This window comes from Paenibacillus sp. FSL H7-0918, from assembly GCF_038007025.1.
Taxonomy (GTDB): domain Bacteria; phylum Bacillota; class Bacilli; order Paenibacillales; family Paenibacillaceae; genus Paenibacillus_AQ; species Paenibacillus_AQ odorifer.
On the sequence record NZ_JBBOWJ010000007.1, the window covers coordinates 57,672 to 115,342 of the forward strand.

Here is a 57,671-nt window from a genome sequence, read left to right on the forward strand (position 1 = left end):
CGACGTAAGGGTCTCAAATCTATTTTGAAGGATGAATGGATTATTCTTGACCGTCATGATCAGGAAATCGGAAAAATCAAGGAAGACAGCACCGCGATGGCTCTACTGCGCCGCTTCATCGCTATTATTCCGCAGAAATATAATATCGAGATGGATGATACTACGATCCCTGCATTCAAGCAAAATTTCAATCCATTTGTCACCAAAATTATGGCTGACTTCTCGGAGGATCGAAAAGGCAAGCTTGATCGCCGCTTAGGTTTGGCAGCTGGTATTCTTCTCTGCGCAGTCGAAGGTAAACAAGATTAGGTTGAGGTTGGGGTTGGGTTGAGATTGGGTCGAGCTTGAACTTAAGCTAGCCCTATAGTCACAGCCACAAGAAAGAGGGTGTTTCCAGAGCCACCGGCTTCGGGAACACCCTCTTTTGATTTTCATTGTTGAAATTTATTCGCCGTACAGTTGAGACAAACTCTCGGTGATAATTTTATTTACATCCTCGATTACAACGCTCAGACGGCGTTCCGCATCGAACAGACGACGAATGCCAAGATTCAAGTTAAGCACCTCGAACAGCTTCTCCATCTTTTCCATTTCTTCCTGTGGAGGCATTTCTCCGCTCATCATCCGTTGTTGCAGCTCCATCTGACCTTGGCGGAAATTGTCCAGCATCGCTTTCGCTTCAGGATCTGTTTCTACGACCTTCATGGCATTTCTGATATCCGATACCTCGCTGCTCTCTTTAATGGCTTTCGCCAGTTCATGTGCTTTGTCGTGAATGCTCATTATGATTCCTCCTAAAAGTTTTGTTAGCGTACACTCCTCAGATCGTCTTCGTACAAAACTCACTTCGAAAGCATACGCTTAAGTTTTGTTAGCGTACACTTCCTATCGTCTTCTTACAAAACTCACTTCGAAAGCTTACGCTTAGGTTTTGTTAACAGCCGCTTCCTGAATCTACTCTGCTCTAAAAACTCACTCCGAAAACATACGCTTAAGTTTTGTTAGCAGCCGCTTCCTGAATTCACGCTGCTTTAGTTTCCAATATTCGCTCATTCCATACTTGTTTCGCTTCTTGGGCCGAGCTTATGAAATGACTGGGCAAGGTTTTTAGCGATTAGGTCAATCACCAAGGGTCATCTGTCTCCATATGATGAATGATATGTAACCCTTAGCTACCAAATTGCCGGCATCATGCTGCCTACCGGAAGGAGATCCACGATGTCCCAATTCAAGATCCCGGTCCATACGGTCAACTCGGGCATCCTGCAGGAAAACGCTATAATGCTTGGCGAAAAATCCATGAAAAGACTCAAAATCCCGTCTCACGGAACACTCCAGCTGGCATTCGGCTCTTTCCGGCAGGAGGTTACCATTATCTCGGCTCCCAAATCCGACATCCTGCGTGTAAGCGAAGGACTGGCGCAGCGGACCGGATGGAAACACCGACAAACCCTCAACGTTTCTTACAGCTCTGTAAGCCGCACCTTGCGGCTTGGACCGTTGATCGGCGTGCTCGTCAGTCGTGACCATCCAGATAATCTCGACAGGTTGTTTGGACCCATTACCATGTTCTGCCGGGAATTGACAAATGCCTGCCACACACAAGGCGCCTATGTATATTTCTTTACCCCGGAAGCGCTGGAAACACGCAGTTCTTCCATTCAGGGCTGGGTATACAACGAGGGTTGGAGAAAAATGAGTCTGCCCATTGCCGATGTAATCAACAATCGGTTAACGACGCGAAAGGTGGAGAATAAACCTAGCGTACAGCATTTTTTGGCGGATGTAAAATCACGATATGGAACGCATTTCTTCAACGAAAAATTTCTTGACAAGACAGAGGTATTTGAAGCTTTAGCGCAAGACCCTTCCCTGCAGCGGTATTTACCTGAGTCGCATGCGTTGAACGGCTTTGCCGTAATGAAGAAGATGTGCAGCCATTACCCAAGTGTATTTTTGAAACCTGTACGAGGCAGTCTCGGCAAAGGCATACTTCGTATCTCTAAAGAAGAAGGCGGAGGTTACCGTCTGTTGTCTACTACCTCCATAGGTACACGCAAGCAAAGCTACACCACTCTCGCTAAATTGTACCAGTCCATCGCTCCCAAAATGAAGACTACTCGATACCAGATTCAGCAGGGATTGCCTTTGATGGAGCTAGGAAGGCGGCCTGTAGATTTCCGGGCACTTGTTCAGAAGAATGGCAGCGGAAAATGGGGGGTTACCTCCATTGTCGCCCGCACCGCCGGAAGCAATCACTTCGTGTCTAATTTAGCTAGAGGTGGCAGTCTCAGCACTGTAAAAGAAGCGGTTAGCAAGAGCAGTCTTCCTCCGGGCGCAAAAGAAAACGTTCAGCTTCAGCTGCCCAGAGCAGCACTTGCCATTGCAAGAGGGGTCGAAACCTTTATCCCCGCTCATTTCGGAGAGCTCGGAATCGATCTGGCACTGGATCAATCAGGACGAATATGGCTCTTAGAGGTTAACTCCAAGCCCTCCAAGAACGATAATACACCGTTAAACGATCAAAAAATAAGACCGTCCGTCAAGCAAATGATTTTATATTGCCGTTACTTGGCCGGTTTATAAGGAGGACACGATGACTGAAACAGAAGTGGGGTTCCTCGGCATTATGACAGGCCGCCGCAACGGGAATCCACCGATCGCCGAGCCAGAGTTTTGCAGTCATTTATGCCGGGCAGCTCCTCTATACAGCCTAAAAGTCCTCGTATTTCATCCAGACGGAGTAGCGGCAGACGGGTCCTCCATTACCGGCTATACCTGGAAAGATGGAAGCTGGCAGAATACCACTTCTTCACCGCCAGATATTGTCTATAATCGCTGCTTTTACGAAGGTCCTAAAGAAAGAAAAGAAGCTTCCGCTGCTCTCTCTACTCTTCATCGTTCCTTGCCTTGGTCTCGAGGTTTGCCAGATAAATGGGGTGTACATGAGATATTGAAGCGCGACCGGAGAGCAGCGGCAATACTGCCGGAAACTGTACTCTATACCGGTACCCGCAGGTTAAGTACAATGCTTGCTGAAAGAGAATATGGAGTCTTTCTAAAACCCAAGGCCGGCACCCATGGCAAACGTACATTACATGCCATACTGCAAAACAGAGGTATGAGAGTTCGAGGGCGTGACGGTACAAATACACCCTTTCAATATGTTTTCGACTCACAGGCTGAAGGACTGAACTGGATTCATGAATTTATCGGCTCACGCCGCTATATTATACAGCCTTTCCTGCACCTAACGAATAGTAAGGGGCAACCGTTCGATGTGCGTGTATTGATGCAAAAGAATGGCCTTGGTCGCTGGACTCTTACCGGCATGGCCGTACGGCTGGGTAACCAAGGTTCGCTGACTTCGAACCTGCATGGCGGCGGAACAGCTGTTTCACCCCTGCCTTTTTTGCTTGCTGAATATGGTCAGGGTGGAAAAGACATCATGCGTGAGCTTGCTGCAGAAGCTGCATACTTGCCTCCCCTACTGGAGGCTGCATGCGGCAGGCTTGGAGAACTCGGCCTTGATTTCGGTATTGATTCGAGCGGTCGGATTCATTTACTAGAAGCAAATTCCAAGCCAGGGCGCACGGTATTCCGGCTGACGGGCGACCGCCGGGCTGCTAAGCTCGCCGCCGAGAATCCACTGTCTTATGCGCGCCATCTACTGCTCACACAACGACGGATACCATCCCTATCTACGGACAGCTCCGTTACAAACGGGAGAATGATAACAATGGTTCCTAAGGAGGATTCATAAATGAGTCTCACTTTTTGCAATGTGCATTTCACTAAGCAGCCCCAAAGAGTTGTATATGTATCAGGTGCACTGATGAAAAGCTTGAAGTTAACGGGGAAAAAAAATATACGCTTAAGGCTCGGTAAAGATGCCACCCCGACCATGATCAAGCCCATCAAGCGCGCCGGAAATCACCTATATCTCGCCTCAGGCGTAAAAAGCGCTATCAAGGTTCCGAAATCGGGCGGTGTCTATTTACGCAATCTACAGAATGACGAGGTGCAGCTAGGACCTTTAGTTGGCATATTGTCCGATGGTCCTGCTTCTTCGTCTCAGCCCTTCGGTTCTCGCACAGGGTTCATCAAGCAATTGCTGCGGGAAGGCAGCAACAAATGTTATATATTTGCCTTTATGCCGCGTGACATCAACTGGCAACAGGAACAGGTCTATGGATATTTTTTGACCTCAAGCGGTAAGTTTGAACGAAAAATGGTCCCTCTGCCTGATGTTGTCTATAATCGATTGCCCAGTCGGAGAGCTGAGACCTCACCCTATATCAACCAACTTCGCGAACGATTTATGCGGAAAAGAATTCCATACTTTAACTGGAGCTTTTTCAATAAATCCGATATCTATAAGCTTTTAGAAAATGATGGGGCGGCAAATCGATATGTACCTGAAACCCACAGCAATCCGTCCACGGAAAAAATGAGAGAAATGCTGGATCACCATCATTTTGTATACTATAAACCTTCTGCGGGAAGTCTGGGTCACGGCATTTATCGGCTTACCTATCTCCCGAAAAAGGGGTATTTTGCCCGCTACCGCCGCGGTGGAAAAAACGTTCTTTTACGCTTTACCACCTTTGAAGCCCTTATGCGTATGCTTCGTTCGCGTCACGGTCAAAATCTGCAAAATTATATAGTTCAGCAGGGAATACGTCTCATTGAAATAGATGGCTGCCCGATTGATTTCCGGTTCCATATGCATAAAAACGGCAGTAATCAGTGGATTGTAGTCGGCATAGGCGCTAAAAAAGCCGGCCGTGGCAGTGTCACCACTCACCTTAAAAATGGAGGAGCATTGCTTACACCTCAGCAAGCACTCGGACGTGTATTCGGCGCAAGAGCTGATGAAGTACTGCAGCGTGCAAAGACTACAGCCATCAAGCTGGCAGAATCACTAGAAGTCCAGCATCGTCATTTGCTCGGTGAAATTGGCTTTGATCTCGGAATTGATCAGGATGAAGACATCTGGATGTTCGAGGCCAACGCCAAACCAGGTCGTTCCATCTTCCGTCACCCTTCCCTGCGCGCTGAGGGCAAAGCTTCCATCGAGCACATTCTGGAGCATTGTCTATACCTCAGCAAATTCCGCAGGAGGGATGAGATGTGAGCACCCATAATCCGGAAGATACAAAACCTGTTATTGCCATACTGACAACCAGCGATAAAGTACGGCAATTTAATGGCAACCGCAGCAACTTCCGGGACATTATTCGCACAGGCAAAGAAATGGGATTTCTTGTCTACGTCATCACTGTCCGTGACCTCAAGCTTGAGGAACGGATGGTGAACGGATATGTCCCATCGTCCAGCGGTAAAATCTGGTACAGCATTCCTGTACCTCTTCCACAAATCATTTATAACCGAATTCCCACCCGTGAGGATGAGGAAAAACCTGCTGTGGTACGTAAAATAGCTCAATGCCTGGAACATCCAGGCATTAAGCTATATAATCCATATTTTTTCAATAAATGGAGTCTGTTCGAATGGTTAAGAGGTTCGCACTCCACCTCAAAGCATGTTCCAAAAACGAGACGATTACGCAGTGCAAACACCCTTACTGCCATGCTGAACCAGCATACCAGCCTCTACCTTAAACCAGAGAATGGCAAAGCAGGAAAAGGAATTATGCGCTTAAAATATCGTGCAGATACCGCTTTGCCTTACCGGCTCCAAATTCAAAGCGGCAAAAAAAATGTGACGTACAAAGCAGCTTCCATGGACCGGCTCTGGGCAAGAATCGGAAAAGAAAAAGGAATCTCTCGTTATATTGTGCAGCAGGCTATTGAACTGGCGACTCATCGGGGAAGACCGTTTGATCTGAGGGTGCTTCTGCAAAAAAACAGCAGAGGCGGCTGGGGAGTCACTGGCATAGGTGCACGCCTCGCCGGTGCCCGAAGTATAACGACACATGTACCACGCGGCGGTAGTATTGAAGAGCCTGCCAGCATGCTGGAAAGTACATTTGGAACCGAAAGAGCAGCCATGATCCTGAAGAGCGTGCCTACAACCGCCCTTCTTATCGCTAGACAAATTGAAAGAGCTTCTGATTCTATGCTCGGAGAGATGTCGATGGATCTGGGTGTAGATGAGAATGGGGGACTCTGGTTCTTTGAGGCCAACTCCCGGCCGATGAAATTTGATGAACCCGCGATCCGCAAGCTGTCCCTAGAGCGAATCTTTCACTACGGCCAGCATTTAGCGCGCCAGTTTAAATAGAAATCATTAAAAGGATGTGACACAGCATGCAGATATCCTCCATCTATGACACAAATGCCAAGCAGTGGAAATCACGGCTGGCTGGACTGCTTGAGTTTATAAGAGCGCATGGGGAGAAGCGAATCACAAACCAAGCTTGCAAAGTACTGGCCCGATTAACACCGGATCAGTTGTCAGAGCCGGGTATCTCGCTGCTTGTCGCTACCGTACGCGGTCAGAATGGGCGCCAGCTTGCAGGAGTCAGCTTCGTATCCGGTTTCGGTGCAGAAGCCTGTCTTGTCGCTGTGCACCCCTTCTACCGGAATAGACATACCGGCACTGCCTTAATGGCTGCCCAGCTGAAACGCCTCGGGCATCTGCAATGCAGTGTTGCCTGCGACAATACTGCTAGCCTAAAGATGTGCTTCAATATCGGCCTTGCTGCCGACACACTTACCACTGGTCCTACCGGCAAGCCAACATTACTGCTCCGGTCACCCCATCATACCGGCAGCACTACTATTTCTCCACAAGAAGGTGAACTCCTGTGCCAGAGCCCGTCTTAGGCATTCTTACTTTATATATTAACGAAGCCAAGCAGCTTGAAGAAAAGGCCGTGTACCGGAGAATGATCGTCGAGGGCAAACGAATTGGCTTGGATGTCTTTGTGTTTACCCCCATGGATGTTCATCCCAGCAAAGAGCAGATCCATGCCCTTGTCTTTGATCCCAAGAGCGGAAAATGGTCACGCAAATGGCGTTCTTTTCCGAACATGATTTATGACCGTTGCCGTATTCAGCGCAGCTCACGCTTTCAGCAACTGCTTCGTTTCCGAGAACGCTACAATCATCTGTTATTTCTGAATCGTCCACTGCGCAACAAATGGACCATTCACCAAACATTCTCACAAAAAAGCCGTTTCCGGCAGCATATGCCAGAAACTTTACTCTATCAGTCCTCTGCCGACCTGCGCCGGATGCTGAAAACCAATTCAGTAGTCTATATCAAGCCGGCAAACGGCACAGGCGGACGTGGCATTCTCAGAATTGAGAAAATGAAGGATGGGCGTGGGGTATATGATATTCAAGGCCGTCGCCAGGATCGCCGAATCATTCCCACCCGTAAAGTCTCTTCTACTCGGCTGGATTCCATCGTACGGCAATGGTGTATCGGCGGACGTTTCCTTATCCAACAGGGGATCCCATTACGTCTGCCGGGCGGACGTTTCCATGATTACCGGATGCTCGTTCAAAAGAATGGGCAAGGTGTCTGGGAACTGACAGGTATGGCAGCACGGGTCGGTGCAGCGCGGAGTGTAACCTCCAATCTTCATGGCGGTGGTCATGCCGTTCGAGCGGAAACGCTGCTGAAGGAATGGCTGGGCAGTCAGGATAAAACCGATAAGGTCATGAAGACTGCCGAGAGGTTGGGCCTTGATGCCGCAGCCTTCTTGGAAGAAAGTTACGGAGCCTTATGTGAGCTTGCATTGGACCTCGCCATTGATCGCGAAGGTAAAATTTACGTGCTGGAGGTTAATCCCAAGCCCGCCCGTGAAGTGTTCGCAAGATCAGGTGACGGAACCACATACCGCAAAGCCCTGATTCGCCCTCTAGAATACGCGCTGTGGCTCTACAATAACAAAGGAACCCCGAGCACAGCTAAAACGACTGAGGAATAAAAATTATCATAGTAGTCATCAAAAAAAGACGCCACTAGCTCGTATTAATACGGAGCCTAAGAGGCGTCTTTTTCGATTTATTTGGCCAATGATCCCTGCAGGGAACCTGCATCGAAGTCCGGCTGTGCTTCGATATCGGTGTCACCTGCGGCTTTGGCTTTTTCAAGTGCCGCATTATAGCGAGTATTCAAGTCCTGAAGCTCTTTATCTAAATCTCCACCACCAAAAATGTATCTATTGAAGACATCAACCTTCTTTAGTCCTTCCAGACGTCCCTCACTGATAACCATCGGAGTCGCTGGATAAATCCCGTCTAACTTCGTAGGCAGAAAATCTTCAATTCCTGCAATGTCTGGTGCCTTGGCAACAGTAGCAACCGATGGGATAACCGAAACCCCATACCCTGCTTCCTGGTAAGCAATCTGCACATCATCACTGTACATCCATTCAATAAACTTCCAAGCTTCTTCCTTATGCTTCGAATCCTTGCTCATAGCCAAATAACTTCCTGCAATAACTTGGCTGACACCCTTCTGCTCCCCGTCAATGGTTGGAGGAATCGCAGCTGCCCAGCGAATTTCAGTTGGGAATTGGGTTTTGTAGACCGTCGGCTCAACGGAATGGTTGAAATACATACCGATCTTGCCTTGAGCAAATTGCGCACGCAGCGGGTCGATATCAAGCGATTCCGATCCTGGCATCATGCTTCCATCCACCTTAATCTGCCGCAGCGCCTCAGCAACCTCTTTATAGACGCTAAAATCAAATTGCCCGGTCTGGAAGTCGAAGCCCTCTGTGCCCTTAGTCTTGCTAAGTGTTGTTATTGGATAAGCGATACGCTCAAATCCACTGGTACTTTTGAAATTACCCGCGAAGCCGTAAGCGCCTATATCTTTTCCCGCTGCCGTAATTTTCTTGGCATCCTCGACCATCTCTGCGAGTGTGGTAGGCGGCTCTGTAATGCCAGCCTTCTCGAACAAATCTACGTTATAGATGAGGCGCCAGAACTGACCGATATTGGGAAGGCTATATATTTTGCCGTCAACGGTATTTTTCTCGTTGATAAGTACGTTCTCGAACCGGCTCTTCATCTCTGGTGAAATGTAGCTATCAAAAGATTCCAGATACCCTCTTTTGACCCATGTTGGCACGTTATAAGTATCCACCCGGAGAATATCAGGCGCCTGCATGCTGGAGAAGGCAATATCCACCGACTGCGTATAGTTCTCTGCCATAACCTTCATTTCAATCTCGATATTGGGATTAAGACCTTCATACTCGCTGATCTTTTGCTCAATAAAATCAGAATCATGACGATCAATGGTCCAGTAGACCAATTTTGTTTTGTCGGAGTTTGTATTGCTGCTGCTTACCTCCGTATTAGATTCGGATGATGAACAGGCGGCCAACGAGCCAGCCAGCATCAGCGAAACCCCAGCTAATATCCATTTATTTCTTTTCATCTAAAATGCCTCCCTTTTCTTTTGAAATCGCATTCATTTCTTAAGAAAATTATAATTCCACTGCCCTTTTATCAGTGAAGGAGAAAACAACTGTCAATGGGAGACGAAATCACTGTTTCCCTCCACTTTGGGCAAGGTATATTTTGCACGAAAGTCAGTCGGCGTCATTCCGGTGTATTTTTTGAACTGCTCTGTAAAATAGGGTCGATCCTCATAGCCCAAAGAGATGGCAATATCCTGAACCTGTATGCCTTCCAGCACCAGCTCCTTGGCTTTGTCCATTCGTCTCCCGATAATATATTGGGCGAGTGTCATTCCCGTCTCCTTTTTAAAAAGATTGGAGAAGTAGCTAGGACTAAGATGCACCTCCCGTGCACAGTCCGCGACGGATAGATTTCGCTGCAGATTTCCATTGATATGAGTGATGGCCCGATCCACAAGCATACGCGCGTCACTGCATTGGCGTTGTTGCAAATACGTACAGCCCAAACGGCAAAATTCCCGAATCTGGCGGCTAAGATCTTCAAAAGAGACTGCACTGCTCATGTCTGCAAGCTTATTTTCCAGAGTTTTAACTTCCGAATCCGTTGCTTTTTCCGAGAAAATCCGATGGATAGAATGAGCCAGTTCAAGACATAACGTCTTAACGATGGACGGATTAGGCGTTGCCGGTGCAGTAATCCAATCATGCCAAATATGATCCAGCTGCTCCTCTGCTTTGGGTAAATTCGCCGAACGCAGACAATAAAGCAATTCTTTCTCCTTGTCATATGAGTATCTGGGTAGCGCGGCATTCACGACTGCATCTTCAACATAGGTGTACACGCTGTTCCCACCGTTCAGAAAGGTGTTCGCAAGTGCAGACAGCGCCTGCGCATAGGAAGCAGAAAGCTGCCCTACCTCCTCCACCTCTCCACCCAGTCCAATGGATACCGTCTGGTACGTATACCGATGTACATTTTCCCGGCATTTCTCTGCAAGTTGCTCCATATTCGGCTCCGCCAGAGGGTTCATCACAATAACGAACTGATTCACATTTTCCCGGAAAACAATGCCCCGAGTGTATTCGGATATTGTATTTTCCAAAATATTCTGTACGGCAAAGCGGATTAATTCCACCTCGGAAACCGTAAGTTCTGATGTACGTTCCACAAAAAAATCCACTTCCGCTACCATCACGCAAAAATTATAGTTATTCATCTCGATATTGTAAAAATCCCACTGCTGGCTCAAGTGCTGCTGTCTAGTTCCATAACGGATGAGCAGACGCATATATTCCTGACGCAAATAAGGTAAGCTCTCGCGCAGCTTTTGTTCCATGCCCATCATCTGCTCAGCTTGACTGCGTTCCCGCTCCAACACTTCTTTGGCCTTCAACACAGATTCAAGCACTTGAACCTTGGTATACGGTTTTACAATCAGATCAAAGGCACCCAGCTTAACTGCTTCCTGGGCATAGGTGAAATCAGAATAACCCGTCAAAAAAATCAGTTTGATGCCTGGCTGCTCGGCTTGGATGCTCCGCATCATCTCTAAACCATCCTTAAAAGGCATTCGGATATCCGTCAATACGATGTCAGGACGATGCTTGCGGATCTGCTCCAGACCTTCTTCCCCGTCTGCCGCGGTGGCCGCGATCACAATCCCATGTTCCTCCCAAGGAATCCGCTGCGACAATCCGCGGACCACTGCAGGAATATCATCAACAATACATATTTTAATTGAATGGGCGCTCAGGATTTATTCCCCCTTCCACAGGAATGGATAGAACAGCTTCGGTTTCAACACGCGGACTGCTTCGAAAGACCAATCCGGCTTCTTTGCCGTAGTACAGCTGCAGTCGGCTACATATATTAGACAGAGCATAGCCTCCACTGCCGTTCGGCTCCTTCAGCCAGGCATTGAGTTTCTCCGCATTCATGCCGGTTCCGTTATCGGTAACCCGGATGAGCAGTGTGTTTTTGGCTACTTCTACAGAGATCCGGATCACTCCCCCTCCCCTTAATTCCTTAAGGCCGTGCAGGATTGAGTTCTCCACCAAGGGCTGAATAATAATTTTCAATACAGGAAGCTCCAGCAGTTCCACTCCGACATCAATTGTATAGTCAAACAACCCTTCATAACATTGCTGCTGAAGGTTTAGATACTGGCGGACATGTTCCAGTTCCTTGCCTAAGGTCGTAATTTCCTGCCCGTTGTTCAGTCCCAGCTGAAACAGTGCAGACAGCGAAATGACCATCTGTTTCACATCTTCATATTCATCCATCTCACATTTCCAGAAAATCGTGTTTAATGTGTTATATAAAAAATGAGGCTCGATCTGCGCCTGAAGCGCCTTGATCTCCGCTTTTCTCTTTTCTTTTTCTGTATCCTTGACTTCAGCAATCAACTCACCAATCCGGTCCAACATCTGGTTAAATTTGCGTCCCGCCTCCCCAATCTCATCCTGGAAAGGACTCTGGAAGCGTGCACTGAGATCCTCTTGCTCAACACGAGACATCGTCCGTTGCAGTTTCAGCAGCGGTCCCAGTAGCAAAGCGGACAGATACCTTGCAAGGAAAAGCGCGATGACGATACATGCCGCCATGATCATCAACACCAGCCATTGAATACTCCGAACAGGTTGCAGCAGTTCCTTTTTGGACAGGTAGCTGACCAACACCCAGTCTTTTGCGTACCCTGAACTGGCATAGCTGAGCAGCATTGGCCCATCCCCAGCAGAATATTCAAAATTACCCCGGTCTGCTTCCCTCAGTTTGTCCAAAAACACAGAGTCCCGAGACCATTCCGGACGTCTCCCGTCTCCGAAGACGCTTGTTCCCTCTTTATTGATCAGTAAAAAACGTGCGGAGCCAAGACTCCCGCCTCCACTTACAGTATCTTCAAGAATGTCCTCTTTTACATTAACGATCAAAAATAGATCAGGGACATAATTGTCTGTAAGCGGCTGCAAGACTAGGGAAATAACATGGTGTTTCCCGGCAAATAGCTCGTCCCGATGACTCTCCACCCAATTGGATTCAGGTTTCTCCTTAATCCGTTGATACAGCGAAGATTCTAGAAACGGGGTCAAAGTTCTGCGCTGATTGCTGGTAGAGTAGAAATCCCCGTCCGGCGTACTGATCAAGATAGATTCAATGGAGTTTTCCGTCAACTCTACCTGCGTGAAGGGCGCTTGCAGCATAGAAAAATTGGCAAAAAAACGTTCCATATTATGAGCTTTAATATCCCGGATGGTCTGCTGATAAGCTTCGCTCAACATCATCGTGGAGGAAGCCACAATGATTTGCTTTAACTTCTGGTCCAGGACATTGATTGACTGAGTCAGCACATTTTGATTTAACTCGACAGAGTTACGCTCCATCGCCCGAGAAGCGATGGAGTAAGCCAATAAACCGGTGACAGAAATACAGAATACCGTCAGTGCGGTAAAAGATAGCCATATTCTTTTCTTCAAAGAGGTACGATAAACCCAGGCCTTCAGCATGTATTCACATCCTTCTTGAATAGCTGTCCGAAGCCCGCCCCGAATTTAGCCCTTTACAGAGCCAGCTGTCATCTGCATGAACGATTTATTAGCGAAAATATAGACAACAATCATTGGCAACATGGACAGACATGCACCCGCGAGCATCAATTGAGGTTGCGCCGCATCGCCGATACCATATTTTAGCCCCGCCAACCCTACGGTGAGTGTCTGTAATTTTGGCTGTGTCATGGTAAAAACCAGCGGCAGAATATATTCGTTCCATGCTCCGCGGAAGGTCCAGAGCGCCGTGACTCCAAGGGCGGGCGTCAGAAGCGGTAAGATAACTCGAAAGTATACGCTATAGAAATTACAGCCGTCAATAAAAGCAGCCTCATCCAGATCCTTCGGAATCGCTCGTACAAAACCAATCAACATAAAAAATGCCGTGGCATGCGCACTAATCAGAATAATAATGACACCCCATAACGATTTCTGTAGATTAAGCGCTACCATAAGGTCAAATTGCGGCCGAAGCACCACAGCACCGATCGAGATAAACAGCGTGCAGGACTGAATTACAACATATATACGTTTCCCGTAAAAATCGACTCTCGCTACCGCATATGCGGCCATCGTTCCAATGAATAGAGTGCCTAAGGTGGTAAAGATACTGATAAACACACTGTTCCATGTAAAGCGGGCAAAGTTAGCCGAATTCCAAGCCTGCGCGTAGTTTCCAATCTGCCATGACTTAGGCAGCAAGGTGGTTCCTGTCGTCAACTCCAGATTGGTCTTAAGGGATCCGAAAAAAGCCAGAATAATCGGAAACAACGCAAAAGCCGCCACTATAAGTAGAAAAATCCACAGCAAGGTCCGGGACAGCACCGCTCGGGTCTTGAAGGACCGGACAGGCTGGACCGAAGTGTTCTTCGTCTCCGCATGTAATGTACTCACTGTTCATTCTCCTCTCTTTTAATAGATATCATTTAGCTTTTTAGATACATAAAAGTAGACTAAGGTAATCAGACCTACAATAACTGCTGTGGCAAAACCAACCGCACTACCGTAGCCAAATTGCTGAATGCTTGTACCTCCACTGGATACAGGGAAGAACAGCTTATACAGGTACAGGTACATAACTTCCGTCTTGCCATAAGGACCGCCTTCGGTAAGCACCATAATACTCTCGTAGCCTTTTAGGGAGGCGGTAATAGCGAGCATAATGATCATTTGCAATACAGGTCCGAGCATGGGAACGGTGATGTTCCACATTTTTCTGAAAGGTCCAGCTCCATCTATAGATGCCGCCTCATAGAGATCCTCAGGAATGTTCTGTAAACCAGCGATAAAGAGCAGCATATAGTTACCGATAGCCCCCCATATCGCAATCATAATAGCTGTTAGTAAGGCATATTTGGGCCCTAGCCAATCTATCGGAGCGGAAATAATTCCAGAGCCGACCAATAGCTGGTTAACCATCCCATTGTATGAATTAAAGATAACGTAGAATACGATGGCCATAACCGAAGCACTGATTACGGTCGGCATAAAGTAAATCGCTCTTAGCAGCTGCCGCCCTTTCAAAGCACGATTGAGGACAACCGCCAGTAAAAATGATAATGGCAAGGTAATGAGCAGCTTGCCTCCAGCGTAGATAAAGGTGTTGACCACTGACTTCCAGAATTCCTGATCCCTTAATAAGCGCTCGAAATTCTCCAGCCCGATAAACAAGGGTTCGCCGAAACCCTGGTAATCATAGAACATGTACTTCAGAGCCCAAAAGATCGGATATACTCCAAAAACCAGCGTCAGAATCAAACTGGGAGCAACGAAGGTCCAGGCGTTAATTTGACGTTTTGATAAATTCATTTATTGTTCCTCCTGTCCATTGGACTAAGCTTATGTCCTTAATGATAATTCTATCCGTTCGTAACGGTTAGGGAGAAAGCGACTGCGCTTGGGGGAGAATTTCACTTTTTCAGTTGCTTTGTCCCCTTTCCTTCATTTGTTTATCTATCCCGTCCTTCGTAAAGCCACGTTTATACTAATTAAGAGAAAGCTCACCCACGAACCATGACTACTTTACAAGGAGGTTAGAACTACCGATGATTTCAGCATATGGTGGCGGTACACGCCCCTTCGGATGTTATACCGAAGGAGAGCTGGAGGGCATACGCCTTAGAATCGAACAGCTTCCCAAGGTCCGGCAAGAGTACGAAAGACAACAACAGCTGTCTGAACAATTTGCCAGCCGAGAAGCTGCTGCGCCCCTCCATAAACTCGGGGTGTTCCGGGTAGAACCCTTTGTTTTTAAAACCCCTCCCAGAACGGCCTTCCTCAAGCTTTCTGTACAGATTCGGGGAAAGGGCACGGCGCGCATCGGGGGCTTGCGTCTGACTCATTCGCAGCTTGGCTTGCCGGTTGAACTAGCGAATGGCGGTCTAGAATCTGGGATGCTGGGGTGGAGTCAAGACCGAGAAAACGGAAGCACAGTATATCTAGAGAAATTGGCCAGCTGGCAGCAGGGTCTCCAGCCATCTGGTGTAACCCCTTCTGGCGCTAGTCTGGCAGACGATTTGCAATGTATCTGCATCAGTAATGAGGAAGTGAAAGGATTGACAATCCTTCATTATGGAGAGACCATACCTGTATACGAAGGTGATCATTACAGCGTGCAGACGGTGCTCAGTCTGGAAGCTCCTCTAGGCGAAGGAATCTGCATCTGGGTCCATTTTCTAAATGCTGCGGGGCAGCCATTGGGAACTGAGCTGCTCTCCCCGCTTTTTAATCGGCCGACGCTTACCAATTGGGCCTACCTGCTGGAGGCTACAGGAGCGGACGCCAATATGTATATGACCACGGGTGAAAGTAAATTTGCGGTTCGAGCCAAGCAAAAGCTCCAGTACATGCTTGCCGATATGCGGGTAGGCATGGATATTTTCCGTAGAGACGGCTGGCATGACGATGATACTTACGGCGCGGTGCATATCGGGAGGGGGCTCGCTGCTGCTTCGGTAATCTACGATCAGATTGCTGGCAGCAGTGTATTCCTCACTGGAGAAGAAACCGAACTTCTCGCTCATTTCCGCTATATCGCAGACATGATGATGGATACCCACTACTACCGGTTTGATCTGGAGACCTTCCCAGATGAAAAGGGGGGAAAACGCAGTAATTGGAATGCCGACCGGGCAACCGGACTGGGTGTATATGCCCTCCTCTTTCCCAATGAAAAACAAAGTGAGGCATATCTTGATCATGCCCTCTCAGTCATCAACTGGCAGCTGGCAGAAGTGGTGGATTCAGACGGCGCATGGCCAGAAAATATTCGCTACCATGGCGCAGTATTGCATCGCTATTTTCTCTTCTTCGTCCTATTAAAGCGTTTGAAGGGCATTGATTATTTCAAGCATGAGAAGGTAAAGGGCATGTACCGTTTCCTAATCGGAACAGTGACTGCACCAGATATTATTCAAGGCGGCTCTTCTGGCTCCCCCATCCTGCTTACACCAGCGGTCGGCGATGCCAATGTGCAGGAAAAATGGTTTCGCCTGCTTGGATATGCGGCCCCATTCTATATGGACGAAGACCCCCAGCTTGCCGGGGAAATGCTCTGGACGTGGAAGCACGGCGGAGAACCGATTGAGGATAATGGCGCATTTCCTCTGCCTCTGGTCGCGCTGTTATATCCACAGCCCGATTTAGCAGAACAAAGGCCTGCACTCGACTCCGTACATTATCCCGATATCGGTTATGTCATCTTCCGCAACGGAGAACAGAACCTTCAGCATTATGCAATCTACGAGGCTTCTCCGCTGACTTATCACGCTCATCATGATGAAGGGCACTTCTCCATCTGGGCAGATGGTGTTCCAGTAACCCTTGATTCTGGAACGGGAGGTTACTATAACGGAGATCGGCATTGGTATGTGTCCAGCGCAGCTCATAATGTTGTTCAATTTACCGATTCATTCGGAAATTTTGCCAATGGCCCACTGCAAAGCACATGCAAGGAAGTACGCTTTTCAGAAGAGTTAGATCATGCCAGCAGTCTTATTCCAGAGGCTAACGCCAGAGAATATGAGCGGAATTTCTTGTTCATTAAAGCAGGCTTTAACGTCTACTTGATATGGGATCGAATTGAGGGAGCATCGAACAGCGTCTGGAATCTGCATACACTCAGTACTGATGCAAGTATAATGGAGCAATCCATTGATGCAGCTTGCCTGAACGGCAAGCACCTAAGCGCTTATATCGCCGAACCAGAACTTCCAGTGATTACAGTGGGAGAAGGCGCTGTCGCCGGGAATTATCCGCTGGCAGAGCAGCAACATTTCCGTGTTTATGGTGGTACAAGCGATTACGTCATTCTGCTTCATCCCCGGACAGAAGATGCTTCTTCACTACAGCTTGAACAGCTTGATTATGAAGAGGCTGTCGAAGGAGTACGCTTGTACAGGATATCCCGTACGGATGGAAAATGGTTTATCGCCGCCATCAACGGCACCAAGGAGGAACACCTTGTTACTGTTCCGGGTCCCGGACCGCTTAGGCTGCTCGGAGAATCTGAGTCAACATCCGGGCAACCTGAAGCAACCCAATTAAGAATTGAGGCAGGCAGAATTCACATCGCCATGCCCCGATAACTATATACAAGGAGGAAGATTAGAACATGAGCAATCTTGGAGTATGGGAACCAGCAGAACCGGGAGTTAAACGCTGTATCTTGAACGCTGCAGCCAGTCTGATGATGATGGAGGTTCATTTCGAAAAGGGAGCCGAGGGCTATGAGCATAGCCATCCTCACGAGCAGATGAGCTACTGTCTGCGTGGAAGCTTTGAATTTCGTATTGACGGCGAGAAGCATAAGGTAACCACGGGGCAAAGTATTGCCATACCGCCAGATGCAAAGCACGGTGTAACCGCATTGGAAGCAGACTCTGCGCTGCTCGATGTCTTCACACCTATCCGCGAGGATCTGCTGAAACGCTAATAAATATATATCTGGCAGCAAAAAAAGGCCCAATCATTCCATTTCAGAGGGAATGATTGGGCTTCTGTTATTTTTCAGCTTGGTACCGTTCCACCTCAAGTGATGCTAATAACAATGGAGCGACGCCCATAGGCACATCCGACAATACGTCCTCAGAGATATAGTAATCGTATGAGCCATTACGGTCTTTGCTCAGACCCGCTCCATGACAGATCTGGTGCAAGTGCACACCTTGTTCATCCTCTTCAGTCAAATGCGTCAAAATGCCTTCATACCCTTGCAACATCGCCTCTATAAAAGAGGATTCCAGATAACCTAATCTTAGTCCCTTAGCCATCGCATAAACAAACATGCACGAGCCGGAAGCTTCAAGATAATTGCCTTTTCTCCCCGCTTGATCTAACACCTGGTACCAGAGGCCAGTCTCCTTGTCTTGAACCTCCAGAAGCGCGCCGCACATCCGCTGGAAAATGCCAATGATCGTCCCCCGCTGCGGATGAGTGAGCGGAAAATGCTCCAGGCAATCAACCACAGCCATCGCATACCAACCCATCGCCCGGCTCCAAAAATGAGAGGACAATCCGGTAGACGAGTCAGCCCATTCCTGCTCTTTGGATTCATCCCAGCCATGATAGAGCAGACCGGTCCGTGGATCACGGGTCCGCCGCTCAACCAGCAGCAGCTGATGCGCCGCTTCGTCAATCAGTTCAGGTCGTTGAAAAACCTTGCCGTATTCCGCTAGGAATGGCGATGCCATGTACAGCCCGTCCAGCCACATCTGGAAAGGGTATACCTTCTTATGCCAGAATCCCCCTTCGGAGGTGCGGGGATGTCCAATAAGCTGTGCGGCCAGCAAATGGGCTGCTTCAGCATACCGTTCTTCTCCGGTTTTCTGGTATAGCAAGAACAGGTTTTTCCCCTCGTTAATCTGGTCCAGATTGTATTCTTCCAGCCTGTAGGTACGGATGGAACCATCCTCTCCAATAAATGTGTCCATATGCCGCTCCATAAAGGAGACATACTCAGGCTGGTCGAGCTGAACACCCGCCCGGGCCATTGCCATCAGCAGCATGCCCGGAACATAAGCCCATCTTTCCAGCACATATTCATGCTCTCCCTGCTTGTTGCACCCTCCAAGAATCGTACTCGCGATTTTACTGGACAAGCGAACGGTTGTTGCTTCAGTTATAGACATCCTTATTCCTCCTTCGTTTGTCATCCATATGAAGTCTAATCTTATGCTCAGTTGAGCTGCTTGCGCAGCCAGGCAAAGGCTGGTTCACCATGAATCTCATGACCTCCGGTGAAGAAGTCCGCTTCTACCTGTCCGATATGATTCGCCGACCTGTAAATCGTCTGCAACTGGGTTAAAGCTAATTTTGTTCCGCGCGGGCCAAACAGATGATCAGCATCTCCCGATTCGAGGAACAGGCCACGAGGGGCAATGAGGCCCAGTAGGTCAGGCATCTCCGCTTCCAGCAAAATCCCTGGAATATAATTATCAAGGCAATGATTGCGTGTCAGAATACTGTCTGCGAAAGTATTGGCATACCCGCTTACGACCGCACAAGCGATTCGTTCGTCAAGTGCAGCTGTGAAGCCAGCCACCAGTCCCCCGCCGGAAATACCCATAATTCCAATTCGTTCATCCTTAACTTCTTTTCTTGTCTGCAAATAATCCAGTGCCCGCATGGTTTCGTAGATACGGTAGCCGGCCATTGTCTTCCCAACCATCAACAATGCGGATGACAGGCGGAAGCAGGAATTACGTCCAGGCTCCCCGCTTGTTAGGTCTTCTTCCAATCGTCTGTCCCCAAAGCCGAGCAGCTCCGGGGCTGCCACTACAAAGCCCTGTTTTACCAGTGAAACAGCGAAGTCTTTGTGCAGCCCTGGATCTCCCTGCCGATCCGATCCGTCCGGGTTCAAGCCTACGATCTCCCGGCTTCCATAGCCATGTCCATGAATGGTAAGAACGGCAGGAACAGGGGTAGAGAACGGCTGATCCGGGATCAAAAGATACAGCGGCATGCGCAACCCTTCATAGGTAGTTATCTCTATACGTTCACGGGTATACCCGGAGCAGACGGTTCGTTCCAGCAGAACCGGTTGCAGCTCCTCAGCTATTTCTGGAAAGCCACCTAACCGCTTCGTAAATGCTGTGCTAAGCTCATCACGCCATTGCTGAAAGGGTATGTCTTTGCTGAAAGCCGAGTTGCGTTGAGCTGAACCAGCTAGTTCTTTCATGTATTGTTCCAGAGGCTCCATCCGAAGTGCTCCTTCCTTAATATCCTTCAGGATGCCAGCCATCAAGCACGGTCAGCACCCTATACTCCGCAGCTTCCTGTGGAATCAGCTGCCGTGACCATGCAGCTCTGGCTTCGGGATTGGCTCCCGGTCCACTGCTGCCATATTCTTCATAGCGGCTAGTTTCCTCCCTGTCCGGCTGCCCCCAATTATGCCAGCCTTCGCCGATAATCGAACTGTCTATGACCGTGCGGATAAAAGCCACATGTGCATAAGGGCGCCAAGGTCGGCCAAGATACACTTCACTTACACCTTGACCGCCAGTAATTTCACAATCGAGGAATACATAACCAAACGGTGCGCCTTCAGGCGTTGATGCGGCTGTAATATATCCTCTGGAACGTTTGTTATGCAGCCGGCAACGTTCAAACAAAGCCGTAGCCGCGCCAAAAATATAATCCACATCGCCTTCAATGTAACATTCGTTATAATATTGCTTTCCTTGCCCTGTATACAAAGTATCCTGATCACCCAGCAGGCGTACACGCCGGAATACAGCATGACCAGCATCAACAAAAGCAGCCACCGCCTGACCAGTGCCGGGACCTGATGCATTTCGAATGGTCAGATTTTCAGCGGTGAAATGCTCAGCGAATACATTCAGGGTACCGGATTTGAACGTGCCAATCGGCTCTCCGTCCGGACCTAAAGTGTGCGCGTTGTCTGACCAGGTAATGATGGTGGAATTCGTGTCTTCCCCCAGTAGCAGAACCGGAGGCGTTCCCTGTTTCACTGTAATTTTTTCCTCGTAAATGCCGGGTTTGATACGAATCGTCACTTCTTCCTTGTGTTCCTGTGGAATTGAATCCAACGCTGCCTGTAGACTACTGAATCCTTCGTCGACACTCTTAGAGACTGTAATTAACATCTGCGGCTCCTTTCCTATCAACCTGAGTTTATTCTATAATAACCGTAACGCTTCGTAAGAGAAGGAGAGAATTATGACTAGCCTGACTAGCCCCAATCACAAATATCATATTGAAGAAGACCGCTACAGCATCCAACATATGAAACGAAAAGGCATCACTGCTATGCCACGTCCCCACAGCCATGACTTAGCCGAGCTGTACTATCTGATACAAGGGGAGCGGGTATACTTTGTGGACGACCGAGTCATTACGGTTCATAAGGGTGAACTTATTCTTATCTCCGGCCGGGAGCTTCATTCCACAGCAAGCTCGGAAGTAGCCGAATTCGAGCGGATTCTGATCAACTATGATCCTGCTCTTCTACCGCCATCCCTGCAGAATGAAGCCATCTGGTTTCATGACCGCGGGTACCGCTTGTTCAAGCTGACCCTGCGCGAGCAGGACGAAGCGGAAATCCTAATGAACCGGATGCTGGAAGAATGCCGGTTGCAGCGCCCGTATTACGAAACCAGCGTAATCGCTTTATTCTCCGAGCTGATGATTCTCCTCCAGCGTTCAGAGAGTATCTCACAAGCTGGAGGGACGAAACACCCGCTCCATCATCTAGTAACGGATGTAGCCACCTATATCCGTGATCACTACCGTGAGGCCCTTACTCTGGAAGAGACTGCGAGTAATTTTTACATTAGTCCTTCATACTTGAGCCGTGTATTTCACCGATTGACGGGTTTTCACTTTCGGGAATACATCGTTCATGTCCGCGTAAGGGAAGCCGAACGGCTGCTTGTCGGATCTACAGGCAAAATCCAGGAGATCGCCTCCGCTGTCGGATTTGAACATCTTTCCCATTTCAATAAAACATTCAAAAAATCAACCGGTTTGACCCCGCTCCAATACCGAAAAGAAGCAAGGTCACACCCACGGAAGTTCAAGACGGATTTCCATCATCCATAGAATTTTTTTATCTATCTGTAATCGTTAAATCTTCGGAATGAGTGAGCGTGACGTGGCTGCATCTATGCGCTGTTATCTTCGGCATTTCCGAAGTCTGCAACCGGATACGATCCAGCGTGAGCCCCGTGGCATGCCGCAGCACAATTCCCCGATCACTCACTGCGTGGAATTTTTCGATGGTTAGATCAGCAAGCGGCATCTCCGGCAGCCCGTTAACCAGTAGAGCGGTTGCCGCACCATGGCACACAATATTCTTCAGGGTAATCTTCCGAAATTGCGGAGTCTCCTCTGTAACCGAAAATAACTGCTCGTCATACCCTTCCGATCCTTCAACCCCTGCATAGAACATATGAAAGGATACAGCTTCATGGATGATGCCAGTCATGTTGATATTCTCCATTAAAATATCCTCCACCACACCGCCTCTTCCCCGGGTGCTTTTGAACCGCAGGCCGATGTCCGTGCCGATGAACAGGCAGTCACTAACTCGAACTGCATGGACACCTCCGGACATCTCGCTGCCGATCACAACGCCTCCATGTCCGTGATATACCGTGCAATTCCGGATGGTAATATACTGGCAGGGCATTCCCCACTTACGGCCTTCCTCATCCTTGCCTGACTTGAGACAGATGGCGTCATCACCCACATCAAAGCTGCTGTGCTCAACTAGAGCATGCGTGCAGGATTCCAAATCAAGGCCATCCCCGTTCTGCGAATACCAAGGATTACGTACCTGAACATTTCGTACGGTAATCTGCTCGCAGCCAATGGGATGAAGACACCAAGCAGGTGAATTCTGGAAGGTCGGCCCTTCCAGCAGCACCCGCCGGCAATTGCGCAGGCTAAGCAACGTCGGACGAAGATACGTACGAGCAGGCAGATAAGCCTCCATACTAGTTTCTCCCTTGTCCCACAGCTTCCGGCAGAAGTCCTCACCTTCCATGGCTTCCCGGGAAGGCCACCATACTTCGCCCTGCGGATCAAGCACTCCTCCAGATTCGATCAAACGCTCCCATTGCTTCTCGGTCATCTTAAACCGCTTCACTGGGCGCCAGCCTTCGCCACTGCCGTCGAATATCCCCTCACCGGTTATTGCCACATCGCTTAAAGCTTCTCCATCGAGCGGAGCCTGACAGCGCCAGCCGGCATTCCCCTCATAATGGGAAGAAAGTAACGGATACAAGGTATGATCAGGGTCAAACTGCACCAACGCTCCCTTGTCTACATACAGATTAATTCGACTACGTAAAGTAAGGGGTCCTGTGCGCCAGATGCCAGCGGGAATAACAACCTTTCCGCCTCCCGCCGAAGCGCAGACATCCAGTGCAGCCTGAATAGCAGAGGTACATAGCGTTAATCCCCCCTCTTCTGCCCCATAATCCGTGATTGCAAAAGTCCGTTCGGGAATCTGGGGAAGCTCGGGAATCGGATACGTGTTAGTTACAAGATTGCTGCTCATTGAATTTCACCTCCTCCTATTACTCAAGTCCTTCATAGCTAAACCAGTCGAAATCGGCATAGCTTTCGCTCTTTGCGCCTTGAGAGCTTGTGTACATCCCGAGGTATGCTCCTGTGAATCCTCCGGCCAGATCGGTGCTGAGCACTCTGCCATCCGTCCGTTCACAGAAGGCTGTCCACTTTGCGGCTTCAGAAGCTCTGTAATAGAAGCTATACTCTTGTCCTCTGGCTTCCACCTTAAGCTGTACCTGATCCTGTAGATAGGGCACTGACGCCAGCAGCTGCTCGCTGCCACCCATCCGATGAATCAGCTGTAATACACGTTCGCCTGCCTCTAGCCCCAGTTCATAACGGAAGTGGTGATCCGCATTTTGGAGGAGAACAAGACCAGCTACTTCCCCTTCTGCAGCGGGACTAAACGTCATGTCAGTTGCCGCTCTGAAGCTCAAATGCTGCTGGCGTCTACCGATATAAGATGGATTGGCAATCTCCGAGAGCCGTTCTGGCTTCAGGCGAAGCCGCAGAACTCCAGGCTTGTCGGTAAGACTCCAGAATTCACCCCGCGGTGTCCGCAGGAAATTCCAGATCGGTGCCAGCTCATTACCTATAAACTCATCGCGCGCAGGCAATTCCGGCCATTTTGTCTCTGGCAAATCCGGAGCCTCCGTCTCAAATTCCAGCACTCCTTTGCCAGGATTGACCACAGGCCATTCATTCTCCCAGATTACCGGTGTCAGGAAGGTTTCACGTCCCAGATTGCGGTAATAACCACCGCTGGTTCGTGAAGCCAAGCAGAACATCCACCAGTCACCATGCTGAGTCTCCACAAGCTCTCCATGACCCACATTAACAATAGGATACGCTCTGCCAAGATGGCGATGCGTCAGAATCGGATTGGCTTTATGGCCCTCATAAGGACCGGTCACACTCTTGCTTCTGGCAATCGTAATCGCATGAGTATGCCCGGTTCCGCCCTCGGCAATCAGCACGTAATACCAAGCGCCGATCTTATAAATATGCGGTCCCTCTTGCGCATGAGCTACCTTGAGTGCGCCTTGCCAAATACTATGCTTCGGACCGATTAGCTTCCCTTGGCTGAGATCAATCTCCTGCAGCCAGATATCCATATGCTTCGGATAATCCTGCCCTTCCGGCGGAACACGGTTGCCGGTATAATACACCTTGCCGTCTTCATCGAAGAACAAAGAGGAGTCAATACCGGGTGCATCCTCCAGCCATACAGGGTCAGACCAGTCTCCGGCCGGATCGGTTGTTGTTACATAAAAATTATGCTGGTTCTTGTCATTGTCAATAAAAGTGGTAATCATATAGAAAACTCCCTCATGATAGCGGAGCGTCGGTGCCCAAATACCCATGGAGGGAATCGAGTGATCCAGATTGAGCTGGGACGGGCGGTCCAGTACATGGCCAAGCTGGCGCCAATTGACCAGATCCTTGCTGTGGAAGATAGGAACGCCTGGGAAAAATTCAAAGCTTGAAGTCACAAGATAATAATCTTCACCAACACGGATAGCGGAAGGGTCAGGATAAAATCCCGGCAGCACTGGATTGCGGAATGTTCTCATTAAAAGTAATCCTCCTCAAAACAATTCAAATGTAAGCACCACCAATTATAGTTCGTAGAAGTTTAACTTTCTTGTATTTTCTATGTTCTATTTCTTCATTTTTATACTTTCATGCTATATTACCCATATTTCACTCCTTGTCAGCGAATAGCCTTTCCCTCTAGAATGGGTGTAATAGGATTTACCTGAAGGGGTGAGCAGCTTGGGAAAAAGAAAGAAATTGTACTCCCGCTTTTTTATGAGCCTAACCGCGATTTCAGTTTGCTGTATTCTAGTACTGGCTGTAGTGATCTTTTATTGGTACCGGAATATTACGATAGATAATGTCAACAAGGCGAACCAAAATGTACTGGTGAATACTGAAACCGTTTTTACAAACTATGAAGAGATCGTCCAGAACTACGCTATGGACTTCTATAGGAATCCAAACATCAACGCGCTCATGATGAATGGCGATACCAGCTGGAGCGACCAGTTGTACAGTGCCTTAAGCCAAATCCGCGGAGCATTGGTTGTGAACCAATATATGGAGAACGCCTATATCATGGGAGTGGATGAGCCTGTTGCCATGTTCGAAAACCTTCCGCTAAGCCCTGAATCCAAGCTGGAGCTATTCTCGAGAATGCGGGATAACATCATTGTTGAATCACCGTTTCTGTGGGAGGCAACCTTGAATAACGGTACCCCCATTACCCTGCTCACCGTGTTTTATAATGACCGGGCGTTTGCGAATAGCGAATATAATGGTGCGGTAGCACTGACCGTCAATTTGGGAAAGCTGCAGAATAATCTGTTTACGCAAAAAGAAGGCGAAGCCACCCGTTACGCTGTGCTTGACGGAAAAGCATCTGTGCTCATGCACAGTGCATTATCTGACATCCCTCTGGAAGAGGGCATGTTAAAGCAGGTGGTGTCCTCCACCTCAGAAAGAGGCTCTTTTGTCTATAAGGGGGGTGAAGAGCCACAGCTGATTACCTATGTATATTCTGCAGCGGACAAGCTGTGGTTTGTGTCGGAGACTTCCTACAAGGATAGCATCCGTGATATCTCCAATGCCCGTAATCTGATGACTGGCCTGTGCTTGGCCTTGATTGCCGCCGCATCTATAACCGCCAACCTGATCTCGCGGCGGATGTATAAGCCAATCGGCCGGCTCTTCGGCAATATCGCTCATCTATCTGGCAATGAAGAAGCGCTGAAAACCGGTGGCGATTTCGATACCGTAAGCCAGGAGCTCGAACAGATTGGCGTTAAGCTGGAGCAGCTAAAAAAAGAAAGCGATGATAGCGCCTTGATGCGGTGGCTGCTTTCCCCGCAGAGAACACCAGAGAACAGCGGGACACCCCTGATGAGCATAGCCGCTTCTGTGGGAGCATATTGTGTATGCGTGCTGACCGCTCTGGAGCCCGAACAACCTGAAGACTCCGACTTCCGGCATACTTTTGAGGAAAACATACAACAGATTGAACATGCCTTCTGTGAACTTGCAGCCATTCAATCCTTCCGCCCACATCAAGGCACTGCTGTACTTATTCTGAGCGAGCTTCACAGCGGCAGCTTCGGCGATTACGCTTTGTACCGCGGCAAATGGGAAGAAATCGCCGCTCAGCTACAGCTTTCCGGAGCCTGCTGCGCCTTCGGAATCAGCGGGCTGACGGATGATTTAAACCTACTGAGGGCTAAATACAATGAGGCTGCGGACAGTCTGCAATATATTAAATTTCATGTGCAGCAGAACATCATCTTTGCCGATGATACGATCCACCTGAACAGCAGCCCAATGCCCGACAGTGCCCTTGAACCGGTACTGCAAGCCGTTAAGCAGACGGAACTCTCGAACCATATTCCGCAGGCAGTGGAGAGATTGCTGGCAGTAGCCTGCAGTTACCGCGTCGAGCCTGCCACCATCGCTTTATCGAGACTGGTCTTTGAGCTCAGTCGCACGGCTGAGCTTAATGCAGACGTCCAGCATTCCGGCTTTCTAGATAATTACCAGCATATCTGGCAGATCCAAAGCTATGACAAGCTATGGAATTGGATTGTAGACAGCTGTTATACCGCCCACGAGCGTATTGCCAGCATGAGCGCTGTACAGACCAAGAGCATTGCTGGTGAAGCCATTTGTTATATCAGAGATCATTATGATGACTCCAGGCTCTCCCTTAATGCCCTTGCTGACAAGCTATCGCTAAGTCCCGCTTATCTCAGTAGACTTATTGCCGACGAAGTAAACTGCAGCTTTCCCGATTTCGTTAACCTGCTGCGTCTGGAGCAGGCGCAGATGTTATTAGTCACTGAGCTTGGCTTGGATATCCGGGAAATTGCCGAGAAAGTGGGCTACAACAGCAGCACCTATTTTACAACCCAGTTCAAAAAGCGTTATGGGGTTACACCTTCTAAATGGAGAATGAATCATATTTTGCAGAAACAGAATCTTCCTGATTGACCCGCTAAAAGTAAGGAACAAAGGGGATGTCCCGGCAGCATTTTCATAGCCGGAGACATCCCCTTTTTGACTTTCAATGAATAACCCTCGCGCCGGCCTTACTATGAAATCCCCCTTTAAATCAGGCTTTTGAGCACCCTAAAAACAAAAAAGTTCTGTCTTTTTCGTTTTTTTAAGCTGCCCTTTTCCGCTTTTTTTAACTTTTTCCCGTTTATTATGATAGCGTTTACATTCCGGGTGGATTTATGATTTTCATGTAAAGCGTTCTCCTAAAACAAGGGACGGAAATGACAACGCTAGTATAAAGGAGTGGACTGTTAATGATGCAAGAAGCTACATCGGAGACACAAGGAATGCCAAGTCCGGGAATCAGGACGGCCAAAGCCAAGAGCTTCCGTAAATCCCTAAGGAAGGACAGCTCGCTTTATTTGCTCGCTCTTCCGGGAATCATCATTCTAATTCTTTTTGCTTATCTGCCGATGAGTGGTCTGATTCTCGTCTTTAAAAATTACAACTTCAACGACGGAATCTTCGGCAGCCCGTGGGCCGGCTTCTCTAATTTCGAGTTTTTCTTCTCTAGTATGGAAGATTCTCTTAGGGCTACACGCAACACGGTGATGTTAAATGCGCTGTATATGCTAACCGGCACGTTTTTTTCAGTGGCCATCGCCATTATTCTAAATGAGCTGCGCAGCAAATGGTTTATCAAAATCACGCAGAGCGTCATGTTTTTCCCGTATTTTATTTCCTGGATTATTATCGGAGCCATTCTGTTCTCCCTGCTGGATTACGACAAAGGCATTATGAACCAGTTGCTCCAGACATTCGGCTTCTCCCAGGTTGACTGGTATTCCAGCCCTTGGCTGTTCGTAATCATTCTCGTGCTAGCGAATATCTGGAAAAGCGCTGGTTACGGCGCCATCATCTATTATGCGGTTCTGCAAGGCATCGACACTTCCTATTATGAAGCTGCAAGAATCGATGGTGCCTCCAGATGGCAGATTATCACCAAAATTACGGTGCCAATGCTGATTCCGTCGATCATTCTGATGACGCTGCTGGGCATCGGGGGCATGCTGAAAGGCGACCTCAGTATGATTATGGGGGTAACGTTCCTGAATCCGTTGCTTCTGCCGACTACCGACATTATCGATGTGTATGTATACCGCACAGCCATCCGTTCCGGAGAATTCGGCTTTGCTTCAGCCATCACGCTCTATCAATCCGTCTTTGGTTTCATTCTGGTGCTGGTGGCCAACAAATTAGCCGGCTGGTATGACAAAGACAGCAAACTATTTTAGGAGACTGATAAGATGCAAACTACCGAAAACAAAGGCCTGCTCATTTTCTTTTACATCTGTATTGCCGTATTTTCCGTAATCTGTCTAGCGCCGTTTATTCTGGCAGTATCCGGCTCCTTATCTACCGAATCCAGAATCGCCGCGGAAGGCTATTCGTTCTGGCCCAGAGGCTTTACCTTTGAAACCTATGAATTCCTGTTTGGCTCGAAGGCACAGCAGATTCTGCGGGCGTATTCCATGTCGGTGATCGTTACGGTGCTGGGTACCGTATCGGCCGTATTGGTGACCACCGCTTACGCTTATGTCATTTCCGTTAAAAGCTTCCAGCTCAAAAATTTCTTCGCCTTCTTCGCCTATTTTACAATGCTGTTCAGCGGAGGAACGCTGCCATGGTATCTGCTTAGCACCAAATATTATCATTTGGGCGATACGCTCATCGGCCTGTTCATCCCTTATGTGCTAAGCGTCTTTCTGATGTTTCTCATGGCTAACTATTTCCGCAGCATCCCGCATGAAATCGTGGAATCTGCGCAAATCGATGGTGCCGGACATCTGCGGATCTTCTTCAGCATTATGATTCCGCTGGGCCGCGTCGGACTGGTCACCATCTCGCTCTTTTACGCACTGCAATTCTGGAATGACTTCTATTTGCCACTAATGCTGGTATCCGATCAGGATCTCTATACGATCCAATATTTGATGTACAACATGATGGCGAATATTCAGTTCCTGGCTTCCGGCAATGCTGCTCAAGTTGGTGGAGCTATCATCGCACCGCCACTGGAGACAGCCAAAATGGCAATGACCTGTCTGACCGTTTTGCCAATCGCCATATTATATCCTTTTCTCCAGCGCTTTTTTGTCAAAGGCATTATCGTAGGTTCAGTCAAAGGCTAATTTCCAGCAAAGATGCCATATTATGTTCGGTTGCACCGGGTTTATGCTCCCCTACTTCTTGATGTACAATGGGACTTAAGGGAGCACGGCCTTGCAATAGATGCCTCAAACATTATGATTCTATTTCAGGAGGGTTCATCATGAAAAAGAAAAAAGGTTGGTTAAGTTTGCTCCTCGCTGCGGTGTTCTTGGTAAGTGGCTGTGCTCAGGGCAACAATGAAAGCGCTCCCCCTAGTTCTGGAACTGGAAATGAAGGTACCTCTTCCTCTACGGATAGCGGTAGTAAAGACGACAGCGCCTTGGCTCCTGCCAAATTGAAAATTGTGCTGTACGGGGATGAGTCCAACCGGATGAAGGAACTAGCGAAGACATCGTTCTACGACACTATTAAGAAAGAAATCAATGCTGAGGTTGAATTTCAGTTTCTTCCTTGGACCGAATATGGCGGCGGTAAAACTGATTTAATGCTGTCTACGGGAGAAGACTTCGCAACTTATACAGATGCCAATTACATGGTAAAATCTGTGGCAAAGGGGCTTTATGCCGACCTCACTCCGTATGCCGATGCAGCCGCTGATTTGAGTAAAAATGTGGACGAGGCCTCCTTCAAAGCCTTTCAGCTGGAAGGCAAGCAGTATGCGATCCCCGTCGGCAACAAACCGAATTCTGCGGAATTCTACAGTGCGCTAGTTAGACAGGATTTGCTTGAAGAAGCCGGCATGACACAGGTCACTTCACTGGGAGAACTAGAGCAGTTCTATGATAAGGTCCATGCCATTCATCCCGAACTGATCGGGTACGCCAACACCGATGCGCGCAGACTCCTACAATATGATTACACGGACAAAAACCTCTATTGGCAAAATGATTTTATTGCCCTGGATGAGTCTGTGAAGGATGATCAAATTATTAGCTGGTTTGAAACCGAAGAGTTCAAGAGTTATGCGAACCTTATGCACGGCTGGTATGAAAAAGGAATCATTCCAAAATATGCCGCCACCAATGTCCCACAGCTGCAGTCTGACTGGAACTCCGGAAAAGCGATGTTCTGGGCCGGCACAGCAGCACGCCCATTCGAAGGTGCGGCAACCATCTCACAAGCAGTGCCTGATGCCAAACTGGTCAACTATTTCCTCGGCAGCGGCCGTCCAAAAATCAGCCGCGGCACTTACAGCACCGCCTTTTTTGTCTCCACCGCAGCTAAAGACCCTGAACGTTATATTATGTTCTTCAATCTGCTGCAAAAAAACCAGGAGCTGTACGACTTGTTCGCCTACGGGATAGAAGGAACAGACTATACGCTGGATGAAAACGGGCGTTTGACCAAAATAACCACTGATTCGCTGATCCCCGACTGGCTGCTGATGAACAAAAACTTCATGCGTTTCGACAACACGGTACCGGACGAGTTTATTGCAGAATATAAAGCTTGGGACGATGGAGCCATCATTTCCAAAGGTGCCGGCTTCAACTTTGACAATACACCCGTCAAGAATGAAGAAACGAAGCTGAACGGTGTATTCACTGAATACCTCGCTCCGATCGGCAGCGGCTTCAGTGATTATGACACCGCCTTTCCCAAAGCGCTAGACAGACTAAAAGCAGCGGGAATAGACAAATATATCGCTGAATACCAGAAACAATTTTCCGAATGGTACGCTAAGCAGCAGTAAGCACCGCCGCGGCAATTATCATACAGCTCAAGAAGCGTGTCTCCATTAAGGAGCACGCTTCTTTTGGCCTTCGAACACCGTGGTGAAAGCGGTATAATGGCCAACCTTGAATCAATACGACGGCGAGCAGGATAATTCAATCAAAATGATTACGTTTGGGGAATTTTCGTTGCTGATACTCTTAGAATTATTTTCAAAGTAACTTGAAGGATAAGAGGGAAACTGCTCATTGGTTAAAAGCGCAAAAATAAAAATTTAAGCGGCATTTTATACTGGAGATACACTCGTTATAGGTTAATACTATAAATATTATTCCTATTATATATTAGACCAATAAACGCCTATAGCGCTATTATGTTATTTATAATAATTACGTGGAGGGATGGTCTGATGTCTATTTATGATTTTCAAGCAAAGTCAATTCATGGTGAGCCTGTTGAATTGTCCATTTATCGTGGAAAAGTTCTGCTTATTCTGAACACTGCCAGTAGGTGCAGCTATTCTCGCCAATTACCTGATCTTCAAAAACTTTACGAAGTTCACCATGAGCAAGGGTTTGAAATACTTGGTTTTCCTTGTAACCAATTCAACGAGAAGGAGCCAGAAAGCAACTCGGAAGTACATGAATATTGTGAGAGCAACTTTGGAGTTAAGTTTCCGTTATTTGAAAAAGTTGAGGTTAGGGGACCGTCTGCCCATCCTTTATTTCAATATCTAACACAGCAAGCACTATTTCAAGGATTCGATACTGAGACATCAGGCGGTAAGTGGATGCAGGATTTTCTGCAGGAAAAGTATCCGGACATATATGCCGGAGATGGGGTTAAGTGGAATTTTTCAAAGTTTTTAATCGATAGAAACGGTCATGTATACGGTAGATACGAAACAACGACTGAACCTTTTGACATTGAGCCATTTATTGAGTCACTTCTTTTAAATTAAATGAATCCGATTGGTAATTTAACCAACAGAGAACGATAGTTTAACATAAAGGGTTTACATATTAGGCATGCAAAACATTTAGAACCCTTTATATTATTTAAATTTCATTTCTTACTTTGATTAAATAATATTAAGTCAGAATAAATTGTATTAATTAAGATAAGATATAAGCCAATAACCAGTAATACATAAAGAATTGCCTGTCCTCCCCCCCATATGATTAGTTAAGCCAACCTGTAAGGAAAAAAAAGAGCATTGTGGTACCCACACAGATAAGAAGTAATAGTTCCAATTTTTTTTCAAATAGATGTTTTATAAACCATAGATAACTTACAATACACAACAAAAGAACAGCACTATAAAAAAACAAGGAATCATAATGAGTTACAAATAGGCTCCCTCCACCAATAGAAAAGACTATACCTATAACTAAAAACCACATCCCCACTCCAATCGCAGCACTTAAAGCAATAAAAAAGAAACTCATTATCATATTTATGCTCCCTTGGCCCACTTCTCGCTTCTCGGTTTCTACATTTTTCCTCTCCACTTTTTATCGGATTACTCCCTTTATTTATGTATATCTTTGACATTAGACTGACCGCTCCTGCACCTGCATTTGGAGTATTGAAAATAAAAAGGCACCCTTCTTCAAGGATGCCTTTTTTTGATCAAGCGCTTGCTTGTAAGCTAAGCAAACTCCCCATCGTAAGTTCTTATTCACTAATCGCTGCGTTGTCGTATAAGTCAACCAATTCATCGAAGGAGGTAATAATGACATCAGAGCCCTTCAGCTCATCCTGACGTCCGAAGCCTGCATAGGCGCAGCCGATTACGGTCTGGCCATTTCCTTTACCTGCCTGAACATCAGAAGAACGATCCCCAACCATCCAGGCACTGCTGATACCATGATTATCCAAAAGAATACGTAGCAGCTCGGTCTTAGTCGCAGTGCCTTGACCTCCCGCACTATACAAGCCTTCGAACAACGCCTTAAGCTCATGCACCACAACGATGCTGTGAATATAATCCTCCAGCCCGTTGCTAGCCACAAACAGCTTCACTCCGCGCTCTTTAAGCGCTGTCAGTGTCTCAACCACCTGTGGATACAGTAGTGTGCCTCCGGCTTCAAGCCCTTCAATCTCCAGCTGCAGGAGCAATTCATCCGCCCGGCGGTGCACGGCTTCATCTGCTTCAGGCATAACATTCTTCCAAATGTCTGCCAGCAACATCCCTAAGCAGCCTAGAATACGTTCTTCTGGTGGTGTAGGTCCTACGTATAGTCCCTCTTCCCGCAAAATATCGAACATTTTATGATATGCAGGCAATAAAAGACTTTCAGTCTGGAACAATGTTCCATCCATATCAAATACAATCGCTTCTGGCTTGTTCAGTTTCGCATGAACCACGTTTTGTTCCGTTCCATGTACTTCGTTACTCATCTGTTGTTCCTCCCCATTCTGTTCAGCTTCAGGTAAGACATTCATCTGTGCGATATTTCCAGTACAAGCCCTATGATATATGAAATCGCTTTGTAATGTCCATGCTCTTAACTTTTTCTGTTGCAGTTTATATTTCGTTATGCTATATTTCAATCTGTAATATTACAACTTGAAATATAAAGGAGATATAACCATGTCAAATCAATTAATCATGCGCTTCCTCAAGCAGCCTGCTACCATCATTGGAATTATAACTGCACTGTTGTTCCAAGTTTTTTTCAGCTTAATTTGGATTACAGGGTACGATCATGTAACAGATCGGGTAGATCAGCTGCCCATTGCTATTGTTAATGAGGATGGTACAAATGCCCAGCCTATAGTCGATGGGATTGCAGGATCACTTCAGTTCGTAACCAGACAGGATCTCCAACTAGAAAATGCAAAAGAAGCACTTGAGCATAGAGAAATCCGCATGATTATCAATATTCCCCAAGGGTTCACTGGACAGATCAGTAATCCATCTGCAAAGACTGAACTCCACTACTTCTTAAATGAATCTAATCCGCAGATGGTCAGCAATGTGATGCAGTCGGTAGCACTTAAAGTCACGGCAGCAATGAACACTCAAAGCAGTAATTCAGCACTAAGCCACACCTTGGAAGCTATGAATCTGCCGCAAGCACAAGCGGAGATCATCAAAAGTGCTGCAAGCAGCCGCATTTCCGCCAACGTCGAAATCATTAACCCTACAACTAATTTTGCACAAACTATGGTTCCCTTAATGATCGTTACCGCCTCATTTACCGGTGCTATGTTACTCGCGATGAATCTCCATAAAGCTTCCTCCAACTTGTCTGGACAATTTAGTAAATGGAATCGCTTTGCAGCCCGATTTGTCATAATGGGTGGAACGGCTGTGCTTATCTCACTAGTGGGAACTATCATGGTTAACTCACTCGGTATCCACTCTAATCGTGGCTTTCTGCTTATGTGGCTGTTCGAGTTCACGGTAATTCTCTCCTGTATGATCCTTGCTCAGTTTAGTCTGCTGCTCCTCGGGGATGCTGGCGGCTGGCTAAATATTGCGCTTCTCTCCATGCAAATGTTAGCGTCCGGAGCAACTATTCCACGCGATGTGCTGTCACCTTTTTATAACTGGATCGGTCCCTTTTCGCCCGCTTACTATGCAGTTAATGGTATGCTCGACCTGGTTATCGGGGGTAACGGGGTATGGAAGGATATGTTCTATTTACTCTGTATTGGGGCAACAATTGCTGTATTAAGCGTACTTGCCACTTTCCTCCGTAAAGAAACTCGGATCTCACGAGAACAAGAGCCCGTGCCAGTAAATGCGTAATTATACAGTTTGCCACTCCGGCTATGCCATTTCAAATTGAGAGCGATATGCAGTTGTGATATGGTAGGAAGTGAAAGAAAGGAGCGGCAATGATTTATGAACATACAAGATGTTATTCTGGGGATTTTAAGCGAAAAACCTCATTCTGGTTACGAGATAAAACGACATTTCGAGGAATACTTCTCATTTTTCTTCGATGCCAGCTATGGCACGATCTATCCTACCCTAAGCAAGATGGAAAAGCTGAATCTGATCACTAAAGAATCTGTGCGACAGGAAGGCAAACCCGACAAAAATGTATTCACCATTACCTCTGCCGGCTTGGATCAGTTCCACGCTTATCTACAATCACCAGCCGAAAAAGATGTTCTGCGTTCTGACTTTTTTATGCACCTGTATTTTGGGGAAAAGACGGACAAAGAGAACATAGATAATCTGCTTCGGCAAGCATTGATAGAAAAGCAGGCAATGTACGACGATCTGGAACAGAAGTTGAACCAGCTAGATTACAAGTTATCTTCCTACCAGAAGTTGTGCATGGAGCTAGGCCTCGTACAATATGATGCTTTTATCAAAAAAATCCAAAGTGTGCTAGAGTCTAAATAAAACCCGCTTTCGAAAGTACACCATAAAAAAAGAACCAGTATTACATGCACATCTTGTGCTTGTAATACCGGTTCTTTTTTTTGAAATCATATGTGGTATATGGATTATGCTCTATCAAAGCTTGCAATAAGTTCATCAAGAACATCTTTGCTTACCATTTTACCTTTGAAATTGATCAGGTTTTCTGAGCTTCCGGAGAAGATACAAGTTGGCTCATATTTTCTAAGGATAATCTTTTCAGCGTCTACAAAAATCTCGAGCGGGTCTTTTATGTCGATTCCCATTGTTCTACGCAGTTCAATAGGAATTACGATACGTCCCAATTCATCCACTTTTCTTACTATGCCTGTTGCTTTCATCATCGTACATCCTCCCTTGAAGTCACATTTATAATCATTCTTGCTAAAAGCTATGTACGCTTCTATATGATAGTAATGATTACGCTACTACCTAATTCTAAAGTTCTATTCATTTCCTGTCAATTATTTTTCTACATTATATGATATTATTCGACAAAATTTCGACAATGTATGATATCTGTTGAGCACCAAGATTTGAAGCCATGTCAGAACACAAAAAAATAGGGGCTTCTCTGGAATGTCGAAATTCACCCAGAATGTAACCCTACTTGATGACAATTCTACCCTAAAATACCTTCGTTAATCTATTTGTAAATCTTGTCACTCCGCTTATCCGCAATCACAGTAAGTAGGAAATTGTCGAAAACTAGCAAGAACGCTACTCCGTCATTTACCCAGATGTTTAGTAAGTCAAACTTAAATAGGATCTATCATTGGAATAATAAATTCGCTATGAGTAGTGTGTGTATCGAATCCTCATGTAAATATAAGGCTGATGATATCACTGTAGTGTAAATACGATGAATCCGGAAGTCGACTAACGAGGGGCTAGCAAAGAAGTTATTAATGGAGAGTATTCTAAGTGTTTGATGATTTTTGTCCCCCATTAAGAGAGTAAATAAATTATAGAATTATATAGTTCTCTGATAAAGGTTTCATCAATCTGTTTAATATTGATAATACGTTCCTGGCATAAGCCATTTACAGCAAAGGTTGCTTGAAAGTAACCGTTTAATGGTTCAATGTCTATTTCAATATCTGTTTCTATTTTATCCGAAATATCATAGCCATATAAGACATATATCGCGATATCGTAAGATTTCTTATTCAGAATTAAGGAAAAATAGGAAGATGTCTGCGCTGAGTTTGTCTCAGGAACATAGTCTATTCCGTATAAAACTCCGATAGGGTGATTCGATGCAAAATAACTGTTATAGTTATTATTTTTAAATTGCCCTTTTAACCAGAGAATAACTTCAAAGTCAGTGTCAGCAGGGATGTAAATAGAAACCATTGGCTCTTCGATCAGCAACGGGGTGCTGTTAAGTGTGTAAATGTTGTGTATTTTGAATAAGCTATGCCATAACTTAATGTTAGTACACTGATTGTTAACTATCTTGTTCATATCTTTTCCTTGGTAATTGTCAATAAACACTACATTTTTATTGTATTTCGAAGCAATCCACTGTAATTCAACATAAGCATCAGGGTAAAGATCTCTGCTGATCACAACGAGAGTCTCAATATTTTCATTGTAAGCCAATAGGGCTGCATCAACAGCATCATAAACCGACTCAGCGGGAACGACAATTTCACCGTGTATGTTAACGCAAAGATTCAGATTGTCCAATTTGCATTTTCCGTTCACATAGCATACTAATATATCACTTATCCAATCAGGGTCAGCATAGCAAATAAACAAGTGTTTATCGTCCCTATAGTTATTTGCCATTTTCGACAACATGAGTTTTATTTGCTGCAAGTTAGTTAGGTGAGATTTACCAATGAGTTCACATACTTTGGCTGTAATCATGGGCGCGGCAAAGCTGTTCGAGTTGCTGCACTCTTTACCATTCAAATGATGTCTAGCAAAAGCCGTAAATTCTATACCGTCGATGATATTATCATTGAGATAAAACTCCCCTTCGTGCAGCGTGTTGCTTACCTCTCTCTTAACGCCTATAACGTTTGAAAAAGAAGCTGGATATGTAATATAATTATGATTACTTGCGGCACTTACAATAACTAAGCCTTGACCAGCAACCTTGTTTATAACTCTCTGCGTTTCTAATAAATCCGCTGAGCAATGGCTTCCCAAGCTGATATTTACAACTTGGATATCATTTTGAACGCACCATTCTAGTGCACTATACAACTTCTGGATATTTCCCCTTAAGGTAGAAGACAATATCTTCAAGCTATACATATAGATTTCCGGATAATAGTGCTTAATTATGCCTGCGCAGATGGTGCCGTGAGTTATTCTTTCGGGACTGTCTATTGTATAAGCGTCTATTGTGAAATCTTCATTGAAGATCAACTGTTGAACAACCGGTTCACCTAGCAAATATTCGTTGATACCATCATCAATCACGGCAATTTTCACTTTAGCTTCGATGTTCATCATCTCCTTTTACAGATCGACAAAAATAAAACCGCCTCATTGGTCACAAATCCATTGACCCAGGCGGTAGTCATGATTAAAAAAGTGATTAATCATTTAATTAAACAGGTTCTTTTTCCGCAGCATCGAATCCAGACTAGCTTGTAGCACACTATTTAAATACATGCTATCTTCTTCACCATTATTGGAGTTGTCAATAAATAACCCGAATTGTGATAGGCTAGAGCTGCTACTTAATTTACTCAACGAGTCTAACTGCTCCGCCTTTTTCTTTTTATCTGCCTCTACTTCTTTATTAATCTTCTCCCGCTCGGCAGGTGTTAAATAATCACCAATCACCCAAAAAGTAGCTGTTCCATCCGGATGTATAATGACGCCACTGGCATCACCGGGTTTATCATTAGCGCTGGAATCAAAATGATCCTGAATAATTGCTTCTACCCTTTTTTGCATTTGTGGATCTGTTGCCGACTGATTCAGTATATTTGGAGCAATGGTTACATTCCCTTTGCCAACACTACCAGAGTATACACTTTTCACTGCTTCATTGTTCTTTGGTATGGCTTGAACGTTGATTTTAATGTCGAATTTTTTTTCCAATTCCATCAAAACCGCTTCCGAACTCGATGTCGATAGCGCGTCTTGAAATGAAATCTCTGAACTCTTATTTTTCTGGATTACCATTGCAGCCCCCGCACGATTCAGGCTACTGAGTGAAGCTACATTCAACAACTTAAACCAACTCCCTTATTCTTTTTTCCTGTAGAATGCGGCAAACTGTATTATTAATTCGATCTAGGCTGTTGAAGCATCCATTTAATATATCGGTTTCCGGAATTTGTATTTTTAGTTTTTCCTCAATATGTACAAATAGAACCAACAAATCCCGTGGTGAGAACTGCATCGCCTCGCCCAATAAATCTTCATAGAAGTAGTTTTCATTAAGCTTGATCTTGTCCATTCCCATTACGTCGAATAATATTTCGTTTATCTGTTCACGCACTTGATCCAGATCCATAAATATCACCCTTCTTTTATACGATTTGCATATTTTCCTGTAACAATAGAGCTTCACAGCATTCTGCTAATTTCAAAGTGTCTGTCCCATTTAACGAATTAAACAGAGGAACCACTGACTCTAGCGATATTTTTGCAATTTTTTCATCAACCAACTTAGAATCAACCGTAAAAAACTTCAATTCTTTATCCTGTTTGCTTCTGCCCGTATCAAATTTATGATTTGACATATTAAAACAATCAATATCAAAACCTAATTTATGCTTTGTTGACACACATATCTTATCGAGAAACTCTCCATTAAAATCATCATAGGTCAAGTTCATAATACCGACATCCGGATGGATTGCACTAGCCGCCTCGAATGCAGTAATACCAAATCTATTGGTAAACAGATTATTATATACCATTGTCCCGCCTGGAATTCCGATAATCATTACATCAGGTCGTTCGTTCAATTCAATATATTTACAGAAGTGATTAAAAAGAAATATTTTATCTATCTCCGCTTCTTTATGATTAAACATAAAATCAGGAAAAGAATGAAATCCCATAATCTCACAATAAGATTTTGTCCCAATTTGACTTACTTTGTACCCTTCTTTCAAGAAATAATCCCTTAGGCTAAGCTGAACATCAAATTTATTGGATTTTTCCATAAGACTCGCCACGCAGATTATCGGAACATTAATATCCAGCAGTATTTTCTCAACGAGTTCTACTTTCGTTCTGTCAATGTCAATTCCAAAAAAACTTGTGAGTTCCACATTATTTTTCAGGCATACCTTCTTTACCATTTCAACTTCATGATCAGCACATCTGTTAAGCAGAACAATATCTTTTCCCATCTCTGCGGCTTTGATAATTGTCGGGAACACCACTTTTTCAAAACTGCATTCAAATTCACAAATCATTAACACATCAAATTCATCATCTGAAAAAGAATCTTTAACTTTTATACCCACATCCTCACCATAATAGCTGTACGCTGCATCTTTTTCATTCAGTCCAAAACCTAAAGGTGCCATTAATGAAACAAGCTCATAGTTGCCCAGTAAATTGGAGAATCTGACGACCGGACCGAAATCTGCATGATATGGATAAACAATTGCTCTTTTTTTCACCATTGTCTCCCCCATTACACTTTTTCTTTATCAAAGTCGTAGCCTAACTCTCTTAGTACGCAATAATCTTTAAACAAACTCTCAGTGTTTTCTTTAACTTTATTGCAGATACTTAATTTTTTGGCAGCAGAAAACTCACTGATATCATCGGCGGCCATTGCACAAGAAGTGCAATATCTAAAGGCCCAGCACTCTTTGCATTCTTTCTCCGTTATTGTTCCAATGTTTAGTATGTTCCGGATATTATCCAATTCAAAGCCTGTATCTATATGCCCAATCCTCATTACACTAGATGCTTCACTAACTCTTTCACAGGGATACAGAGCACCGTCAGCATTCACAAACAATCGTTGTACTCCTGGAACACACGGTCCGGAATGATGGTCTTTTTTTACATCATAGAAAGAGATTCTAAGCCTGTTATGGACATTCTCCTGGATTTGATCAAAGCTTTCCATCACCAGCTTGGATACATCATTTTTCTTAAGCCTATCAAATTTATAAAGAAATAATTTGAAAACTTCGTAATTATACATCTTGATAAAACTGTCATTGATTAAGGACTCACTTTTTTTGTAGCTACTTGCTATATCACTTGCCATAACAGCAAAGTCTTTTACGGTCTCATAGTTTGAAAAAAAGTTTGTGGAACAGCTAAAATCTGAATTTGGATCAATTACTGCATTGAACATCACTTTATCAACATAGTCTGGTGTTTTGTTTTTGATATTTTCAATATTATCCATAATAGTCTGAAAACTACCTTTATTATTTACCGCAAAAACTCGGTTTCTATCATGCGCGACTTCATCGCCGTCCAGGCTGATCGTTAAATTAAAATCATTAGAAGATAAGAACTCTAAGGTTTCGTCGGTAATTAAAGTTGCATTTGTAGTAAGGTTAAACGTTAGTTCTTTGCCCGCACTTTGTTCTCTGGCATAAGCAACACAAGCTTTTATTAAGTCCATTTCCAGTAAGGGCTCTCCTCCATAAAATCCAATATTAATAATTGGAGAATCTACGGAGTGCTCAATCAAAAACTTAATTGCTTTCAAAGCAACCTCTTTTTTCATTCTCTTATTGGTATGTACTCTGTGTAAGTAGCTCCCTGAATACGCGCAATAGCTGCATCTTAAATTACAGTTTTGCGTGACCTGCAAAGTTATCGAGCCAACGCTTCTGCTTAAATTGTGCTGCAAAGAGTCGCTCATGGGATGAATCATCTCAAAATCCTGTTTCTCCGCCAAAAAACCGGAATCTAATAAGTTTTGAATCTCCGGTTCCACTTGTTCAAAGTTTGAATTTCTATAGTTCAACAAAGCCTGATAAGATCTTTCATTTAATTTAAGAAATGTATTTGCATTCGCATCGAACATATATTTTCCCGTTACCGTTTCAAATAAATGAAATACTGGCACCTGAACTCCCCCCACTCTAAAAGTGAAGCAGGACAGCTTTTTTAATAAAGCCATTTAGCCATCCTGCTCTTAGCTATACTTAAGATTGCACCTTACTACCCGATTCCAATAGCAGTCATCTTCATGGAATTACCAGTATAGGTTACTTGTTTCATGGCTGCTTTGTTTGATCCGCTGGCATTGCATGTACATGCATAACAAGGACATGCACTGCAAGCTGCATATGCCTCCAACGTTTCATAATTTGCATTTGTTCTTTTTACAAGTTGTTTCATATGCCTATTCCTCCTTTCAAATCGTATTTATCTAAATATCAATATTTGATATTTAAATCACTCGAAGGGTAAATCCATTAAACGAATTGATGCTGTTGAGTGATGAGCCGATACCTTTCATTTGTATAGGACAACTCCTCATGAAGTCCAATATCGGATACCCGACCTTTTTCTAAAAAGATCACTCTATCCACATGCTTCAGAATTTCCGGCCTATGACTGACTATAATCACTGTATTGTTACTGAGTACTGTATCTAATAGATGGTTAATTGCTTGTTCAGAGTGAAGATCAAGGTTGGAGGTCGCTTCATCAAAAATCACCATGGGCCTGCTTTTTACTAATGCTCTGGCTATCGCGATTTTTTGTTTTTGTCCACCGGACAACTTGTTCCCATTAGAACCTACGACATAATTCTTAAACTGGCTTGTATTCTTCTCTAATAATTGGGTAGCCTCAATAGCCTGTCTATACTGCTCCTCATGGGTTTCACTGTAAAGTTTTATGTTATTTTCGATGGTTGTGTCAAAAAGATATACCTCTTGACTAACGGTCGAAATTAATTCCCGATATTCATTCAAATTAATAGCCTTAATATCCACTCCATCGAATAAAATTCGTCCTGCAAGTGGTTCGTAAAACCTCTGGATTAAATTTAGGATTGTAGACTTCCCCGAACCATTCATTCCTACAATGGCCACTTTCTCATGGCTGCCAATCGTGAAATTCACATTTGACAAGATCAGTTCAGTATCATAAGCAAAGCTTACATTTTCAAACTGAATGCTCCCAAAAGGATTGAGTCGCTTCATACCAATGTTGTCGGATTCTACATCACAAGCTTCGATTTCTTCCTCGAGCAACGAATAATACCTTCGGGCAGAAGGCATTATTCCCGACAATAAGTATCCAATATTCAACATCGATGAGATAGGAGTGGTTACATAAGCGCTGTAGGTAATAAAAGCAAATATGCTTCCTACCGAAAGCTTTGAATCTAATATCATCGTCGATCCAGAAGCATATATAAGAAGAACTAGTCCTCCAATTAGAAATCTCTCCACAGTAATCCGCCAATTGTCCAATAAACTGATTCCCATATGGGAGGTTATTACTTGATTCTGCTTGTCCGCAAATTCTTTTTCTTTGAAAACGAATAAATTAAAAAGCCTTGTCTCCTTCACACCGTTCAAACTATCCTCAAACCAATGCGAATATTCTCCATCTTTCGTGATGTATTTTTCCGCAAGCATCTTTCTTTTTTTAGCAAACGATTTCAAAATAAAATATTCTATAGGGATTAAAATAAGCACAATGAGTGTAAGTTCCCAACTTATGATAAAAAGTCCAATAACTCCTCCTACCAAACTAAAACACTGACTAACAATAAAAAGCATGCTACCATCCGTTATTTGCGAAATATTCGATATATCGGTACTAACGCGATTTAAAATTTCACTGCAGTTTTTATCAGTGAAATATTTCACTTTCACTTTCATAAGTAGATCAAATGCAGCTTTATGCAAGGAGTAGATAATATTTGAAGCTATTTTTATTCTTTGTTTTTCTTTGAGCAAATCTAAAAAGCTACTAGACATTGACAAAAGAAAAATGTAGATTGCCGTTAAAATAATGGTTCTAACATCTGATTTCATAAATCCTTCATCAATAATGATTTTGTTGAACATCGGCAAAATGGAACTAATCAAAGTAGAAAATATTAAGAGCAGAAAAATAAAACATAAATTCTTTTTATGCGGTTTGAATAATCTGATAAGTTTTTTAAGGGTATTCTTATCATTCATAGAATATATCCTCTTCTACTTTCAAGCTTCGGTTTGACATTAAGAACGCTATCAATATATCATATAAAAGAATATTTGGGGTAATTTGGTAGCTAATGGTTGAAATAGGAGGCTGAATGACGTTTTGTGTCAGGTTTTTGTATCTCTGAAGATTAACAAATTTAATTATGGGGGGAATGACTTTGTTACGCATAGCCGTATGTGATGACGAGAAAAAGGAACACGAGTTGCTAAAGGAATATCTCCCAAGACTTATGAAAAGCACGGCTTACTCTTTCGAGATTCAATATTTTACCTGTGGTGAGGAATTGCTTCACTATTATAATCAACAGAGTAGTTATCCTTTTCATATACTTCTAATGGATATTGAACTGAGAGGATTAAATGGAATCGAGGTTGCAAAAAAAATCCGTGCACTTCCGGATCGAGAGGTTCAAATTATTTTTTTGACTAACTATCCGCAGTACGTAATGAACAGCTTTGATGTGCAACCCTTCCATTATTTGATTAAACCGGTAGACTATGAGTATTTTGAGGCAAAGATAATAAAGCTATGTAACTATATCATTTCTTCTGTAAATAGGTTTCTAATGATTAAAACTGAAGATGGACATATCGTGATCAAAAATTCTGACGTTATTGCGATTGTTAAAATCAAACATTCCTTGGCTAAAAACCGGCTAAAGATCATTACCTCAATGCAGCATTACATAATTTCAGGTACAATTTCAGAATATATAAGTAAACTAAACCGTCCGTTTATGCTTATTCATCGTTCCGTTATTGTTAATCTGGAACATGTCCATAAGTTTACAGCTACTTCCGTAATCATGCACAATCAAGAGCAGTTTCCTATTGGCCGTACTCAGGCAAAAGAGGTTAAAGAAGCCTACGCCTATTATATGATTGCACAATTCAAAGAACGAGGATGACGACTCTTTATCTATCAATGGTAATCATGATGTTGCTTATTCTGCTAATCAGAGAAACCATCCTTTTATTCGGTAAAATTAATGAAAATGCCAAACTGATTAAAGAAAATCTGCAATTACATAAACAAATGGATTATCAACACAACAGCTATGAAAAAACCGCACATTCCCTTACAAGCATCAAACAAGTTATCCATGATACGAACAAGCAATTGGTATATGTCCGGACTTGTATTCAGAAGAATGAGATTCAGGAATCTATCCATCATATTAATTCAATGCTCGGTCAAATTCATCAGCCTTCTCTAAAACTATCAACAGGTAATTTGGTAATTGATTCTTTAATTGGTAACGCGCTAAATATTGCTTGTGAACACAAAATTGCTATGAATTATGATATTCATATACACGCCGAAGCTATTGATATTGATCGGTTTGACTTATGTACCGTGATCGGGAACGTGCTGGATAATGCTCTAAACGCCGCTGCAAGAGTTCCCAAAAAAGAAGATAGATTTATTCTGCTGCTAATTTTCACTACTGATACTTCATTGTTTATCCAAGTCACCAACTCACGGAACGATTCTAGCACTATAGTACAGCATAATTTTAAAGAGAATCCCGCTTTTCACGGATTCGGCTTAACAAATATTCAAAGTGTCACCGAAAAATACGGAGGTCATCTGGTTACTAACGCTGAAAATAATGAATTCGAAACGATCATTGTACTGCCTTTTCTAAACATACTTTCAGCAGATACGCCAATCCTGACCGAATTAGAAAGGCAGTGAATAAACTATTTCCCTAGCAAGCTACAGCGACCGCTCCCCAAACATCAGATTGAAGGAGAGCAGGCCCGCCGCAAGCTTTACGAAGTAATCTCAAACAATCTCGCTGTTTTTCCTGGTGGGAGCGCCACCGTCAAAACCCCTGCCGATTTATCCCAATTCCAGGTTGAGCTATGCTGCTGAGGATAGGCACAGGTGATCGCCGGATCAAGTCCCTTCAGCTCTACCATCGGCAATTGGACATTCGCAGCTTCTCCGGCAATCCGCCATACCGCGACATACCGTCGTTCGCCGCGCCGCAGGCCAAGGCTGACCCATTCGCCCTCACTGTCCGGCAGGCCGAGTGGCCAGAAAGGTGTGGCGTGTGGGATATCACTGCGAATGGTTTTGTAATAATCCAGCGCTTCTTTAACTAGACTTCTGCGGTGGGGTTCAAGCTCCGCCAAATGACCGCTCTGGTGTACACGAAGCAACAGCGCATTAACCATATTGAAGATGACTTCCTCATCGTCCCCCTCGCGCAGCGGATAAGACCAAACTGCGGACTGCTCCGGTGTCAGTGCTGCCGGAGAACCTGCAGCAATGGCCGCATACTGTACATAATCCTCCTGGTCGCTAGTAGACTGGATGCTGTGTCGGCTAAGCATCGCATAATCCATGCGCATTCCCCCGCTGGAACAGTTCTCGATAACAAGCTTCGGATAACGAACAAAGATACTGTCCAACCAAGCCAGATAAGCGCGGTTATGCTGTAGCAGCCCATCTCCGAAGCTGTCCGCATTCGTTTCTGTCCCAATGCCTGCATTGATGTTGTAATCCATTTTAATGTATCCTACACCGTACTGCTCAACCAGACGCGCAATAACACCGTTTGCATGATCAATGACTTTCGGGTTGCGGTAATCTAGCTGATAGCGGCTACGGTCCTTAACCCTTTTACCATGCCGCATGAAAAACCAGCTGTCATCAGTCTCCGCAAGCTTCGGGCTGTTGATGCCCATAACCTCCAGCTCAAGCCATAGTCCGGGAATCATCCCTTTGCTGCGGATATAGTCGAGCACATATTTAATTCCTTCCGGAAACCGTTCGCTGGAAGGCTCCCACTGGCCTACACCATCCCACCACTCTCCGGGTGCATACCAGCCAGCATCAATACAGAAATATTCACAACCTACTTCTGCGGCAGCATCAATTAAAGGCAGTAGCTTCTCAGTCGTTGGGCTTCCCCATAGGCAATTCATATAGTCATTAAAAATAATCCGCAACAGCTCATTATCCTCATTAGGTCTGCGGATCATCCGGCGATATGACGTAAGCTGTTCAGCCGCGCCCTGGAATCCTCCCTGCACAGCACCCACGGCTACCAGCACCGAGGTAAACTCTTCACCGGGAGCTAGCTTCAGCCACCAATGGTTGTCATGTTCTGTAGGTCCGCTGACCAGCAGTGTAAGCTGATCGTATTGATCCGTCAGCTCCCAATGCCAAGAGCCGTTATGCTCAATCTGCCAGAACAGGCTTGTCCCGCTCTCCTTATTATGCAAAACTGCCATCGGCAGAAGTTCCGCTGCTGACCAAGAGCCTGTATTGCTTGCGGCAATTCGTTTGGAGCCACGGTCTGCCAAATGATACATCCCAAGCTCAGGCAGGCGGTAGGTACGCCACTGAAGTTCACTCTGCCATCCGCTGTGAGCAAGGGTTACTTCAATCTTATCATTGCGCTCCCCGCCCCCCTCTTTGTCTACACCTGTAAGAGCAAAGGAGGAGATGTATTCCACTGCCACCTCAGCTTCTCCAGCATTCTTTAGCACTGTCCAGCTTCGAACGATTTGCACACCCTTGTAGAACTGAAAATGCTGCATTGCCTGGATTCCCGAAATCGGATCAGCCAAGCTAAACTCCAGTTTACGTCCGAGCGCATTCACTGTATCGCTGTGCCCCGCATATACCATCCGAAGACCCGGATAGGATGCTCGGTGTGTGCGCCCGTGATATTCGGCGCGGTCTTCGCCCGATAATTGCAGCTCCAGCAGCCGGAAGCCTTGCTTGTTCTTATCCGCAATGGCTGCTTCCAAAGGTGCCGCTCCAAAATGCAACAGCCGAACATCCTGATCTTCCGTAACTTCAATCGTAAGATATAGTCCATTTTCAATGATTTCAATCATTTTGCTATTCACAATAATGTACCTCCTGACTTTGTCTCAGTATCTTCTTATGATTATATAACATGTAAAAAAGGGACGGTTCTCCAGTAAGTGAATCTTACCTTGGAGCCCGCCCCTGATCTGAACCTAATTATTCTGCCGATCCGAATTGAATCCAAGCTTTTTGAATTTCATCGATGGCTTGATCCTTAGTTTTGCTGCCGCCGATGTAAGCCTGCATGAGCTCACCAAATTTTTGGTGGAAGGTATCCAGAGAGTAGTTCACGGACAGGTCGCCGGATTTCTCTGTTTTGAGGATTTCTTCCATTTCTTTTGGCATTTGCAGGTCAGGCATAGGAGCATCCTTAATTGGAGGAATAACCTTAGCTACTGTAGAGAACCAGTTCTTACCGTATTCAGAAGTATACAGCCAGTTGAAGAATTCAATAGTCTCAGCAGCTACAGCAGAATCCTTATTGATACGCAGGGCTTGATCCGCACCAGTAATGATCTGGGACTGTTCAGCCTTGTCGCTGACTGGGTAACCCATAATACCCAGGTCGAAGTCCGGTGTAATTTTCTTAATGGCTTCTTCATCCCATGCGCCTTTACCCGTCATGAACGCTGTTTTGCCGGATGCAAAGTCGCTGACTTCAGCATTGCTGTCCCGTTCAAGCGGTTTGTCTGTGCCATGTTTAACAGTAGTATCAACGAAGCTGAAGAAGTTATTGTACAGCACCGGGTGATCCTTGATCGTAGTTTTTCCGGCAATAAAATCATTTACTAGTGTCTTAGCATCCGTACCTGCATCTTGGGCTGCCGCATCTACGAAGTGTTGGAAGATGTGTTTCCATACCCACCACTCTTTATAAGCGTTGGCAAAAGGAGTAATGCCTTTAGCTTCAAGCTTAGTAATCGCATCGTCCATTTGGGCTGTTGTCTTAGGAACTTCTGTAATCCCAGCGTCAGCCAACAGTTTCTTATTGTACATCAGGACGAATAGATTTCCTTTTACCGGAAGACCGAGCACTTTACCGTCCGAAGAACTCATGTTAGAACGCACTGCATCGGTCATCGCCGCAGCCAGTGGCTCATTAGTTAGGTCAGCACTATACTCCGCAAAAGTATCAATATCTCCGCCCGCTGTGGTCTGGAATACGTCAGGTGTACTTCCCGCAGCAATCTTCGATTTGAGCACCGTATTGTAGTCAGCCTGCATAATCTCCAGATTAATCGTCACATTCGGTTTAACTTTCTTGTACTCGGCAATATAAGCGTTAAAAGCATCAGTGTACTCGGGTGATGCGGTGAACATATTAATCGTGACCGGCTTGCCAGAATCTGTGGCAGGAGTATTCCCTGTTCCGCTATTGTTAGCGGCATTGTTGTTTCCGCCGCAGCCCGCCAGTAATCCGCCGACGAGCAGCAGACTCGCAGATAAAGCCATAAATCTTTTTAACATGATGTTGCCCCCTTTTCCTCATGCATCTAGTGGTCTTGAGACAATTCTAAAGAAAAAGAAAAAGGATAAGAATGTACATAAGTGAACTTATTAGGGTAAAAAAGTGTGTTCATGTAACCGCTTCACTCCTCCCCGTTCAATAGCAGAACCCGATATTCAGAAGGTGAACAGTCATAATAATTCCGGAACGCCTTGCTGAAATAATTTTTGTCCTTGTACCCCAACATCTCGGAAATGTCTTGGATTTTCAAGTCGGGGGTGGATAGCAGCTCCTTTGCCTTGTCCATTCTTACCTTTTGTACATACTCATGTATGCCATAACCATATTGCCCTTTAAAAAGTTTCATCAAGTATTCTCTGCTCAGGAAATATTTATCCGTGAACATCGATATTTTAATATTCTCAAAATAGTGATTATCAATGTATGCTTTAATATTTTCCAGTACGCTGGGGCGATTGCCAGCAAGGCTTTTGCTGATTTCATTGCCATAGCAATCTAGAATTCCGCTCAGCACCCGCTCAAATTCGCCAAAGGAAGCAAAATCGCTCCCGATGCCTAGCCCACGCAATCCTTTATCTTTACCGCCGCGAATACGTTCGGGGATCGCATCCAGCTCCGTGGCAATATCGTTCAGCAAAATAATAAACTCCTCTATCTGCCGGTCAGCCTCGCCCAGATTAAAACGTCCGGAAGCCTCCCATTTCTTCGTGAATTCGCTTAAAATACTTTTGGCATGATTGATATTCCCGCTCTCCAGTGCGTTGCGAATCAAGGGCATGCGCCCTGTCAAGGAAGGATTATCTTTCCCCTGGGAAGTATCGTTGCTGCTATTTGTGACAATCGCTCCCTTCAGCGTCAGGAGGTCAATCCCGTCGAGAGAGGCTTTGGCAGTCTCATAGGATTGAGCAAGCGCCATGATGTCACCATAGGGCTGTCCGATTCCTCCGGCAACAACAATTCCGAATAGCTCTTTCAGCGTCGAGACTAACTTCTTCATATGATGTAAAGAGCGGAAAGTTGCGTCCTCCTCATAGCCGCCTTTCGTCGTGAAGATGGCGATAAACTCGCGTTCTCCCTTATGGCTGGCGAAGCTGAAAGCCTGAAAATGCTCATCGCTATTCTCATTAATCACATTTGTGACGGCAAAATGCAGCAAATCCCGGTCCTCATGGAAGCGATTACGACGCACTTGTTCCAAATTGAGCACCCGCAGTACACCCGCAGCAAAATAATTCCCAGCTGTATCGGCGCCGATCAACGGCAGAAAAGCCTCGTTGGACTGATTTTTGAAGCTCCGCTCAATGATCGACAGATAGATTTTCTCCTTTAGCTTCGGCAGAGACATGTTGAGCGTAATGTTCCTGTTGATGAACTCGCTTTCTTTCTTGCGTTTAGCCTCCAGCACATCGATAGCTTTACGTAAGGCCGCATTCAAATCCCCCCGGTTGACCGGCTTTAATAAATAATCAACTACCTTAGAACGGATAGCCTGGCGGGTATATTCAAAATCATTGTAGCCGCTGATTACAATCGTCAGCAGTTCCGGGAACTCCTTCTCCACGATCTGCAGCAGCTCACTTCCGTTCAGCTCCGGCATCTTCATGTCGACCAATACGAGATCGATCTTTTGCTCCCGCAGCATGGCTAGGCCCATACTTCCATCCGTAGCCTCCAGTACCTGATCGACACCTAGTCCTTTCCAGTCTCCCAGGATGTTGATCGCCTCACGCAACGGTTCCTCATCATCTATAATCAGTACTTTATACATGGTTAATCCCTCCCCGCGGTAACCGCATGTCCATCTTTGTTCCGCCAGCATCACTGGTAATGGCCAAACCCGCAGCCTCACCATACAAAAGCTTCAGCCGCGTGTTCAAATTTTTCAGTCCGATGCTTTCCGTGTCACTTTCAGCAGCGTTCTCTCCGCCCTGATCTTCCCACTGGATTTGAAGAGAACTTCTCACTTGCTCCAGCCGCTCCCCGCTAAACCCCGGCCCATCATCCGTCACTGAAATAACAGTATGGCTAGGCGTCACATGCGCTTCAATGGTAATTGTGATCGTTGTGGATACTTTTTCCAGCGCATGTTTGATGCAATTTTCTACCAAGGTCTGAATGGACAGCTTCGGAATTTCCAGCTCCAGCAAAGGGTCTTCCCACTGGTAGGCCACCTGCATTCTGTTTCCGAAACGGGCCTTCTGCAGCGCTAAATAACGTTCAATATGCTTTAATTCCTCTCTGGCATGGACCACATCTTTACCGCTAATGCAGTATCTCAGCGTCATAGCAAGATTATCGACCATATCAACAATATCATCATTGTTGTTTTTCAGCGCCTTGGTGGAAATGGCTTGCAGGGCATTATATAAGAAATGCGGATTGATCTCAGCTTCCAGTGCTTTGAGTACAGCATTTTTCTCGACAATTTTCATTTTGTACCGTTCATTGATCAGCTCATTCGTCTTTTCCACCATCTTATTGAAGTGGCGAGACAGATAGGCAATTTCATCCTTTCCTTCAACCTGTGCTTCAGCGTCAAAGCTGCCTGTACTGAACCGTTTCATCTGCAGCGACAGATTCTTTAGCGGGTTTGTTATTTTGTTCGAAATAAAGCTGACCAAGATGACCGAAACGATTAAAAATAACAGTCCTATGAAATAGTTCAATTTGCGTGTTGTCGTGGCCGCTTCATAAATTTCTTTGTAGGGAATCGGCTTAATCAGCTTCCAGCCTTCTTTTTTGCTGATGTCATAAATCACTAGATACTTCTCTTCTTTATCCGACCACGTCACGCGTCCTCCTGAGGCTGGTGTCAGCTCCTTAAGCAGTCCCGCTTGTTCACTCTGTTGATAAAACCCGGGGTCATCCACCACAAAAGGTTCATTATCGGGACTGACGTACATTAGGTGCTGCCCTTTACTGAAGGGAATATCCTTCATAATCTCGTCCGTAACCGAGGAGTTGAAATAAAGGGAGAGCACCGCCTGCGGTTCCCTGGAGACTATGGAGCGCAGCAATCGATGGTAGCCCATGAAGCTTTTATCCTTATTTATAGGGTAGTCGGAGCTATTGATCATCGAGGTTTGGTTTTTTACAAAAGACTGGTAAGAACGGTTAAACGGGCTGGCCAGCGCTTTTTTATACCAGGAAAGATTCTCAATCGACGGATGCTCGGCGACCCGCACGGTAATATTGTAGTTCTCTTTGGTGACATAATAATACTTGTGCTCCTTGATCACATACAGGTAGATAGCTTCCAGATCATTGCGGGAGAAGTACAGGTTCTTCAAGTAGTCCTCCACATACATCTTCGAGGCATAATCCTCCGATTCATGCAAAATCGCATAGGTGATCTCGTCATACGATATTTGCGGCAGGGATAATTGCTCGATGCCGTCCAAATAACTCTCCAGATTCCGGCCGACAAGCAACAGATTGTTGCTCGTACTGGCGATGCTGTTATCCACCGATTCTTTTCGCAGCATGCCGTATGAAATGAACGTCAGTGAGGTCACCACCAAAATAATGATGATTGTAAACAGCAAAATAAGCTTGTTCGCCAACCTGCGTGAGACAAGCTCCAGCACGGGTTCAAACCGCTTTATGATCCACTTTTTAATAATGACCGGCAACCTCCTCCACGATTTACAGGCTTAATTATAAATATTTCAGTTCACCTTTTTACCCCTAACTGTACTCTTAAATCCATTTTTGAGTATAGGGTACTGCTCTATAATACACAATATAGACTAACCGGAATGGTTATGTGTGGCAAGCCTAGTCGATATTACCACCCAACAAATCAAGAAGAGGTGCATCCATGTTAAAATCACTCGGCAAAAGATGGCGCGAGAAAACAGAATTCGGATTATTCACTCTCCCAGTCCTAATCTGTATCGCTGTAGCATTCTACATTCCGTTTGCCATGACTATCCGCTATTCGATGACCAAATGGAACGGTATTTCGAAACACCCTAAGTTTGTCGGACTTGATAATTTCAAACAAATCTTTATGGGCGACACCAACTTCGCCAATTCAGCCTGGTTCACCATAAAGTATGCGATTCTGTACATTGTTCTCGTTAACGTGCTAGCCATTCTGCTCGCACTGGTTCTGGACATGAAGCTGAAGAGTACTCCTTGGCTGAGAGCCGCTTTCTTTATTCCTTATATCCTCAGTCTTGTCATTGTCGGTTTTATCTGGAAATTTATCTTTATGCAAGGTTTCAACTCACTCGGAGAAAGTACAGGCTGGTCCATATTTGGTCTAAGTTGGCTAGGGACGCCGGGACTTGCTTTCGTCTCCATACTGGCCGTCTCCATCTGGCAGTCGATTGGTTTTTATCTGGTCATTTATATTGCTGGTCTGCAATCTGTACCTGAGGACCTCAAAGAAGCAGCCACAGTTGACGGCGCTGGTCCCATGAGAAAATTCTTCAGTATTACACTGCCACTGCTCGCTCCATCCATTACGATTTCTGTGTTCATGGCACTGACCAATTCGATCAAGGTGTTCGATGTCATCCTGTCATTAACCGGGGGCGGACCTGGCGGAACTACCTACAGTATCGCTTACGATATCTACCGGGATACCTTCCAGAACAATCTGTATGGATACGGTACAGCGAAAGCGCTTATCCTGTTCCTAGCCGTCTTGGTGGTAACCATTCTCCAGTTAGCATTCTTCAAACGAAGAGAGGTTGAGGCATAATGAATACAAACCGCAAAGCAGGCCGAATTATTCTAGAGGTTGTTATGGTCATCCTCTCTCTTCTGTTTCTATATCCGCTATTTCTGACGATTATCAACTCGTTAAAAAGCTTTAGCGAAGTCATGACGGATGTCATCGCCCTGCCGAAACATCTGGTCTTCGGCAACTATTCCTACGTGTGGAAGTTTATCAACTATCCGAAGCTGTTCCTGAACAACTTTGTCATTACCGGTGTAGGTCTTCTGGGTATTGTGTTCATTTCATCCATAGCAGCCTACAAGCTGGCACGGACGAAATCCAGACTGAGCGGGGTGATTTATTTCCTCTGCATTATGCCGATGCTGATTCCGTTCCAATCGATCATGCTGACCGTTCTGCAAACCGCTAAAACCTTAAATCTCTCTGAGAGTACTTGGGGACTTGGGTTGTTATATTGGGGTTTCGGTGCTCCACTCGCCGTGTTTATCTACCATGGATTCGTCAAGGGTATTCCGGTTGAAATTGATGAGAGTGCCACGATTGATGGAGCATCCGGCTTCCGCCTGTTCTTCAGTGTCATCTTCCCACTGTTGAAATCGGTCACAACAACCATTGTCATTATCGACGTAATGTGGATCTGGAATGACTTCCTGCTCCCGCTGCTCATGGTCAACGGCTCCCCAGATACCAAAACGCTGACACTGGCTGCCTACACCTTCGTGGGCCAATATACCTCAGATTGGCAATATGCGATGACAGCTATGGTCATGGCGGTGCTGCCATCGATCGTTGTATTCATCTTCTTGCAAAAGTACATCGTTAAGGGTGTTGTTGCGGGGGCGGTGAAGGGCTGATTATCTGATTCCCAACCTTAGCTTCTGCATAAAAAGGGGGAGATCCATATGGATCTCCCCCTTTTTGCAAACGTTCCAATACTCTACATACTGCTGCAGTCTGCTTTTGATGCAGACGTTCCAATACTCTACATACTGCTGCAGTCTGCTTTTGATGCAGACATTCCAATACTTTGCATACTGCTGCGGTCAGCTTTTGATGCAGACGTTCCAATACTAACTAGTAGTTTAACTGTATTTTGTACAACTATAATTCTGCAACTCGCTCGGCCGATGGATATAGCTGTATTTCGTGCAACTATTCTGTTGATTTATTGCCCTCTAGGTCGATTCTCTAGTTTTTAGTTGTATAGAATACACTTAAAAGCAGTATGGTCCGTTTTACATATAAAATAGGTGTATAGAATACAGTTATTTCACAAACACAACGGTGATACTTTATAGGCACTCCATACGGACTCCATTGGTACTCCATTGGTACTCCATTGGTACTCCATTGGTACTCTCTGCATACTGCTACAGTCAGCTTTTGATGCAGACGCTCCAATACTCTACATACTGCTGCAGTCTGCTTTTGATGCAGACGTTCCAATACTCTACATACTGCTGCGGTCAGCTTTTGATGCAGACATTCCAATACTAACTAGTAGTTTAACTGTATTTTGTACAACTATAACCCTGCAACTCGCTCGGCTGATGGATATAGCTGTATTTCGTGCAACTATTTTGTTGGTTTATTGCCCTCTAGGTCGATTCTCTAGTTTTTAGTTGCATAGAATACACTTAAAAGCAGAATGGTCCGTTTTACATATAAAATAGGTGTATAGAATACAGTTATTTCACAAACACAACGGTGATACTTTATAGGCACTCCATTGGTATTCCATACGCCACATCATACGTACTCCATAGGCACTCCATTGGTACTCCATACGCCACATCATACGTACATCATACGTACTTCATCCCACCCCATACATACTCCATACGTACTTCATGCCACATCATACATACTCCATAAGTACTCCACACATTTCGCATTCTAACGAGATCGAGCGCGATCCGTGAATAGCTAATCAGAGTTTGTATTTATTAAAGCTGCTTTTCCTTGACCCTGCCATTAGCGTCTATGTTGGCATTAAAAGATAGGGTGTTCAGGAGCTTAATCGTTTTCCTATTGTAGGAATCATCCATAAAATTGGGCTGTCCGCCAATGATTTTGACAGGGGTAATCTTGCTGGTCATCTTGGAGTCCTTAATCTCAACGTTCAATAGCATAGAATTAAGTGTTTTTTCCCCACCACGTGTGGAGCGATTAAACACAAAATTCCCAAGTGAATAATAAATGGGCTTGTGCTTATAGTATTCGATGCCCATAAGGCAGTGACTGTGAGCGCCAAGGATTAAATCCGCCCCGCTATCAATCATCTGTTTAGCTAGTGTGCGAGCGTACTTTTCAGGGAAATCCTTAAACTCTTCATTCCAGTGAATATATACGATCGTGTAATCATTCTCCTTGGACATCTTCTGAATGGCGCTAAGCATAGGCTGCGAGGTGTAAGCTGAAGCGGCTCCCGGTTTGTTTTTGCCAGCATACCACGAAGGATTTGAAAGCACACGGCTAACGCCAAGGATGGCGATCTTTTTCCCTTTTACCGTCTTAGTATAAGGCTTGAACGCTTCGTCTTCATCTTTGCCAGCGCCTGTATGGCCAATCTTGTTTCGATCCAAATGGATCAGCGTGTCGAGCATAGCGTCTTTTCCATAATCCAAAATATGATTATTCGCCAAGGACACTCCATCAATCCCTGCATAGGTTAAGCCGCCCAACGTTGCTGGTTTGGATCTGAAGGCAAAGGTTTTCTCTGCCGCTTTCCCTCGGATAGACACAGGCGTCTCCAGATTGGCGAAGGCGATGTCAGCCTTTTGCAGCGTAGGTGCGACCTTTACAAACGGAAAGTTCACCCCATATTTAGCAATCTGATCGCCAACAAAACCGTCCAAAAGGATATCACCCGCAAAAGCAAGCTTTATAGGATCTGAAGATAGTGAAGCTGCACTGGAAGCAGATGTCACAGGAACTATTAGTGATAACATAATTGTAATGAGTGCTATTCTACGCAAAACCTTCGATCCTAATCTCAAAAAATACAGCCTCCTCTCATCTTTTGTTAGCTATGATCCTAGCATACTGGAAAGAGGTTACTAAATTAAGAGTAGAAAGACCTGTTATTCCTTTGCTTTTTTCAGAACGGCTCTAAAACAATTTAATCCACCCCATGCATCCGTATGCACAGCATCCGCAGGCAATTCAAAATCTGTCTCCCCCCAATACTGAAATCCAGTTTGTAGCAGCAGGTCATTCATAAGACTCAGATTTACCGTTGGATAATCAAATGTCAATACCAATAATCCTTCTTCGTTCAACGTCCGGTGAAATTCCCGTAAAGTACCGACCGTATCCTCAAAGCTCAAATGCTCCAATACCGATATGCAAAAAACAGTGTCAAAGCTTTCATCCTCATAAGGCAGATCCGTCAGATTAGCTTGAGCGAAATGCAGGTTGTTTGTTCTTCTAGCGTTAACCTGCTTCGCCGCTTTTTCCCCAATCTCACTCTCAATACATTCTTGGATAGCTTTTGGGTAAATAACCCTACTGTCCATATCGCAGGCATAGACCTCTGCACAAACCCCTGCCAAATAAAACTTCAAGGGATGAGGAATCCCACAGGCTGCATCCAGCACAACACCATGCGGAGAAATAAAGTTAATACACCACTCATATTCAAAGGGACGGCTCCACCATGATTCCGGCAGATCATAAATTAACTTCTCACGACGTGCATCTGAATTTACGAAAAAACGCGAGACAAAGGGATGGGTTGGCATGGCCAGGACTCCTTTTTCAACGGAATTTTAGGTAGTGAGAGTATATTCATGATTTGCTGATTCATTCCATAACCTTACATTGAACGAGACAAACCTAAAAAAACGGCTGCTCCCTTAGGAACAGA

47 protein-coding genes (1 of these 47 only partly in view) are annotated in these 57,671 nt (G+C 45.3%); 21 read left to right on the plus strand and 26 right to left on the minus strand.

Features of this window, described 5'->3' with window-relative positions:
* Positions 1–309: the 3' portion of a hypothetical protein gene (locus MHI15_RS30320; protein WP_076124891.1), read on the plus strand. 267 nt of this gene lie to the left of the window's left edge; only the last 309 of its 576 coding nucleotides appear in the window; its start codon lies beyond the left edge, outside the window; its stop codon occupies positions 307–309.
* A 135-nt stretch (positions 310–444) separates the two neighbouring features.
* Here the strand turns inward: MHI15_RS30320 and MHI15_RS30325 are convergent, their stop codons facing one another.
* Positions 445–783, minus strand: a complete 339-nt coding sequence (locus MHI15_RS30325) for a YlbF family regulator (RefSeq protein ID WP_036683973.1) — start codon at positions 781–783, stop codon at positions 445–447.
* 435 nt (positions 784–1,218) lie between these two features.
* On the opposite strand from MHI15_RS30325, the gene MHI15_RS30330 reads away from it, so the two are divergent.
* From MHI15_RS30330 to MHI15_RS30355, 6 genes are read left to right on the plus strand one after another with little or no spacing between them, the layout of a single operon-like run.
* Positions 1,219–2,586, plus strand: a complete 1,368-nt coding sequence (locus MHI15_RS30330; protein ID WP_076124889.1) for a YheC/YheD family endospore coat-associated protein — start codon at positions 1,219–1,221, stop codon at positions 2,584–2,586.
* Positions 2,587–2,596: 10 nt separating this feature from the next.
* Positions 2,597–3,763: a YheC/YheD family endospore coat-associated protein gene (locus tag MHI15_RS30335; protein WP_076301307.1), complete on the plus strand. Its 1,167-nt coding sequence runs from the start codon at positions 2,597–2,599 to the stop codon at positions 3,761–3,763.
* The gene (locus tag MHI15_RS30340; protein ID WP_036683976.1) at positions 3,764–5,137 is read left to right on the plus strand and encodes a YheC/YheD family endospore coat-associated protein; all 1,374 of its coding nucleotides are present in this window, start codon (positions 3,764–3,766) and stop codon (positions 5,135–5,137) included.
* Complete coding sequence (locus MHI15_RS30345) at positions 5,134–6,246, plus strand: YheC/YheD family endospore coat-associated protein (RefSeq protein WP_076124884.1); 1,113 nt, start codon at positions 5,134–5,136, stop codon at positions 6,244–6,246. The genes MHI15_RS30340 and MHI15_RS30345 overlap by 4 nt, the downstream gene beginning before the upstream one ends.
* Before the next feature lie 26 nt (positions 6,247–6,272).
* The gene (locus MHI15_RS30350; protein ID WP_076124882.1) at positions 6,273–6,791 is read left to right on the plus strand and encodes a GNAT family N-acetyltransferase; all 519 of its coding nucleotides are present in this window, start codon (positions 6,273–6,275) and stop codon (positions 6,789–6,791) included.
* Complete coding sequence (locus tag MHI15_RS30355) at positions 6,773–7,903, plus strand: YheC/YheD family endospore coat-associated protein (RefSeq protein WP_076124880.1); 1,131 nt, start codon at positions 6,773–6,775, stop codon at positions 7,901–7,903. Before MHI15_RS30350 ends, MHI15_RS30355 begins: the two co-directional genes overlap by 19 nt.
* A 77-nt stretch (positions 7,904–7,980) precedes the next feature.
* On the opposite strand, the gene MHI15_RS30360 is transcribed toward MHI15_RS30355, so the two are convergent.
* From MHI15_RS30360 to MHI15_RS30380, 5 genes are all read right to left on the minus strand, one after another.
* A complete protein-coding gene (locus MHI15_RS30360; RefSeq protein ID WP_076124878.1) occupies positions 7,981–9,366 on the minus strand; it encodes an ABC transporter substrate-binding protein in 1,386 nt (461 codons plus the stop codon).
* Positions 9,367–9,459: 93 nt separating this feature from the next.
* A complete protein-coding gene (locus MHI15_RS30365; protein ID WP_076124876.1) occupies positions 9,460–11,106 on the minus strand; it encodes a response regulator in 1,647 nt (548 codons plus the stop codon).
* On the minus strand, positions 11,084–12,853 hold the full coding sequence (locus MHI15_RS30370) for a cache domain-containing sensor histidine kinase (RefSeq protein WP_341165239.1): 1,770 nt from the start codon (positions 12,851–12,853) through the stop codon (positions 11,084–11,086). Before MHI15_RS30370 ends, MHI15_RS30365 begins: the two co-directional genes overlap by 23 nt.
* Before the next feature lie 45 nt (positions 12,854–12,898).
* Positions 12,899–13,717, minus strand: coding sequence for a carbohydrate ABC transporter permease (locus MHI15_RS30375; protein WP_076125141.1), 819 nt, complete (start codon positions 13,715–13,717; stop codon positions 12,899–12,901).
* A 90-nt stretch (positions 13,718–13,807) separates the two neighbouring features.
* On the minus strand, positions 13,808–14,704 hold the full coding sequence (locus MHI15_RS30380; protein WP_038569654.1) for a carbohydrate ABC transporter permease: 897 nt from the start codon (positions 14,702–14,704) through the stop codon (positions 13,808–13,810).
* Between the two features lie 236 nt (positions 14,705–14,940).
* On the opposite strand from MHI15_RS30380, the gene MHI15_RS30385 reads away from it, so the two are divergent.
* Together MHI15_RS30385 and MHI15_RS30390 are read left to right on the plus strand one after the other, a co-directional pair.
* Complete coding sequence (locus MHI15_RS30385) at positions 14,941–17,481, plus strand: heparinase II/III domain-containing protein (protein WP_341165240.1); 2,541 nt, start codon at positions 14,941–14,943, stop codon at positions 17,479–17,481.
* A 26-nt stretch (positions 17,482–17,507) separates the two neighbouring features.
* A complete protein-coding gene (locus MHI15_RS30390; RefSeq protein ID WP_076219911.1) occupies positions 17,508–17,828 on the plus strand; it encodes a cupin domain-containing protein in 321 nt (106 codons plus the stop codon).
* 67 nt (positions 17,829–17,895) lie between these two features.
* Here the strand turns inward: MHI15_RS30390 and MHI15_RS30395 are convergent, their stop codons facing one another.
* Genes MHI15_RS30395 through MHI15_RS30405 form a run of 3 tightly spaced genes read right to left on the minus strand, consistent with a single transcriptional unit; the run spans position 17,896 to position 21,000 of the window.
* On the minus strand, positions 17,896–19,023 hold the full coding sequence (locus MHI15_RS30395) for a glycoside hydrolase family 88/105 protein (RefSeq protein WP_076278570.1): 1,128 nt from the start codon (positions 19,021–19,023) through the stop codon (positions 17,896–17,898).
* A gap of 47 nt (positions 19,024–19,070) precedes the next feature.
* The gene (locus MHI15_RS30400) at positions 19,071–20,135 is read right to left on the minus strand and encodes an alpha/beta hydrolase family protein (protein ID WP_256716071.1); all 1,065 of its coding nucleotides are present in this window, start codon (positions 20,133–20,135) and stop codon (positions 19,071–19,073) included.
* On the minus strand, positions 20,110–21,000 hold the full coding sequence (locus MHI15_RS30405; protein ID WP_076191130.1) for a pectinesterase family protein: 891 nt from the start codon (positions 20,998–21,000) through the stop codon (positions 20,110–20,112). Before MHI15_RS30405 ends, MHI15_RS30400 begins: the two co-directional genes overlap by 26 nt.
* Before the next feature lie 73 nt (positions 21,001–21,073).
* Here MHI15_RS30405 and MHI15_RS30410 point away from each other — a divergent pair, with 73 nt between their 5' ends.
* On the plus strand, positions 21,074–21,955 hold the full coding sequence (locus MHI15_RS30410; protein WP_076179655.1) for a helix-turn-helix transcriptional regulator: 882 nt from the start codon (positions 21,074–21,076) through the stop codon (positions 21,953–21,955).
* A 7-nt stretch (positions 21,956–21,962) separates the two neighbouring features.
* On the opposite strand, the gene MHI15_RS30415 is transcribed toward MHI15_RS30410, so the two are convergent.
* Together MHI15_RS30415 and MHI15_RS30420 are read right to left on the minus strand one after the other, a co-directional pair.
* Positions 21,963–23,417, minus strand: a complete 1,455-nt coding sequence (locus MHI15_RS30415; RefSeq protein ID WP_341165241.1) for a glycoside hydrolase family 28 protein — start codon at positions 23,415–23,417, stop codon at positions 21,963–21,965.
* A gap of 19 nt (positions 23,418–23,436) precedes the next feature.
* On the minus strand, positions 23,437–25,002 hold the full coding sequence (locus MHI15_RS30420; protein ID WP_076308249.1) for a glycoside hydrolase family 43 protein: 1,566 nt from the start codon (positions 25,000–25,002) through the stop codon (positions 23,437–23,439).
* A gap of 202 nt (positions 25,003–25,204) precedes the next feature.
* Between MHI15_RS30420 and MHI15_RS30425 the strand changes: the two genes are divergently transcribed.
* The 5 genes from MHI15_RS30425 (at position 25,205) to MHI15_RS30445 (ending at position 32,261) form a co-directional block, all read left to right on the plus strand.
* Positions 25,205–27,448, plus strand: coding sequence for an AraC family transcriptional regulator (locus MHI15_RS30425; RefSeq protein ID WP_076308248.1), 2,244 nt, complete (start codon positions 25,205–25,207; stop codon positions 27,446–27,448).
* Between the two features lie 320 nt (positions 27,449–27,768).
* On the plus strand, positions 27,769–28,749 hold the full coding sequence (locus MHI15_RS30430) for an ABC transporter permease (RefSeq protein WP_081383729.1): 981 nt from the start codon (positions 27,769–27,771) through the stop codon (positions 28,747–28,749).
* A 12-nt stretch (positions 28,750–28,761) separates the two neighbouring features.
* Entirely contained in the window at positions 28,762–29,646 is an 885-nt protein-coding gene (locus MHI15_RS30435; RefSeq protein ID WP_341165242.1) for a carbohydrate ABC transporter permease, read from the plus strand.
* Positions 29,647–29,786: 140 nt separating this feature from the next.
* Entirely contained in the window at positions 29,787–31,319 is a 1,533-nt protein-coding gene (locus MHI15_RS30440; protein WP_341165243.1) for a DUF3502 domain-containing protein, read from the plus strand.
* 390 nt (positions 31,320–31,709) lie between these two features.
* A complete protein-coding gene (locus MHI15_RS30445) occupies positions 31,710–32,261 on the plus strand; it encodes a glutathione peroxidase (protein WP_341165244.1) in 552 nt (183 codons plus the stop codon).
* A gap of 716 nt (positions 32,262–32,977) precedes the next feature.
* Here the strand turns inward: MHI15_RS30445 and MHI15_RS30450 are convergent.
* Positions 32,978–33,703, minus strand: coding sequence for an HAD family hydrolase (locus MHI15_RS30450; RefSeq protein WP_076184256.1), 726 nt, complete (start codon positions 33,701–33,703; stop codon positions 32,978–32,980).
* A gap of 193 nt (positions 33,704–33,896) precedes the next feature.
* Here MHI15_RS30450 and MHI15_RS30455 point away from each other — a divergent pair, with 193 nt between their 5' ends.
* Both MHI15_RS30455 and MHI15_RS30460 read left to right on the plus strand, forming a co-directional pair.
* The gene (locus tag MHI15_RS30455) at positions 33,897–35,060 is read left to right on the plus strand and encodes a YhgE/Pip domain-containing protein (protein ID WP_076301317.1); all 1,164 of its coding nucleotides are present in this window, start codon (positions 33,897–33,899) and stop codon (positions 35,058–35,060) included.
* 96 nt (positions 35,061–35,156) lie between these two features.
* Positions 35,157–35,666, plus strand: coding sequence for a PadR family transcriptional regulator (locus MHI15_RS30460; RefSeq protein WP_036684013.1), 510 nt, complete (start codon positions 35,157–35,159; stop codon positions 35,664–35,666).
* Positions 35,667–35,770: 104 nt separating this feature from the next.
* On the opposite strand, the gene MHI15_RS30465 is transcribed toward MHI15_RS30460, so the two are convergent.
* From MHI15_RS30465 to MHI15_RS30500, 8 genes are all read right to left on the minus strand, one after another.
* On the minus strand, positions 35,771–36,028 hold the full coding sequence (locus MHI15_RS30465; protein ID WP_036684015.1) for an AbrB/MazE/SpoVT family DNA-binding domain-containing protein: 258 nt from the start codon (positions 36,026–36,028) through the stop codon (positions 35,771–35,773).
* A 604-nt stretch (positions 36,029–36,632) separates the two neighbouring features.
* Complete coding sequence (locus MHI15_RS30470) at positions 36,633–38,153, minus strand: S8 family serine peptidase (RefSeq protein WP_081387797.1); 1,521 nt, start codon at positions 38,151–38,153, stop codon at positions 36,633–36,635.
* A gap of 93 nt (positions 38,154–38,246) precedes the next feature.
* Positions 38,247–38,882 (minus strand): DUF6033 family protein, encoded by a 636-nt coding sequence (locus tag MHI15_RS30475; RefSeq protein ID WP_076184254.1) that lies wholly within the window; start codon positions 38,880–38,882, stop codon positions 38,247–38,249.
* Position 38,883: 1 nt separating this feature from the next.
* Positions 38,884–39,168 carry a hypothetical protein gene (locus tag MHI15_RS30480; protein ID WP_036684022.1) on the minus strand — a complete coding sequence of 95 codons (285 nt, stop codon included), beginning with the start codon at positions 39,166–39,168 and terminating at the stop codon, positions 38,884–38,886.
* A gap of 16 nt (positions 39,169–39,184) precedes the next feature.
* Entirely contained in the window at positions 39,185–40,306 is a 1,122-nt protein-coding gene (locus MHI15_RS30485; RefSeq protein ID WP_081393965.1) for a TIGR04066 family peptide maturation system protein, read from the minus strand.
* Complete coding sequence (gene ccpM, locus MHI15_RS30490; protein ID WP_341165245.1) at positions 40,306–41,763, minus strand: Cys-rich peptide radical SAM maturase CcpM; 1,458 nt, start codon at positions 41,761–41,763, stop codon at positions 40,306–40,308. The genes MHI15_RS30485 and ccpM overlap by 1 nt, the downstream gene beginning before the upstream one ends.
* Before the next feature lie 41 nt (positions 41,764–41,804).
* Positions 41,805–41,984 carry a CLI_3235 family bacteriocin precursor gene (locus MHI15_RS30495; RefSeq protein ID WP_036684027.1) on the minus strand — a complete coding sequence of 60 codons (180 nt, stop codon included), beginning with the start codon at positions 41,982–41,984 and terminating at the stop codon, positions 41,805–41,807.
* A gap of 77 nt (positions 41,985–42,061) precedes the next feature.
* On the minus strand, positions 42,062–43,789 hold the full coding sequence (locus MHI15_RS30500) for an ABC transporter ATP-binding protein (RefSeq protein WP_076179649.1): 1,728 nt from the start codon (positions 43,787–43,789) through the stop codon (positions 42,062–42,064).
* Between the two features lie 182 nt (positions 43,790–43,971).
* Between MHI15_RS30500 and MHI15_RS30505 the strand changes: the two genes are divergently transcribed.
* Together MHI15_RS30505 and MHI15_RS30510 are read left to right on the plus strand one after the other, a co-directional pair.
* A complete protein-coding gene (locus tag MHI15_RS30505; protein ID WP_076184252.1) occupies positions 43,972–44,721 on the plus strand; it encodes a LytR/AlgR family response regulator transcription factor in 750 nt (249 codons plus the stop codon).
* A gap of 26 nt (positions 44,722–44,747) precedes the next feature.
* Complete coding sequence (locus tag MHI15_RS30510; RefSeq protein WP_341165246.1) at positions 44,748–45,512, plus strand: sensor histidine kinase; 765 nt, start codon at positions 44,748–44,750, stop codon at positions 45,510–45,512.
* Positions 45,513–45,589: 77 nt separating this feature from the next.
* Here the strand turns inward: MHI15_RS30510 and MHI15_RS30515 are convergent, their stop codons facing one another.
* From MHI15_RS30515 to MHI15_RS30530, 4 genes are all read right to left on the minus strand, one after another.
* Positions 45,590–47,671: a glycoside hydrolase family 36 protein gene (locus MHI15_RS30515; protein WP_312150883.1), complete on the minus strand. Its 2,082-nt coding sequence runs from the start codon at positions 47,669–47,671 to the stop codon at positions 45,590–45,592.
* 130 nt (positions 47,672–47,801) lie between these two features.
* Entirely contained in the window at positions 47,802–49,112 is a 1,311-nt protein-coding gene (locus tag MHI15_RS30520; RefSeq protein ID WP_076124844.1) for an ABC transporter substrate-binding protein, read from the minus strand.
* 122 nt (positions 49,113–49,234) lie between these two features.
* Positions 49,235–50,881 carry a response regulator transcription factor gene (locus MHI15_RS30525; protein ID WP_341165247.1) on the minus strand — a complete coding sequence of 549 codons (1,647 nt, stop codon included), beginning with the start codon at positions 50,879–50,881 and terminating at the stop codon, positions 49,235–49,237.
* The gene (locus MHI15_RS30530; RefSeq protein ID WP_076278642.1) at positions 50,874–52,736 is read right to left on the minus strand and encodes a cache domain-containing sensor histidine kinase; all 1,863 of its coding nucleotides are present in this window, start codon (positions 52,734–52,736) and stop codon (positions 50,874–50,876) included. The genes MHI15_RS30525 and MHI15_RS30530 overlap by 8 nt, the downstream gene beginning before the upstream one ends.
* 197 nt (positions 52,737–52,933) lie before the next feature.
* On the opposite strand from MHI15_RS30530, the gene MHI15_RS30535 reads away from it, so the two are divergent.
* On the plus strand, positions 52,934–53,824 hold the full coding sequence (locus MHI15_RS30535) for a carbohydrate ABC transporter permease (RefSeq protein ID WP_036684044.1): 891 nt from the start codon (positions 52,934–52,936) through the stop codon (positions 53,822–53,824).
* Positions 53,824–54,657 carry a carbohydrate ABC transporter permease gene (locus MHI15_RS30540; protein ID WP_036684045.1) on the plus strand — a complete coding sequence of 278 codons (834 nt, stop codon included), beginning with the start codon at positions 53,824–53,826 and terminating at the stop codon, positions 54,655–54,657. The genes MHI15_RS30535 and MHI15_RS30540 overlap by 1 nt, the downstream gene beginning before the upstream one ends.
* A gap of 1,092 nt (positions 54,658–55,749) precedes the next feature.
* Here MHI15_RS30540 and MHI15_RS30545 read toward each other — a convergent pair.
* Entirely contained in the window at positions 55,750–56,754 is a 1,005-nt protein-coding gene (locus MHI15_RS30545) for a CapA family protein (protein ID WP_445668020.1), read from the minus strand.
* Positions 56,755–56,886: 132 nt separating this feature from the next.
* Entirely contained in the window at positions 56,887–57,546 is a 660-nt protein-coding gene (locus MHI15_RS30550; RefSeq protein WP_341165249.1) for a class I SAM-dependent methyltransferase, read from the minus strand.
* Positions 57,547–57,671: the final 125 nt, after the last annotated feature.

What these genes read in the sequence shown, in the direction of transcription:
- MHI15_RS30525 (WP_341165247.1), bottom strand. Translation starts at nt 50,881, where the DNA reads ATGTATAAAGTACTGATTATAGATGATGAGGAACCGTTGCGTGAGGCG.
- MHI15_RS30430 (WP_081383729.1), top strand. Translation starts at nt 27,769, where the DNA reads ATGATGCAAGAAGCTACATCGGAGACACAAGGAATGCCAAGTCCGGGA.
- MHI15_RS30435 (WP_341165242.1), top strand. Translation starts at nt 28,762, where the DNA reads ATGCAAACTACCGAAAACAAAGGCCTGCTCATTTTCTTTTACATCTGT.
- MHI15_RS30445 (WP_341165244.1), top strand. Translation starts at nt 31,710, where the DNA reads ATGTCTATTTATGATTTTCAAGCAAAGTCAATTCATGGTGAGCCTGTT.
- MHI15_RS30335 (WP_076301307.1), top strand. Translation starts at nt 2,597, where the DNA reads ATGACTGAAACAGAAGTGGGGTTCCTCGGCATTATGACAGGCCGCCGC.
- MHI15_RS30360 (WP_076124878.1), bottom strand. Translation starts at nt 9,366, where the DNA reads ATGAAAAGAAATAAATGGATATTAGCTGGGGTTTCGCTGATGCTGGCT.
- MHI15_RS30450 (WP_076184256.1), bottom strand. Translation starts at nt 33,703, where the DNA reads ATGAGTAACGAAGTACATGGAACGGAACAAAACGTGGTTCATGCGAAA.
- MHI15_RS30500 (WP_076179649.1), bottom strand. Translation starts at nt 43,789, where the DNA reads ATGAATGATAAGAATACCCTTAAAAAACTTATCAGATTATTCAAACCG.
- MHI15_RS30545 (WP_445668020.1), bottom strand. Translation starts at nt 56,754, where the DNA reads ATGTTATCACTAATAGTTCCTGTGACATCTGCTTCCAGTGCAGCTTCA.
- MHI15_RS30465 (WP_036684015.1), bottom strand. Translation starts at nt 36,028, where the DNA reads ATGATGAAAGCAACAGGCATAGTAAGAAAAGTGGATGAATTGGGACGT.
- ccpM (WP_341165245.1), bottom strand. Translation starts at nt 41,763, where the DNA reads ATGGCTTTATTAAAAAAGCTGTCCTGCTTCACTTTTAGAGTGGGGGGA.
- MHI15_RS30550 (WP_341165249.1), bottom strand. Translation starts at nt 57,546, where the DNA reads ATGCCAACCCATCCCTTTGTCTCGCGTTTTTTCGTAAATTCAGATGCA.
- MHI15_RS30540 (WP_036684045.1), top strand. Translation starts at nt 53,824, where the DNA reads ATGAATACAAACCGCAAAGCAGGCCGAATTATTCTAGAGGTTGTTATG.
- MHI15_RS30420 (WP_076308249.1), bottom strand. Translation starts at nt 25,002, where the DNA reads ATGAGAACATTCCGCAATCCAGTGCTGCCGGGATTTTATCCTGACCCT.
- MHI15_RS30415 (WP_341165241.1), bottom strand. Translation starts at nt 23,417, where the DNA reads ATGAGCAGCAATCTTGTAACTAACACGTATCCGATTCCCGAGCTTCCC.
- MHI15_RS30455 (WP_076301317.1), top strand. Translation starts at nt 33,897, where the DNA reads ATGTCAAATCAATTAATCATGCGCTTCCTCAAGCAGCCTGCTACCATC.
- MHI15_RS30370 (WP_341165239.1), bottom strand. Translation starts at nt 12,853, where the DNA reads ATGCTGAAGGCCTGGGTTTATCGTACCTCTTTGAAGAAAAGAATATGG.
- MHI15_RS30460 (WP_036684013.1), top strand. Translation starts at nt 35,157, where the DNA reads ATGAACATACAAGATGTTATTCTGGGGATTTTAAGCGAAAAACCTCAT.
- MHI15_RS30410 (WP_076179655.1), top strand. Translation starts at nt 21,074, where the DNA reads ATGACTAGCCTGACTAGCCCCAATCACAAATATCATATTGAAGAAGAC.
- MHI15_RS30470 (WP_081387797.1), bottom strand. Translation starts at nt 38,153, where the DNA reads ATGATGAACATCGAAGCTAAAGTGAAAATTGCCGTGATTGATGATGGT.
- MHI15_RS30390 (WP_076219911.1), top strand. Translation starts at nt 17,508, where the DNA reads ATGAGCAATCTTGGAGTATGGGAACCAGCAGAACCGGGAGTTAAACGC.
- MHI15_RS30380 (WP_038569654.1), bottom strand. Translation starts at nt 14,704, where the DNA reads ATGAATTTATCAAAACGTCAAATTAACGCCTGGACCTTCGTTGCTCCC.
- MHI15_RS30495 (WP_036684027.1), bottom strand. Translation starts at nt 41,984, where the DNA reads ATGAAACAACTTGTAAAAAGAACAAATGCAAATTATGAAACGTTGGAG.
- MHI15_RS30330 (WP_076124889.1), top strand. Translation starts at nt 1,219, where the DNA reads ATGTCCCAATTCAAGATCCCGGTCCATACGGTCAACTCGGGCATCCTG.
- MHI15_RS30520 (WP_076124844.1), bottom strand. Translation starts at nt 49,112, where the DNA reads ATGTTAAAAAGATTTATGGCTTTATCTGCGAGTCTGCTGCTCGTCGGC.
- MHI15_RS30405 (WP_076191130.1), bottom strand. Translation starts at nt 21,000, where the DNA reads ATGTTAATTACAGTCTCTAAGAGTGTCGACGAAGGATTCAGTAGTCTA.
- MHI15_RS30485 (WP_081393965.1), bottom strand. Translation starts at nt 40,306, where the DNA reads ATGGGGGAGACAATGGTGAAAAAAAGAGCAATTGTTTATCCATATCAT.
- MHI15_RS30400 (WP_256716071.1), bottom strand. Translation starts at nt 20,135, where the DNA reads ATGGCTGGCATCCTGAAGGATATTAAGGAAGGAGCACTTCGGATGGAG.
- MHI15_RS30325 (WP_036683973.1), bottom strand. Translation starts at nt 783, where the DNA reads ATGAGCATTCACGACAAAGCACATGAACTGGCGAAAGCCATTAAAGAG.
- MHI15_RS30535 (WP_036684044.1), top strand. Translation starts at nt 52,934, where the DNA reads ATGTTAAAATCACTCGGCAAAAGATGGCGCGAGAAAACAGAATTCGGA.
- MHI15_RS30340 (WP_036683976.1), top strand. Translation starts at nt 3,764, where the DNA reads ATGAGTCTCACTTTTTGCAATGTGCATTTCACTAAGCAGCCCCAAAGA.
- MHI15_RS30385 (WP_341165240.1), top strand. Translation starts at nt 14,941, where the DNA reads ATGATTTCAGCATATGGTGGCGGTACACGCCCCTTCGGATGTTATACC.
- MHI15_RS30350 (WP_076124882.1), top strand. Translation starts at nt 6,273, where the DNA reads ATGCAGATATCCTCCATCTATGACACAAATGCCAAGCAGTGGAAATCA.
- MHI15_RS30395 (WP_076278570.1), bottom strand. Translation starts at nt 19,023, where the DNA reads ATGTCTATAACTGAAGCAACAACCGTTCGCTTGTCCAGTAAAATCGCG.
- MHI15_RS30440 (WP_341165243.1), top strand. Translation starts at nt 29,787, where the DNA reads ATGAAAAAGAAAAAAGGTTGGTTAAGTTTGCTCCTCGCTGCGGTGTTC.
- MHI15_RS30515 (WP_312150883.1), bottom strand. Translation starts at nt 47,671, where the DNA reads ATGATTGAAATCATTGAAAATGGACTATATCTTACGATTGAAGTTACG.
- MHI15_RS30510 (WP_341165246.1), top strand. Translation starts at nt 44,748, where the DNA reads ATGATGTTGCTTATTCTGCTAATCAGAGAAACCATCCTTTTATTCGGT.
- MHI15_RS30480 (WP_036684022.1), bottom strand. Translation starts at nt 39,168, where the DNA reads ATGGATCTGGATCAAGTGCGTGAACAGATAAACGAAATATTATTCGAC.